At 57.1% G+C, this 55185-nt stretch carries 58 protein-coding genes and 6 pseudogenes (2 of these 64 running past the window's edge); 30 read left to right on the top strand and 34 right to left on the bottom strand.

Annotated features, from left to right (window positions below; genetic code table 11):
• From AC13C8_RS17885 to AC13C8_RS17850, 8 genes are all read right to left on the bottom strand, one after another.
• Positions 1–655 carry the 5' portion of a BMP family lipoprotein gene (locus AC13C8_RS17885; RefSeq protein ID WP_482848579.1) on the bottom strand. Its footprint begins 341 nt before the window's first position, so the window shows 655 of its 996 coding nt (coding positions 1–655); its start codon is at positions 653–655; its stop codon lies off the left edge, out of view.
• A gap of 159 nt (positions 656–814) precedes the next feature.
• Positions 815–1255: a GNAT family N-acetyltransferase gene (locus AC13C8_RS17880; RefSeq protein ID WP_091429136.1), complete on the bottom strand. Its 441-nt coding sequence runs from the start codon at positions 1253–1255 to the stop codon at positions 815–817.
• Positions 1256–1265: 10 nt separating this feature from the next.
• A complete protein-coding gene (tsaB, locus tag AC13C8_RS17875) occupies positions 1266–1883 on the bottom strand; it encodes a tRNA (adenosine(37)-N6)-threonylcarbamoyltransferase complex dimerization subunit type 1 TsaB (protein WP_482848578.1) in 618 nt (205 codons plus the stop codon).
• A complete protein-coding gene (locus tag AC13C8_RS17870; protein ID WP_091429140.1) occupies positions 1873–2436 on the bottom strand; it encodes a NifU family protein in 564 nt (187 codons plus the stop codon). Before AC13C8_RS17870 ends, tsaB begins: the two co-directional genes overlap by 11 nt.
• A 69-nt stretch (positions 2437–2505) precedes the next feature.
• Positions 2506–2961 (bottom strand): universal stress protein, encoded by a 456-nt coding sequence (locus AC13C8_RS17865; RefSeq protein WP_091429141.1) that lies wholly within the window; start codon positions 2959–2961, stop codon positions 2506–2508.
• A 58-nt stretch (positions 2962–3019) separates the two neighbouring features.
• Positions 3020–4054, bottom strand: coding sequence for an AbrB family transcriptional regulator (locus AC13C8_RS17860; RefSeq protein WP_482848577.1), 1035 nt, complete (start codon positions 4052–4054; stop codon positions 3020–3022).
• A complete protein-coding gene (locus tag AC13C8_RS17855; protein WP_482848576.1) occupies positions 4047–4910 on the bottom strand; it encodes a branched-chain amino acid aminotransferase in 864 nt (287 codons plus the stop codon). The genes AC13C8_RS17860 and AC13C8_RS17855 overlap by 8 nt, the downstream gene beginning before the upstream one ends.
• 270 nt (positions 4911–5180) lie before the next feature.
• On the bottom strand, positions 5181–5618 hold the full coding sequence (locus tag AC13C8_RS17850) for a DUF1489 family protein (RefSeq protein WP_482848575.1): 438 nt from the start codon (positions 5616–5618) through the stop codon (positions 5181–5183).
• Positions 5619–5743: 125 nt separating this feature from the next.
• Between AC13C8_RS17850 and AC13C8_RS17845 the strand changes: the two genes are divergently transcribed.
• The gene (locus tag AC13C8_RS17845; RefSeq protein ID WP_091429146.1) at positions 5744–7999 is read left to right on the top strand and encodes an adenosylcobalamin-dependent ribonucleoside-diphosphate reductase; all 2256 of its coding nucleotides are present in this window, start codon (positions 5744–5746) and stop codon (positions 7997–7999) included.
• Positions 8000–8598: 599 nt separating this feature from the next.
• Here the strand turns inward: AC13C8_RS17845 and AC13C8_RS17840 are convergent.
• Positions 8599–8850, bottom strand: a pseudogene (locus AC13C8_RS17840) (IS110 family transposase); the annotation flags it as partial.
• Positions 8851–8924: 74 nt separating this feature from the next.
• On the opposite strand from AC13C8_RS17840, the pseudogene AC13C8_RS17835 reads away from it, so the two are divergent.
• Positions 8925–9520, top strand: a pseudogene (locus AC13C8_RS17835) (helix-turn-helix domain-containing protein); the annotation flags it as partial.
• Between the two features lie 115 nt (positions 9521–9635).
• On the opposite strand, the gene AC13C8_RS17830 reads toward AC13C8_RS17835, so the two are convergent.
• On the bottom strand, positions 9636–9980 hold the full coding sequence (locus AC13C8_RS17830) for a hypothetical protein (protein ID WP_482848574.1): 345 nt from the start codon (positions 9978–9980) through the stop codon (positions 9636–9638).
• 538 nt (positions 9981–10518) lie between these two features.
• Between AC13C8_RS17830 and AC13C8_RS17825 the strand changes: the two genes are divergently transcribed.
• Both AC13C8_RS17825 and AC13C8_RS17820 read left to right on the top strand, forming a co-directional pair.
• On the top strand, positions 10519–11244 hold the full coding sequence (locus tag AC13C8_RS17825) for a ribonuclease activity regulator RraA (protein WP_091429147.1): 726 nt from the start codon (positions 10519–10521) through the stop codon (positions 11242–11244).
• Position 11245: 1 nt separating this feature from the next.
• Positions 11246–12766 (top strand): aldehyde dehydrogenase (NADP(+)), encoded by a 1521-nt coding sequence (locus tag AC13C8_RS17820; RefSeq protein WP_482848573.1) that lies wholly within the window; start codon positions 11246–11248, stop codon positions 12764–12766.
• A 22-nt stretch (positions 12767–12788) separates the two neighbouring features.
• Here the strand turns inward: AC13C8_RS17820 and AC13C8_RS17815 are convergent, their stop codons facing one another.
• Positions 12789–13280, bottom strand: a complete 492-nt coding sequence (locus AC13C8_RS17815; RefSeq protein ID WP_482848572.1) for a hypothetical protein — start codon at positions 13278–13280, stop codon at positions 12789–12791.
• Between the two features lie 132 nt (positions 13281–13412).
• Here AC13C8_RS17815 and AC13C8_RS17810 point away from each other — a divergent pair, with 132 nt between their 5' ends.
• The 4 genes from AC13C8_RS17810 (at position 13413) to AC13C8_RS17795 (ending at position 17419) form a co-directional block, all read left to right on the top strand.
• Positions 13413–14378, top strand: coding sequence for a Bug family tripartite tricarboxylate transporter substrate binding protein (locus AC13C8_RS17810; RefSeq protein ID WP_091429149.1), 966 nt, complete (start codon positions 13413–13415; stop codon positions 14376–14378).
• A 247-nt stretch (positions 14379–14625) separates the two neighbouring features.
• A complete protein-coding gene (locus AC13C8_RS17805) occupies positions 14626–15030 on the top strand; it encodes a tripartite tricarboxylate transporter TctB family protein (protein WP_245744762.1) in 405 nt (134 codons plus the stop codon).
• Between the two features lie 3 nt (positions 15031–15033).
• Entirely contained in the window at positions 15034–16560 is a 1527-nt protein-coding gene (locus tag AC13C8_RS17800) for a tripartite tricarboxylate transporter permease (protein ID WP_482848571.1), read from the top strand.
• Positions 16561–16621: 61 nt separating this feature from the next.
• Complete coding sequence (locus AC13C8_RS17795) at positions 16622–17419, top strand: FadR/GntR family transcriptional regulator (protein WP_482848570.1); 798 nt, start codon at positions 16622–16624, stop codon at positions 17417–17419.
• Between the two features lie 383 nt (positions 17420–17802).
• On the opposite strand, the gene AC13C8_RS17790 is transcribed toward AC13C8_RS17795, so the two are convergent.
• From AC13C8_RS17790 to AC13C8_RS17780, 3 genes are all read right to left on the bottom strand, one after another.
• On the bottom strand, positions 17803–19113 hold the full coding sequence (locus AC13C8_RS17790; RefSeq protein WP_091429157.1) for a TRAP transporter large permease: 1311 nt from the start codon (positions 19111–19113) through the stop codon (positions 17803–17805).
• Positions 19110–19589 carry a TRAP transporter small permease gene (locus tag AC13C8_RS17785; RefSeq protein ID WP_482848569.1) on the bottom strand — a complete coding sequence of 160 codons (480 nt, stop codon included), beginning with the start codon at positions 19587–19589 and terminating at the stop codon, positions 19110–19112. The genes AC13C8_RS17790 and AC13C8_RS17785 overlap by 4 nt, the downstream gene beginning before the upstream one ends.
• A 111-nt stretch (positions 19590–19700) precedes the next feature.
• Complete coding sequence (locus tag AC13C8_RS17780; protein ID WP_482848568.1) at positions 19701–20696, bottom strand: TRAP transporter substrate-binding protein; 996 nt, start codon at positions 20694–20696, stop codon at positions 19701–19703.
• A 310-nt stretch (positions 20697–21006) separates the two neighbouring features.
• On the opposite strand from AC13C8_RS17780, the pseudogene AC13C8_RS17775 reads away from it, so the two are divergent.
• Positions 21007–21345: pseudogene (locus tag AC13C8_RS17775) on the top strand (Gfo/Idh/MocA family protein); the annotation flags it as partial.
• 51 nt (positions 21346–21396) lie between these two features.
• Here the strand turns inward: AC13C8_RS17775 and AC13C8_RS17770 are convergent.
• The 3 genes and pseudogenes from AC13C8_RS17770 to AC13C8_RS17760 all read right to left on the bottom strand — a co-directional run.
• Positions 21397–21606, bottom strand: a pseudogene (locus AC13C8_RS17770) (integrase core domain-containing protein); the annotation flags it as partial.
• Positions 21607–21695: 89 nt separating this feature from the next.
• A pseudogene (locus AC13C8_RS17765) lies at positions 21696–22147 on the bottom strand (MATE family efflux transporter); the annotation flags it as partial.
• Between the two features lie 139 nt (positions 22148–22286).
• The gene (locus AC13C8_RS17760; protein WP_091429166.1) at positions 22287–22979 is read right to left on the bottom strand and encodes a GntR family transcriptional regulator; all 693 of its coding nucleotides are present in this window, start codon (positions 22977–22979) and stop codon (positions 22287–22289) included.
• 251 nt (positions 22980–23230) lie between these two features.
• On the opposite strand from AC13C8_RS17760, the pseudogene AC13C8_RS17755 reads away from it, so the two are divergent.
• From AC13C8_RS17755 to AC13C8_RS17710, 10 genes and pseudogenes are all read left to right on the top strand, one after another.
• A pseudogene (locus tag AC13C8_RS17755) lies at positions 23231–23488 on the top strand (ATP-binding cassette domain-containing protein); the annotation flags it as partial.
• A 189-nt stretch (positions 23489–23677) separates the two neighbouring features.
• Positions 23678–24421 carry an SDR family NAD(P)-dependent oxidoreductase gene (locus AC13C8_RS17750; protein ID WP_091429167.1) on the top strand — a complete coding sequence of 248 codons (744 nt, stop codon included), beginning with the start codon at positions 23678–23680 and terminating at the stop codon, positions 24419–24421.
• A gap of 22 nt (positions 24422–24443) precedes the next feature.
• Positions 24444–24755: a cupin domain-containing protein gene (locus tag AC13C8_RS17745; RefSeq protein WP_091429169.1), complete on the top strand. Its 312-nt coding sequence runs from the start codon at positions 24444–24446 to the stop codon at positions 24753–24755.
• A 9-nt stretch (positions 24756–24764) separates the two neighbouring features.
• Complete coding sequence (locus AC13C8_RS17740; RefSeq protein ID WP_482848567.1) at positions 24765–25676, top strand: sugar kinase; 912 nt, start codon at positions 24765–24767, stop codon at positions 25674–25676.
• 27 nt (positions 25677–25703) lie between these two features.
• The gene (gene uxuA / locus AC13C8_RS17735; RefSeq protein WP_482848566.1) at positions 25704–26852 is read left to right on the top strand and encodes a mannonate dehydratase; all 1149 of its coding nucleotides are present in this window, start codon (positions 25704–25706) and stop codon (positions 26850–26852) included.
• Positions 26853–26998: 146 nt separating this feature from the next.
• Entirely contained in the window at positions 26999–27877 is an 879-nt protein-coding gene (locus tag AC13C8_RS17730) for an NAD(P)-dependent oxidoreductase (RefSeq protein WP_482848565.1), read from the top strand.
• A gap of 156 nt (positions 27878–28033) precedes the next feature.
• The gene (locus AC13C8_RS17725) at positions 28034–28300 is read left to right on the top strand and encodes a type I-E CRISPR-associated protein Cas6/Cse3/CasE (protein ID WP_482848564.1); all 267 of its coding nucleotides are present in this window, start codon (positions 28034–28036) and stop codon (positions 28298–28300) included.
• On the top strand, positions 28264–28542 hold the full coding sequence (cas6e, locus tag AC13C8_RS17720; protein ID WP_482848563.1) for a type I-E CRISPR-associated protein Cas6/Cse3/CasE: 279 nt from the start codon (positions 28264–28266) through the stop codon (positions 28540–28542). Before AC13C8_RS17725 ends, cas6e begins: the two co-directional genes overlap by 37 nt.
• Before the next feature lie 152 nt (positions 28543–28694).
• Positions 28695–29120, top strand: coding sequence for a hypothetical protein (locus AC13C8_RS17715; protein ID WP_482848562.1), 426 nt, complete (start codon positions 28695–28697; stop codon positions 29118–29120).
• A 490-nt stretch (positions 29121–29610) separates the two neighbouring features.
• Complete coding sequence (locus AC13C8_RS17710; RefSeq protein ID WP_245744663.1) at positions 29611–29874, top strand: hypothetical protein; 264 nt, start codon at positions 29611–29613, stop codon at positions 29872–29874.
• A 43-nt stretch (positions 29875–29917) separates the two neighbouring features.
• Here the strand turns inward: AC13C8_RS17710 and AC13C8_RS17705 are convergent, their stop codons facing one another.
• The 6 genes from AC13C8_RS17705 to AC13C8_RS17680 form a co-directional block, all read right to left on the bottom strand.
• A complete protein-coding gene (locus AC13C8_RS17705; RefSeq protein WP_091432092.1) occupies positions 29918–30283 on the bottom strand; it encodes a cupin domain-containing protein in 366 nt (121 codons plus the stop codon).
• A gap of 170 nt (positions 30284–30453) precedes the next feature.
• Complete coding sequence (locus tag AC13C8_RS17700) at positions 30454–31308, bottom strand: ferredoxin--NADP reductase (protein WP_482848561.1); 855 nt, start codon at positions 31306–31308, stop codon at positions 30454–30456.
• 68 nt (positions 31309–31376) lie between these two features.
• Positions 31377–31787 (bottom strand): DUF934 domain-containing protein, encoded by a 411-nt coding sequence (locus tag AC13C8_RS17695; protein WP_482848560.1) that lies wholly within the window; start codon positions 31785–31787, stop codon positions 31377–31379.
• Positions 31784–32524, bottom strand: coding sequence for a phosphoadenylyl-sulfate reductase (locus AC13C8_RS17690; RefSeq protein WP_482848559.1), 741 nt, complete (start codon positions 32522–32524; stop codon positions 31784–31786). The genes AC13C8_RS17695 and AC13C8_RS17690 overlap by 4 nt, the downstream gene beginning before the upstream one ends.
• Positions 32514–34184 carry a nitrite/sulfite reductase gene (locus AC13C8_RS17685; RefSeq protein WP_091429188.1) on the bottom strand — a complete coding sequence of 557 codons (1671 nt, stop codon included), beginning with the start codon at positions 34182–34184 and terminating at the stop codon, positions 32514–32516. Before AC13C8_RS17685 ends, AC13C8_RS17690 begins: the two co-directional genes overlap by 11 nt.
• The gene (locus tag AC13C8_RS17680; protein WP_091432094.1) at positions 34177–34503 is read right to left on the bottom strand and encodes a DUF2849 domain-containing protein; all 327 of its coding nucleotides are present in this window, start codon (positions 34501–34503) and stop codon (positions 34177–34179) included. The genes AC13C8_RS17685 and AC13C8_RS17680 overlap by 8 nt, the downstream gene beginning before the upstream one ends.
• Before the next feature lie 140 nt (positions 34504–34643).
• Here AC13C8_RS17680 and AC13C8_RS17675 point away from each other — a divergent pair, with 140 nt between their 5' ends.
• Positions 34644–35105 carry an Lrp/AsnC family transcriptional regulator gene (locus tag AC13C8_RS17675; RefSeq protein WP_091432096.1) on the top strand — a complete coding sequence of 154 codons (462 nt, stop codon included), beginning with the start codon at positions 34644–34646 and terminating at the stop codon, positions 35103–35105.
• 117 nt (positions 35106–35222) lie between these two features.
• Here AC13C8_RS17675 and AC13C8_RS17670 read toward each other — a convergent pair whose 3' ends face one another.
• Positions 35223–36398, bottom strand: a complete 1176-nt coding sequence (locus tag AC13C8_RS17670) for a cytochrome P450 (protein ID WP_482848558.1) — start codon at positions 36396–36398, stop codon at positions 35223–35225.
• Between the two features lie 59 nt (positions 36399–36457).
• Here AC13C8_RS17670 and AC13C8_RS17665 point away from each other — a divergent pair, with 59 nt between their 5' ends.
• The 5 genes from AC13C8_RS17665 to AC13C8_RS17645 all read left to right on the top strand — a co-directional run bounded on the left by AC13C8_RS17665 (position 36458) and on the right by AC13C8_RS17645 (position 42857).
• A complete protein-coding gene (locus tag AC13C8_RS17665; protein ID WP_482848557.1) occupies positions 36458–38215 on the top strand; it encodes a sensor histidine kinase in 1758 nt (585 codons plus the stop codon).
• The gene (locus AC13C8_RS17660; RefSeq protein ID WP_482848556.1) at positions 38212–39453 is read left to right on the top strand and encodes a sigma-54-dependent transcriptional regulator; all 1242 of its coding nucleotides are present in this window, start codon (positions 38212–38214) and stop codon (positions 39451–39453) included. Before AC13C8_RS17665 ends, AC13C8_RS17660 begins: the two co-directional genes overlap by 4 nt.
• Positions 39454–39687: 234 nt before the next feature.
• Positions 39688–40689 (top strand): TRAP transporter substrate-binding protein, encoded by a 1002-nt coding sequence (locus AC13C8_RS17655; protein ID WP_482848555.1) that lies wholly within the window; start codon positions 39688–39690, stop codon positions 40687–40689.
• 113 nt (positions 40690–40802) lie between these two features.
• Positions 40803–41462 (top strand): TRAP transporter small permease, encoded by a 660-nt coding sequence (locus AC13C8_RS17650; RefSeq protein WP_091429197.1) that lies wholly within the window; start codon positions 40803–40805, stop codon positions 41460–41462.
• A gap of 3 nt (positions 41463–41465) precedes the next feature.
• Complete coding sequence (locus AC13C8_RS17645) at positions 41466–42857, top strand: TRAP transporter large permease (protein WP_091429198.1); 1392 nt, start codon at positions 41466–41468, stop codon at positions 42855–42857.
• 121 nt (positions 42858–42978) lie between these two features.
• On the opposite strand, the gene AC13C8_RS17640 is transcribed toward AC13C8_RS17645, so the two are convergent.
• The 6 genes from AC13C8_RS17640 to AC13C8_RS17615 all read right to left on the bottom strand — a co-directional run bounded on the left by AC13C8_RS17640 (position 42979) and on the right by AC13C8_RS17615 (position 48385).
• The gene (locus AC13C8_RS17640; RefSeq protein ID WP_091432098.1) at positions 42979–43173 is read right to left on the bottom strand and encodes a YgaP family membrane protein; all 195 of its coding nucleotides are present in this window, start codon (positions 43171–43173) and stop codon (positions 42979–42981) included.
• Positions 43174–43253: 80 nt separating this feature from the next.
• A complete protein-coding gene (locus AC13C8_RS17635; RefSeq protein WP_091429200.1) occupies positions 43254–43913 on the bottom strand; it encodes a Crp/Fnr family transcriptional regulator in 660 nt (219 codons plus the stop codon).
• 138 nt (positions 43914–44051) lie between these two features.
• Positions 44052–44924 carry a 3-hydroxyisobutyrate dehydrogenase gene (gene mmsB / locus AC13C8_RS17630; RefSeq protein WP_091429202.1) on the bottom strand — a complete coding sequence of 291 codons (873 nt, stop codon included), beginning with the start codon at positions 44922–44924 and terminating at the stop codon, positions 44052–44054.
• A gap of 11 nt (positions 44925–44935) precedes the next feature.
• Positions 44936–45964, bottom strand: coding sequence for an enoyl-CoA hydratase/isomerase family protein (locus AC13C8_RS17625; RefSeq protein WP_091429204.1), 1029 nt, complete (start codon positions 45962–45964; stop codon positions 44936–44938).
• On the bottom strand, positions 45964–47115 hold the full coding sequence (locus AC13C8_RS17620) for an acyl-CoA dehydrogenase family protein (RefSeq protein WP_482848554.1): 1152 nt from the start codon (positions 47113–47115) through the stop codon (positions 45964–45966). The genes AC13C8_RS17625 and AC13C8_RS17620 overlap by 1 nt, the downstream gene beginning before the upstream one ends.
• 136 nt (positions 47116–47251) lie before the next feature.
• Positions 47252–48385 carry a carboxylate-amine ligase gene (locus AC13C8_RS17615; protein ID WP_091429207.1) on the bottom strand — a complete coding sequence of 378 codons (1134 nt, stop codon included), beginning with the start codon at positions 48383–48385 and terminating at the stop codon, positions 47252–47254.
• 178 nt (positions 48386–48563) lie between these two features.
• On the opposite strand from AC13C8_RS17615, the gene AC13C8_RS17610 reads away from it, so the two are divergent.
• A complete protein-coding gene (locus AC13C8_RS17610) occupies positions 48564–48998 on the top strand; it encodes a hypothetical protein (protein ID WP_091429209.1) in 435 nt (144 codons plus the stop codon).
• Positions 48999–49051: 53 nt separating this feature from the next.
• Here AC13C8_RS17610 and AC13C8_RS17605 read toward each other — a convergent pair whose 3' ends face one another.
• Positions 49052–50551, bottom strand: a complete 1500-nt coding sequence (locus tag AC13C8_RS17605) for a CoA-acylating methylmalonate-semialdehyde dehydrogenase (RefSeq protein ID WP_091429211.1) — start codon at positions 50549–50551, stop codon at positions 49052–49054.
• A 183-nt stretch (positions 50552–50734) separates the two neighbouring features.
• Here AC13C8_RS17605 and AC13C8_RS17600 point away from each other — a divergent pair, with 183 nt between their 5' ends.
• The 4 genes from AC13C8_RS17600 (at position 50735) to AC13C8_RS17585 (ending at position 53491) form a co-directional block, all read left to right on the top strand.
• Positions 50735–51625: a LysR family transcriptional regulator gene (locus tag AC13C8_RS17600; RefSeq protein WP_091429212.1), complete on the top strand. Its 891-nt coding sequence runs from the start codon at positions 50735–50737 to the stop codon at positions 51623–51625.
• 109 nt (positions 51626–51734) lie between these two features.
• Positions 51735–52169, top strand: a complete 435-nt coding sequence (locus AC13C8_RS17595) for a CBS domain-containing protein (protein ID WP_091432100.1) — start codon at positions 51735–51737, stop codon at positions 52167–52169.
• Between the two features lie 104 nt (positions 52170–52273).
• Positions 52274–52765, top strand: coding sequence for a pantetheine-phosphate adenylyltransferase (gene coaD, locus AC13C8_RS17590; protein ID WP_091429214.1), 492 nt, complete (start codon positions 52274–52276; stop codon positions 52763–52765).
• A gap of 171 nt (positions 52766–52936) precedes the next feature.
• Positions 52937–53491, top strand: coding sequence for a DUF6151 family protein (locus AC13C8_RS17585; RefSeq protein ID WP_091429215.1), 555 nt, complete (start codon positions 52937–52939; stop codon positions 53489–53491).
• Between the two features lie 213 nt (positions 53492–53704).
• On the opposite strand, the gene gap (AC13C8_RS17580) is transcribed toward AC13C8_RS17585, so the two are convergent.
• The 3 genes from gap (AC13C8_RS17580) to gap (AC13C8_RS17570) all read right to left on the bottom strand — a co-directional run.
• Positions 53705–54703: a type I glyceraldehyde-3-phosphate dehydrogenase gene (gene gap / locus AC13C8_RS17580; RefSeq protein ID WP_482848553.1), complete on the bottom strand. Its 999-nt coding sequence runs from the start codon at positions 54701–54703 to the stop codon at positions 53705–53707.
• Positions 54704–54828: 125 nt separating this feature from the next.
• Positions 54829–54972, bottom strand: coding sequence for a hypothetical protein (locus AC13C8_RS17575; RefSeq protein ID WP_091429217.1), 144 nt, complete (start codon positions 54970–54972; stop codon positions 54829–54831).
• Between the two features lie 115 nt (positions 54973–55087).
• On the bottom strand, positions 55088–55185 hold the 3' end of the coding sequence (gene gap, locus AC13C8_RS17570; protein ID WP_091429218.1) for a type I glyceraldehyde-3-phosphate dehydrogenase. The gene runs 901 nt beyond the window's last position; only the last 98 of its 999 coding nucleotides appear in the window; the start codon falls outside the window, past its right edge; it ends in the stop codon at positions 55088–55090.

The raw sequence follows: 55185 nt of genomic DNA, 5'->3' as shown, positions 1-55185 counted from the left end.
GACCGGTGCCGCCAGCCGCAGCATAGATCACGTCAGCGCCTTGGCTGATCTGTGCTTTCGTCAACTCGCCACCTTTCACCGGATCGTTCCAAGCCGTCGGCGTGGTTCCGGTCATGTTCGAGATGATCTTGGCATCCGGATTTGTCGCCAGAACGCCTTGTGCGTAGCCGCAACCGAACTTACGGATCAGCGGGATGTCCATTCCGCCGACAAAACCGACGGTGCCCGACTTGGATGCCATCGCTGCCATGATGCCGGCCAGATACGAGCCTTCATGCTCGGCAAACGCGACATTCAGGACGTTGGGGGCATCCGACCAGCCGTCATTGGTGACGAATGTGGTTTCCGGGAAATCCGGGGCCACTTCGGACAGGGCCGCCGACATGGCGAAGCCAAGGGTGATCACCGGGTTGGCTCCGGTTTCAGCAAAGCGGCGCAGTGCCTGTTCGCGCTGGGCTTCGGACTGAAGCTCGATCTCAAGATAGCTGCCGCCGGTTTCCTTGGCCCATTTTTCAGCGCCATTGAAACCGGCTTCGTTGAACGATTTGTCGAACTTGCCGCCAAGGTCGAAGATGATCGCGGGATCAGCCAGTGCCGTCCCGGCGGTCAGGGCCATCGACGCAACGGCGCCAAGAAATGTCTTCATCAGGGTCATGTTAATACTCCCGGTTGTTGTTGTTGGGGGTCGCGGACGGAATGTCAGCCGATTCCCAGAGTCTGCGAGCAGATCGCTGAATAGGATCATCCGGGATTTTGGGCGGAGGGCAAGGGCGCGGTCAACATTAAGTTTCGTGGTCCGCGTTGAAAATGTCTATTATTCAGAAGGTTCACCCAAGGGAAGGGGCTTGTTCAACAAGATGGCATCGACCGCGCCACCCGCTGGGCGTGCATAGTAGCCTGATCGGCGTCCGGATTCGACCCAACCCGCCGACATATATAGCGCGCGTGCTGGCCCATTGTTCTCGGCGACTTCAAGAAACGCCAGCTTTGCGCCGCGGGACTGGGCATCGACCTCGAACGCGGTCAGAAGTCGACGACCAAGACCTCTGCCTTGTTGGTCGGGGTGGACGACGATGGTCATAAGCTCGGCTTCGTCCAGGATCACTCGGCCCATTGCAAAGCCATGTCGTGTGCCCACCGTGAAGACCAGTGGCGAGGATAACAAGGCCCGCATTTCATCTTCGTTCCACGCGCGGCTTTCAGGAAATGCCACTTCGTGAAGCCGCGCAAGATGGGTTGGAGTAAGCTCGAACATCCCGCAGTCCTTAGGGAAGGATCAGAGGTGCGGGATCACGGGGTGGGGCGGCATCGGCTGCACGGATATACAAGGGCGCGGGGCGCGGGATCGAGGTTTGTCCGGCTGTCGCAAGACGCGCAGCGGCGATACGTGCGATCGCCGGGGCAGGATCGGACAATGCGTCTGGCCCGACCCGCGCGCCTTTCAACGCGGCAGCTTCGCGGGCTGACATCAAAGCAGGGGCTTCATCATCGCCACCCGCGCGCAGATATTGGGCGTAGACGTGGTCCCGCCGTGCGTCGATCAACGACCAGACCGGGCGTTTGGCGTCGATAGCCTGCGCATCAAGGGACGAGACGCCAATCGCAGGCACGCCCAGCGACAGGGCAAGACCACGCGCTGCGGCAACCGAGATGCGGATCCCGGTGAAGTTGCCCGGCCCAATCCCGACCCCAATTGCTGCAAGGTCACGCCATGACAGGCCCGCATCCGCCACTACCTTTTCCAGCAGCGGAATCAAGCGTTCTGCTTGTCCGCGTGCCATGGGTTCGAAACGTGATGCGATGATCCTGTCGCCTGACAGCAAAGCGGCCGCGCAATGCGCGGCCGATGTGTCAAACGCCAGGATCAAAGGGTCACGCGGCAACAGGGCGCACCTCGATCACCTCGGGGATATAGTGCTTCAAAAGGTTTTCGATGCCCATCTTCAGCGTCAAGGTCGACGAGGGGCAGCCCGCACAGGCACCCTGCATATGCAGATACACGATGCCACGATCAAACCCGTGGAAGGTGATGTCGCCACCGTCCTGCGCAACGGCGGGACGCACGCGGGTGTCCAGCAGTTCCTTGATCTGTTCCACGATCTCGCCATCTTCACCGTCATGCTCGGCATGACCGGCGGGGGCGCTGGCTTCGCCTGCCATGACAGGCTGGCCGGACTGGAAATGTTCCATGATTGCGCCGAGGATCGCAGGTTTGATGTGATCCCATTCGACATCGTCCCCCTTGGTCACGGTCACGAAATCGGCACCGAAGAAAACCGCAGTTACGCCTTGCACCTTGAAGATGCGTTCGGCCAGAGGCGAGCTTCCCGCCGTATCAGCGGATGGAAAATCCGCCGTTCCGGTGCCAAGAACGGCCTGTCCGGGCAAAAATTTCAGCGTGGCGGGGTTTGGTGTGGATTCGGTCTGGATGAACATTTTGGCGCACCTTTTTTGTCAGGTTTGATATGGGCCTCGCGCCGGGAAGAGTCAAGATGCGCTGGATTGTCAGGTGATCTCTTCCAGCCGATCCTTGGACATTTCGCCGGGAACGATGGTCATGGGCACGGGCAGCGTGGCTGAGGCACGCATCAATTGGTTGATGATCGGACCGGGGCCGTTTTTTTCCGACCCCGCACCCAGAACCAGAACACCGATATCCGGGTTTTCGTTGATCTGTGCCATAATCTCGGGCACTGCTTCTCCTTCGCGGATCACAAGTTCCGGGTCCACGCCCTGACGGTCGCGCATCCACTTGGCAAACACTTCGAAATGCACAGTGATGCGTTCGCGTGCTTCTTCGCGCATGATGTTGCCAACGCCGATCCAGTGATTGAACTCGTCCGGCGCAATGACGGACAGAACCTGTACGCCACCACCGGTTTTGGCAGCCCGCATGGCCGCAAAACGCATGGCGTTCAGGCACTCGCGGCTGTCATCAAGGATCACAAGGAACTTGCGCATGTTGGACCTCCCGAAACGGCGCCAGTCTGCATCAGGGGTAGGGTGCTGTCCACGGTTTTCAACGCGTGGCGCCGCGCGCGATGCGGGTGGCGTAGGTGGTGATCAGGATCGCCAGCAAGACCAGCCGCCCAACATGCGCCGCCGCAATGAAACTGGGATCCCCGCCCATGGCGACCCCAACGATGATCATGGTCTCCAGCCCACCGGGGGCAAATCCAACGAGCATGTCCAGCAAAGGCAGGCCCGACAAAAAAGCCGTCGGGATCGCCACAGCAGCAGCCAGAGAGGCCGTGAGCAGGACAACCACACCCGCCGCCGCCATGTTGTGCCGCAGATCCCGCCAGGTCACGCCCGAGAACCGGGTGCCAATCAGGCAACCCATCATCATCAGCACAACCTGGCTGACCCAGGGGGGCAGGTTGCCATCAACCGCGCCGGTCAGGTGGAACGCCGCCGCGGCGATCATGGCGGCCAGCAGCACAGGCGCGGGCAAGCGGATCTTGATCAGGAGCGGAGTAAGCGCCAGTGCCACAATCAATTCCGCCCCTATCATCAACCATGGCGCGGTCGCGCGACCGACCGGCAAACCCGCGCCAAGCTCGATCCCTGACAGGCGCGCGGCGATGGGGACAAACAAGCTCAGCGCCAGCACGCGGAACGACGCCAGGATGGCCGGGCGGGCCACGGGGATGCCGAGGCTGTCGGACAGCGAAACGACCAGACTCAGATGCCCCGGCGCGGCTGACAGGAAGGCTTCGTCGCGATCAAATCCCATGCTGCGGGTCAACACCCAACGGCCGATATAGGGTGTTGCGACGGTCAGCGCGGCCAGCATGGCGAAGGCAATGGGCCAGCGCAGCACGGCCTCGATACTGGTTGGCGTGACCATCGACCCCACGGTGATCCCGACCAGTATGAAAATCACGTTGCGCAGGGGTGGTGCGATGTCGGTATCCATACCGCGCAGGCTGGCGAAGGCGACAACGAGCGCCGGGCCAAGCAAAAACCCCATCGGCAAATTGACCGCCCAAGCCACCGCCGCCCCAAGTGATCCGACACAAAGTGTCAGGAGCGTTCGCTTTGGCTCAGCCATCGGAATGCGCCCAGTCCCAGTATAACTGGCGCACCCGGCGCGTCATGGGCCCAGAACGATATATCGTTCCGTCAAACTCGCTGACCGGCGTGACTTTCATCATGTTTCCCGACAGAAACACCTCGTCCGCCTTGTGGAAGTCGTCGAATGTCAGAACGGTCTCATGCACCTTGATCCCGTCAGCCTGCATATTGGCGATGTGACGAGCGCGGGTGATCCCGGCCAGAAAGCAGCCGTTCGGGATCGGGGTGAACACTTCGCCGTCGCGCACCATGAACACGTTGGCGGACGAGGTTTCGGCCACATTGCCAAGGGCATCGGCGACGAGCGCGTTGCCATAGCCCTTGGCGCGCGCTTCGGCCAACATGCGGGCATTGTTGGGATAAAGGCACCCGGCCTTTGCGTTTACCACGGCGTCCTCGATCACCGGGCGGCGAAAGCGGGTCGTGGTCAGCGTCGTCACCGCCCTCTGCGGCGCCATCGGGATTTCCTCAAGCGACACACAAAAGCCGGTTGCCCCAGCCTTCGGCACAATACCAAGATCACCTCCTTCAAGCGCCCAATACATGGGGCGGATATAGAGGGCGGTATCTTTTGGATAGGTCGCAAGACCCTCTTTGACGATCTCGACCATGGCGGCAGTTTCGACTGTCGGCGTAATCATCAACGCCTCGGCCGACCGATTCACGCGGGCGCAGTGGGGTTCAAGATCCGGGTGGATTCCTTCAAAATACCGCGCCCCATCAAAGACCGTGGTGCCCAGCCACGCACCGTGATCTGCGGCGTTCATGACCGGAATGTCGCCATCATGCCATGTGCCGTTGAAATAGGTGCGGATATTGGTGCCGGTCGCCATCGAAATCTCCTTGAAACTGCGGGCGAGACTATCAGGCAAAGGTCGGGTGTCCAGACCCGTTGCATTTGCACGAAACAGGAAAGAACACCCCCGGCAGTTGGGGATCGCTGCCGGGGGCGTGCGTATGCGAAAAGACGGGACGGGCACACGCGTTGTGCGATCTGATCCGTCTGTCCGGGCGGGCAACCGGTCAGACCGAGAATCGATCACGGGGTCGAGTTTGGAGCGATAATGATTCCGTTTTGTGACATCTGCACTTGTTGTGTGCCGTCACCGAATGCCAATATCTGCCAGCGCCGCCGCCAGTTTGTTGGGCAGAGGCGTGTCGTCCGAACCCGCGCGGTTGGTGGACAGGTCGCGCGGAGCGTCCTGTCGTGTCAGATAACGCCAGCCCTGAAAGGCACGGCGGGGTTGGCTTTCGGTGCGGACAACCCGAGGGTCGAACACGATACCGCAGCGCCGTATCCCGTCTTCGCCAATCACTTCTTCCAACCGAACGATGCGTTGACGGGCAAGGACAAGCCCTTTGAAAACCCAATACAAAGAGCCGCCAGCCAGAAGCTCTTCCTCGCGCTTGGGCCACATGCGCGTGACGTGACGCGGGTTGGCCTGACCGCTTTGCGCCATACGCGCAGCCTGCCAGGTTTCAAGGTCTTCGACCTTCTCTGCTCCGACGCAGAGTTTTACCAGATTTATGGTGCTGACCACGAAGTCACCCCAGATATTGTGGTTAGCTTACCACTTTACGCCGAATCTCGTCCTTTGGCAATTGACCTCACCCGGCCGGATCGCCTAGTCTCAAGGGCCTTCCAACACGCACAGGAATCGTCTGCATGAGCCGTTTTGCTGCCCCCATCGCCGAACAAATCTGGGATATGAAATACCGCCTGAAAACGGCTGAGGGTGCGCCTGACGACAAGACGGTCGAGGATACGTGGCGCCGGGTCGCCCGTGCGCTGTCCGAAGCCGAACCCGCGCAGGAAGACGCGTTCTATGGTGCCTTGGAAGATTTCAAATTTCTGCCCGCCGGTCGCATCACCGCAGGGGCTGGCACGGGCCGGTCTGTGACGTTGTTCAACTGCTTTGTCATGGGCACGATCCCCGACAGTATGGGCGGCATTTTCGATATGCTAAAAGAAGCCGCACTGACCATGCAGCAGGGCGGCGGGATCGGCTATGATTTCTCGACCATTCGCCCGCGTGGCGCGGATGTGAAGGGCGTGGCGGCGGATGCCTCTGGTCCGCTCAGCTTCATGGATGTGTGGGACGCGATGTGCCGCACCATCATGTCTGCGGGCTCGCGCCGTGGGGCGATGATGGCGACGATGCGCTGCGATCATCCGGACATTGAAGATTTCATCACCGCAAAATCCGATGCCGCCCGTCTGCGCATGTTCAACATGTCGGTGCTGGTGACAGATGATTTCATGCAGGCGGTGAAGGATGACGCCAGCTGGGACCTGAAATTTGAAGGCACCATCTATCACACGGTCGAGGCGAGAGACCTTTGGAACAAGATCATGAAGGCGACTTACGAATACGCCGAACCGGGTGTGATCTTCATCGACCGCATCAACCAGATGAACAACCTCGCTTATTGCGAGACGATTGCCGCGACGAACCCCTGTGGCGAACAACCCCTGCCGCCCTATGGCGCTTGCCTGTTGGGGTCGATCAACCTTGCGCGTCTGGTTGCAGACCCGTTCGAGGATACCGCTCGCTTGGACGGCGACGCCCTGACCGAACTGGTCGCGACCGCCGTTCGGATGATGGACAATGTCGTGGACGCCAGTCGATTTCCACTGGAAGCCCAGCGTCAGGAAGCGCTGGCCAAGCGTCGGATCGGCCTTGGCGTCACGGGCCTTGCCGACGCGCTGCTGATGCTGGGCTTGCGCTACGGCTCGGACGAGGCCGCCGCACAGACCGAAGCGTGGATGAAGCAGATCGCGCGCGCGTCTTATCTGGCGTCGGTGGAACTGGCGAAAGAAAAAGGCCCGTTCCCGTTGTTCGATGCCGAGAAATATCTGGCTTCCGGATCGCTGACGCATATGGACCAGGACGTGCGCGACGCGATCCGTGAACACGGTATCCGCAACGCGCTTCTGACCTCGATCGCGCCGACCGGAACGATCAGCCTTTATGCGGGCAATGTATCGTCAGGGATCGAACCGGTCTTTGCCTATGCCTACACTCGCAAGGTGCTGCAAAAGGACGGCTCGCGGACCGAAGAAGAGGTCGTGGATTACGCTGTTCAGATGTGGCGTGACAAGTTTGGCGATAAGGAACTGCCGGATTACTTCGTGAACGCCCAGACGCTTGACCCACTCGCGCATGTAAAGATGCAGGCCGCCGCGCAGAAATGGATCGACAGCTCGATCTCTAAAACCATCAACTGCCCTGAAGACATCAGCTTCGAGGCATTCAAAGACGTCTACATGGAAGCCTGGGATAGCGGCTGCAAGGGCTGCACGACCTATCGCCCCAATGATGTAACAGGCTCTGTTTTGTCTGTCTCCGAGGACAGCGAGAAAGCCCCCGAAGCAGATTCCGGTGCAGATGTGGTCTATATTTCCGAACCGCTGGACCGCCCGCAATCGCTGGAAGGGCACACCTACAAGGTCAAATGGCCCGACAGTGAACACGCGATCTATATCACTGTGAACGATCTGGTCCTGAATGGCCATCGCCGCCCGTTCGAGGTGTTCATCAACTCCAAGAACATGGAGCATTTCGCCTGGACGGTTGCGCTCACCCGCATGATCTCGGCCGTGTTCCGGCGCGGGGGAGATGTGAGCTTCGTGGTCGAAGAGTTGAAAGCTGTGTTTGACCCGCGTGGCGGGGCGTGGATGAACGGGAAATACATCCCATCAATTCTGGCCGCGATCGGCGGTGTCATCGAACGCCACATGGTGTTGACAGGGTTCCTTGAAGGCGAGGGGATGGGCCTGAAAACCGACCCCCACGCCGAGGTTATCAACCTTGGCAACGCGCCGCGCGGCCCAGCCTGCCCAAGCTGCGGCCAATATGACATGCGCATGGTCGAAGGCTGTATGACATGTGCGTCTTGTGGGCATTCAAAATGTGGGTGACGTGAACGAAGAGGCGTTGTGTTTAGCATAGCATAACATGGCCATTCGGGGGTGTTTTTTGACCTCTTGGCACAGATCAAATGACCACCGATAGCTTGGATGTCGGTGGTTTTATTTTGTTTTCAATGACTTGTATGACGTCAGCGCCAATGGGACAGTTTAGGGCGATTTGACAAGAGAGGGTTTCTGACTCATCGTAACCTTCATGGCGTGAATCTATGGACGCCCCCTGCGCAAGGTGTTTTTCATGATTGTATTAACGGCATTGGATGCGTGAATCTATCCGGCCTTTGACGAAGCATTATCGTTTGCTTCTGGCCTCGGTGGGATCCGCTGGTTTCGGTGCCTGCCAAGATGACCGGCGTTTCGTGGCCACCACTCCTTACAGGCTTTGAATTGGCGGCTCCTGCCGTGACACCATCGTCATATCACCCCGCATTCTTGGAAGCTGAGCTTCCGGGCTGCCCGTACACCGTTTTGTAGCTTTCTCCGCTCCGCAACACCGCCCAGGCAATGCGTGCTGTCTTGTTGGCGATTGCCGCGAGCGTCTTGTTGTGACCTGCGCGTGCCAGCAGGTCCTGTGCCCATCTCGCATGTCGATCGTTACGGTTGACAAACAGCGTTACGAAGCGTGGATGAACGAGGCGCACGCCATACCCCAGAGCCTGGAACCGTCGGCCCCAATGATGAGCACTGGCGCAAGCCTCCATGGCAACGGTTTCCGGGGAAAGTTTCTGAACTGCGGCTTCGAGCTTGGATCGGCTAACCTTCTTTGACATCACCTCGCCCTCATCAGTAATCCCGTGGACGTGGAACGACTGTTTGCCCAAATCAATCGCAAGTAACTGCATTCTGTGAATTCCTTCTGCTTGCTACGTTTGCCCAAAACTATCGGCTCGGGTGCAAGGGGCGTCCATTCCATAAGATGAGACAGAAACCCGGAACCAAGCGGAGCCACGGCGAGAAGGTCATCAAGGTTATCCGCCGCGCCACCCGTAAGCAATATTCTGCGGAAGAGAAAATCAGGATCGTGCTGGACGGCCTGAAGGGCGAAGACAATGAGACCTTGTCCGCCACTGGTCCGAGGACAATGGTCGAATGCCGAGCTGTGCCGCCGTGAGGGCATCGCCCAGAGCCTTTACTACAGCTGGTCGAAATAGTTCCTTGAGGCTGGGAAGAAGCGCATGGCGGGCGACACGGCGCGTGCGGCGACGTCGAGCGAGGTCAAGGATCTGCGCCGAGAGGCCCGTGATCTGAAGGAGGTCGTGGCCGAGCAGGCCCTCGAACTGCGGCTGCACAAAAAAGCATGATCGCGGATGGGGGCGACGAGGAATGAGGTCTCGCGCATCCGAGAAACTGGAGATCATCCGCCTCGTCGAAGGATCGCATCTGCCGACCAAGCGCACGTTGGACAAGCTCGGCTTTCCCAGGACCACGTTTTACCGCTGGTATGATCGCTACTTGGCTGGTGATCCCGAGGCACTTGAGGATCGCAGCCCGAGGCGATCGCGGGTCTGGGACCACTTCAGGGCAATCGCTGCAGGGGGTGGCTGCTCTGACGGTGCATAGAGTGTGTTGATAAGTGTCCACCATTGATAGTGGGCATCTTGAGGGCAGATATGGCGGGCAAGAAAGGTCAGAACAAGCGTTTTTGGTCGGATGAGGAGAAGGTGTCGATCTGTGCGCAGACATGTGCGCCGGGGGCATTGGTTGCGCGGGTTGCGCGGCAGTCCATACCGTTGGTCTTTTCGGCTGTCTCAACACTGGCAACATAGCGAAATTGGCCAGTTTCATCGGCTTCACAACCGGCCCCGTATGCCGCGCCATCGACTGCGCCGACCACATTACCAACTTTCGCGTTAAACGACCGCCACAGCCCGGGAATGGCACTGACGTTTTCGAAGCTGTATTGCAAACTAAATTCGACAACACGAAAGGCTTCGCGATCTCGCTGATCAGGCTTTGCGACTTCAACAATCATATCTTTTTATTTTCAATGGCTCCAAGAGAGACAGGTGCGAAACGGAACGTGTAGTGCCGACTGTGCTAGCTAGCACACCAAAGTAGCCAGACATTTGCCCTGTGTTTACGGCCTAATGTATCATACGGAGTGAGACGCCTATCATTAAATTTGTAATCATAAAGTACAAATAACCCTCCACTCACCCAGCAGGCTCGGCCTTTTCCCAAAAATTTATTACTAATCTTGACATATACTTCAAGGTGGCGTACTAATTTTCCTAACTTTTGAGGGGGTGTTGGGAAGAGCTGATTTGGCGAGCGCGATGGTGATCGGATTGCGACTTAACTGCCGGACGCCACAAGGCGGTTATGATGCGCTGATCGGCCAAGCCTACAACGGATCAGATTTGACGCGATCGGGGATTTTCCGCCTGACGAGTCTTGGCATCGGCTTAGTTCGGTCGGGTCGCTAAAATGGCCGCACCTTCCGATAGGCGAACTTTGGATCGGATTCAAAGCAAACATGGCTGAAACGAGCCACACGATAGGACGAGAGAATGAGTGAATACATCTTGACCAAAGAAACACGTGACAAACTAACCAAGGTATCTACGGCTTCCGTTGCGACGGCATTGTATAAGCGCGGCTTGCGCAACCAGTTTGTGCAGGGTGTCGTGCCCATGAAGCCAAAGTCGGTGACTATGGTCGGACAGGCCTTTACACTTCGTTATATTCCGGCGCGAGAGGACCGCAACCCGCTCACCGTTTTCCGCGACCGCGACCACAAGCAGCGCGTCGCGGTTGAGACTTGCCCGGAAGGTTATGTGCTGGTGATGGATGCCCGCAAGGACAGTCGTGCCGCCACAGCCGGATCGATCCTGATCACCCGTCTTGCGCAACGCGGCGCTGCGGGTGTCGTGTCAGACGGAGGTGTGCGCGATGCATTGGGCATCGGGGCTCTCGATATGCCGGCCTACTTTGCCTGCCCCTCGGCACCAACAAACCTCACCCTACACGAGGCCATCGAAATCAATTGCCCGATTTCCTGCGGCGATGCGCCGGTGTTTCCCGGTGACGTGATGCTGGGCGATGGCGATGGCGTGATGGTGATCCCGGCACATCTGGCCGATGAGATCGCTGATGAATGCACGAACATGGAATCCTACGAGGATTTTGTGCTGGAGCAGGTGAACGAGGGCGCCGGGATCATCGGGCTCTACCCGGGTACGGACGAAGAAAACCTTGTGAAATACGATGCATGGCGCGAACGGACAGGACGATAGCATGACCTTTATTCCCCACGGAGATCACTTGATCGCAGGCCAGCGCGTCGGTTCAGAGGTGCGGTTTTCGTCCGCGCCAGCGACGGGAGACGCCTTTGACTTTTCGTCCGGTTCGCCCGAGTTGGTGGATCAGGCTTGTGCTGCGGCTCATGCGGCCTTCCCGGGCTTTGCGTCCACGTCGCGCGAAGAGCGCGCGGCGCTTCTGAATGCCATTGCCGACGAGATTGACGCCCGTGGTGATCAGATCACCGAGATCGGATGTGCGGAAACCGGCCTTCCCGCTGCGCGTTTGCAAGGTGAACGGGGCCGGACGACCGGCCAGCTTCGCCTGTTCGCGTCGCATATTCTGGCCGGGGACTATCTCGACCGGCGCCATGACGAAGCCCTGCCCGAGCGGCAGCCGCTGCCGCGCCCCGATCTACGGATGATGCAGCGTCCGGTCGGCCCGGTTGCCGTCTTTGGGGCATCTAACTTCCCGCTCGCTTTTTCCACCGCTGGTGGTGATACGGCGGCGGCACTGGCCGCTGGCTGCCCTGTTGTTGTCAAAGGCCACGGCGCACATCCGGGTACCGGGGAAGTCGTCGGTGAAGCCATTGTTGCGGCACTTGAAAGGTTGGGGATGGAGGCGGGAATCTTCAGTCTTGTCCAAGGTGGCACGCGTGCTGTGGGCGAGGCGTTGGTGACGGATCCGCGTATCAAGGCCGTTGGTTTTACCGGCAGCCTCGGCGGCGGCCGCGCGCTTTTCAATCTTTGCGCATCGCGGCCCGAGCCGATCCCATTCTTTGGTGAGCTTGGTAGCGTCAATCCTATGTTCGTCCTGCCGAAAGCGGCAGCTGCTCGTGGTGCGGCTCTTGGCACCGGCTGGGCTGAAAGCCTGACGATGGGCGTGGGCCAATTCTGCACCAACCCCGGAATCGCTATCGTGCTGGACGGGCCAGATGCGGATGCCTTCGTGCAAGCCGCGACCGACGGGCTCAAATCTGTGTCCGATCAAACCATGCTGACGGATGGAATGGCCGACGCTTATCGCGATGGTGCCCGCCGGGTCTCGGAAGGTGCTGGCGTTCGATCCCTGCTGACCACGGCCTGGGAAGGTCGGAATGCCGCGCCGTATTTGTTCCAGGTTTCGGCCGATGACTGGCTGGGCAATGAAGAGCTGTCGGAAGAGGTTTTCGGCCCCCTTGGGTTGGTGATCCGTGTGAAGGACATCGTGCAGATGAAAGTGCTTGCGGAAAGCTTCAAAGGGCAATTGACCGCGACAATGCAGATGGACGACGGCGACATCAACCTCGCGCGCGATCTTCTGCCTGTGCTGGAGCGTATGGCAGGCCGAGTTCTGGCCAACGGCTTCCCGACAGGTGTCGAGGTTTGCGATGCGATGGTTCACGGAGGGCCATACCCAGCAAGCACTAACTTCGGCGCCACATCTGTTGGCACGTTGTCAATTCGCCGCTTCCTGCGTCCGGTGTGTTACCAGAACCTTCCAGAAGCACTCCTCCCAGACGACCTCGTGAAAAGCTAACCCTTGCACGGATTGGTATCTGCTAACCCGCCGCCGCATCATTATGCGGTTGGCGGGTCTCTTTATTGACTGAGCACCAGGCATTTTGTTCTGACCTCACTGCAGCAGGGCAAGATGAGAAACTCAGTTCCAACCGACCGCGCAGTATTACAAATTCTGCCAGATATCCCCGGAGATGGTCTAGTTTAGTAGGTAGATATCCAAAAATATTGCTACTATGAACATAAAAGAGGCGATATCGGTGGTTTTTCCCAATAATTGGTAAATAATAGAATTGATTTGTAATAATTAGTACCGTATGGTGAATTAAGCTTTCTGGAGCGTGCGCCAGATTTGCAGACCGCAATAGGAAGTGACGACTTGGTAATTTTGGGAGGGTGTTATCAGTCGCATTTGAGGTGCGGGACTGCCAAGCTTCAAGGGGCGCAATAGTTTGACGAGGCATTGGCGTGCAGTTCGCCGCCTGAAGGTGCCCCGCCCGTTCCGCAGCATGAAAGCGAAAGGCGGAGCCCATCCCGACTTTGCTTACCCTCTAAGAAAAAATCGAAGTCAAACTGACGAAGTGGATCCGGCCGCCCGGCCACTCGGTTCATTCAACATGCCAGATATTTCTGGACGACGACATCTGTAAAGGAGGAACAGATCTATGCTATCTAAAAACCTGAAAAGTAAATTCGTGCTGGCGCTTGGTGCCTGTATCATCGGCACTTCGGTCGCTGCAGCTGATTACCCCACCCGAGATATCCGGCTGATCGTTCCATGGCCAGCAGGCGGTGGCGCTGATGCAATTTCGCGTAAGATCAGCAACATTGCCGAACAAGAACTGCCAAAATCCATCTATGTCGAAAACATCGCGGGCGCTGTGACAGCAACCGGTCTGATCCAGATGACCAGCTCTCGCCCCGATGGTCATACCGTCGGCGTTCTGACCTATGACAGCGTCATAACCTTGCCGCGTGGCGAGATGGTTCCGGGCTATTCGCTGGACAACATGGCCCCAATCGCCCGTATCACCAGCGAAGCCGACGCAATCGTCGTCTCTAAGCATTCTGGCATCAACACCTTTGAAGAGCTGGTCGAAAAGGCCAAGGCCAATCCCGGCACGGTGCGCATTGGTGTAGCACCGAAGGGTTCGGGTCCCTATCTATCGGTCAGCCAGCTTGAAAAGCTGCTGGACGTCGATTTCAATGTGATCACCTATGCAGGTTCCTCGAGCGCCGAGGCAGAAGCACTTTTGTCGGGCGAACTCGACGCAGCGATCTCCAGTCTGGGTGATTTCAGCGGTATCATTTCCTCCGGCGATGCCAAGGGTGTGGTCGAACTGACGTCTGTTCAGAACAAGACTTACGCAGACGTGCCCACAATCAGCTCCAAGGGTTTCGATCTGCAGACTGGTAGCTTCATCATTCTGGCGGCACCGAAAGATACCCCAGAAGAAGCGCTCACAACGCTCGAGGCAGCGTTTAAGACGGCATACGACACGGCTGAGTTTCAGGACTGGTTGCAGCAGGTTGGCGTGACCGCTGATTGGCTTGGCTCTGACGAGGTTAAAACCTGGATCGAAGAACTTCAGAACAAGACCTTCACTCTTATGGACGAGTTGGACCTGTAAACCATAGCATGAAACATGCCTCCGATCTTTGGGTCGGGGGCATGACCAAAAAGGGCAGGTGACGCAGTCAGCTGGGGTTCAACCCGGCATTGGCGCGTTACGCCCCGAGTGGGCGTGACCTAACGGTTTCTTCCAGGGGTCTGACCGCGCGAAAAACCACATAGCGCTTGCCACACCATCAAACCCATATCGGGAGAAGACGATGCTCTTAAATAGACACCTGATATTTCTATATGTCACTTTGGCAGTGTCGGTCGGATATCTCATTTCTGCACTGCGTTTGGGCGCTCCAACATCTGAAAGCGGATTGACGCCTTCTTTCTTCCCGATCCTCTTGGGGGCCACTTCCATCACGTTTTCTTGCATTCTCATTGTTCAGAAGTTGCGTTCTGAACCCGAGGAAAAGCGCCAGAGCGAACCGGCAAACTACACCCATCTTTGGGTTGTTGTCGCCATCTTTGCCTACATCACGGCTTTCAAGACAGTGGGATACTTCATTTCGTCGGGGCTCTTCGTCTTCGTGCTGATCGTGATCTTCTCGTCCTTTGAAAAGTTTCTCGTGAAGGCCGCCATTTCCGCAGCGGTAGTGGTCGTCGCCTATGTCACGTTCCAACAACTGTTCGGGGTTCGACTCCCGACGCTGTGGGGTTAAGTCATGGACTTCATTCTTCTTGTCATCAACAGCTTCAGCCTGCTGCTGGATCCCCTCAACCTGACCTACGTGATCCTTGGTTTCGTGATTGGCACCATCTTTGCTGCCATTCCCGGCCTGACCGCGACGCTGGCCATGGCCCTGCTTTTGCCGCTGACCTACACGCTTAGCGTGGAAACCGCGCTGATGGCCAGTGCCAGTATTTACATGGCCGGTATGTGCGGTGGCAGCATCACAGCAACTACGATCAACATCCCCGGGGCACCATCTTCGATGATGACTGCTCTGGACGGCTATCCTATGCACCAACAAGGCAAAGGCGCCCTAGCGCTGGGACATGCCGCGCTGGGTTCGATGTTCGGCGGTGCGGTCGGAGCCTTGCTCCTGATCGCGGTCGCGCCTTTCGTGGCAGAGCTTTCCCTGCTCGTCAAAACCACCGGCAAGTTCTCATTGCTCGCTTTTGCCATGGTTGTTGTCGTTATCGCACAGCGCGGACGCATTCCACAGGCCGGTTTGGCCGCCTGTATCGGCCTCATGCTTGCCACCGTCGGTCTTGATGCAATGGAGCCGATTACCCGGTTCACCTTTGGATATAGCAACCTGACGGCAGGGATCGACCTGATGCCTGTTATCATCGGAACCTTTGCGATAGCAGAAGTTCTCATGCAGGCCATCTCGTCCAGAGATATCAGCGCTGCCACCGCGGCCGCCGATAAGGTCAAGATCAGACGCAGGGATTTCCTGCCGCCGCTGTCCGATATCCGCGAGATCGGCTTCAGTTGCTATTTCAAGTCCTGCCTGATCGGCTATTTCGTTGGAACTCTGCCGGGGGCCGGCGGTTCGATGGGCTCTTTCTTGGCTTACACCGAAGCGGTGCGCACGTCGCCCGAGCCGGAGACCTTCGGCAAGGGCAATCCAAAAGGCATTGTCGCGTCTGAAAGCGCCAACAACGCCGTCTGCGGCGGGGCCATGGTGCCGATGCTAACCTTCGGCATTCCAGGCGATCCGATCACTGCTATCATGCTTGGCGTTCTGGTGATCAACGGTATTCAGCCCGGGCCGCAATTGATGTCCGATCAAGCCGGTCTGATTGCGCCGATGCTGGCAGCGCTTCTGTTCAGCGCCGTGGTGCTCATTCCATTGACGCTCTACCTGATAGGGCCGTACTTCATCAAGATTGTGTCGGTGCGCAAGGATGTCCTCTACTCTGTCATCGCCCTTTTGGCCGTCGTCGGCAGCTACGTGGCCACCTATTCGACATTCCAGATGTTCATGGCTCTCGGGATGGGTGTTCTCGCCTTCTATCTGAGGCGCAATGGATTTCCAGTGATTACGATGTTGCTGGGTTATATCCTTGGTCCCAACCTGGAAGAATTCCTGCGCCGGTCACTGGCCCTGTCTAATGGCGACCCGACAACGTTCCTAACCAACCTGGACAGTTTGTTCTTTGTCGTGTTGACCTTGGTCTTTGTCTACTTCCTGGTGATCAGGAAACCGGCCACCAAAACACCAACGTCCCAAGCCAAATAAGGTGCCGCTGTCTTGACGCCGTCCCGATTGTCGCACCGACTGCACAATGGGACGGCACAGGATGCCTGAGCGTTGCAAAGGCGCATCCGCTGTTTATAAAGGCTTCGAACCTTTTGCCGATCTATACTCGGTGCCACCTGAAACCACGGAGACCAGCTTGCCAGAGACCCTGCGCCCCACGTTGGCGGATCAAGTCTACGATCAATTGCTGATGAAAATCCTTGAAGAGGAATACACGGTAAATAGCCGATTGCCCGCCGAAGAGGTCTTGGCCCAGAGTTTCGGTGTGTCCCGCCCGATCGTCCGTGCGGCTCTGTCGCGGCTTCGGGATGACGGCATCGTTCAGTCCCGCCGTGGTTCTGGTAGCTATGTACTGCGTCGGCCCGACCGGCAGTTGATCGGCTTTGTGCCGCTGGAATCGGTCTCGGATGTTCAGAGGTGCTACGAGTTTCGTATCGATGTGGAAGGGGCTGCGGCCGCATGGGCAGCCCGGCGCAGAGACAGCGATGATCTTGCCGCCATGGATCATGCCTATCAGGTGATGGAACAGGCCTATAAAGAAAATGCCATGGGCGTCGAGGCAGACCAGATGCTTCACCTCGCCGTAGCGCGGGCGTCAAAGAACCCGTTTTTTGCTGCTGTTCTTGAATCCCTTGGTGAGCAAATCGCCCAGGGTGTGAAGCTCTCTCGATCCCTGACGCTTTTGGATATACCGGGGCGTCAGGAACTGGTACTGGCAGAGCATCGCGCAGTGCTTGACGCGATCCGGCTCAAACAGCCGGAAGTTGCAGAGGCAACCATGCGCCATCACATCACGGCCGCCAAGGATCGGATGTTCGTTGGCACACGGGAAATGTAGCTGTTTGGTACGATCCCACCGTTCAAGCCTTGGTAATCCAGCTCTTTCTGCATGTGCTATTGCCGCAATGAAATGGATTGGGTTTGTCGGCGTTGCGTAAATCGCATTCTAATCCCTGCTGCGTTATGCAGGAACCTCCGTTCTTCTCGAATGAGAGCTGACCTGTGACGTAAGTGATGACGCTGAGTGTATTTCAAGCTCGCCGCGTTTGATTGAGCGGGCAGGCTTTAAATTGGGCGCGATGTGCCAGAAACTCTCTCACATCAAATTGCCCTGATTGGACCTACAACAGTTGACCTCAAACTGGCCAAGGCTGTCGTTAGATTGGCCGAGCTAACATGTTGCAGCATATCCCAGCAGGCCTATAGCACCCGTAAGACAATCTACTGGAACGCGCCTGGCATCAGTGTTTGTGGCAACCACAGAGAAATCTGTGGGAAAAGAATGACAAGCAACAAAATGATCAACATCGGGATCAGGATGATCGCGACGTCCTTCATCACTTGCACCACGTTCAAACCTCCGATTGCAGCAGAAATTAGCAAGCAAAGCCCGTAGGGGGGCGTGACCAAGCCGAAGGAAAGCGAAACAATCGCGATGATCGCAAAGGCAATCGGATCAAGTCCGGCCGCTGCAGCTACTGGTTTCAGAACTGTGCCCAAAATGATGATTGTAGGAATTGCGTCGATGAACAGCCCAAACAGAAGAAATAATCCTGCAATAAGAAGGCCAGTTCCGACGGTGCCCATCTCGGCTGCGGTCATCGATTCAACGATTAGTGTTGGGACCTTGAAAAACGTCAGCATAAAGCCGAACGCCGATGCAGTTCCGATAGCGAACAACGAGATCGAGGCAAATCTGGCCGTATCATAGAAGACGACACCCAGATCTTTGATGGTAACCGTTCTGTAAACGAACATCCCAAGTATCAACGCATAGCCTGCGGCAATGACGGCGCTTTCGGTGGGGGTGACAAAACCGCCAACGATGCTTCCGATGACGAAAATCGGGGTTAACATTGCCAAGAATGACCCCTTTAGCGCGGACCACAATTCGCTCAGGCTGGGTTTGCCATAGGTGGGATAGTTGTAAACCAGCGCGTAGCCCAGCACGGTGGCCATCAAGGACAGGCCGATCATGAAGCCCGGAACAGCACCCCCCAGAAAAAGAGCACCGGGCGAAACTTGCATCACACCCCCCCAGACAATCATCAGAATACTGGGTGGGATGATCACACCCATCACGGACGAACAGGCGGTCAGCGCAACTGCAAATCGTGTGTCATATCCTTGTTTTTGCATTGCAGGGATCAGGATTTTGCCGCAGCCTGCCGCATCTGCGGTGGACGACCCCGAGATGCCGGCAAACAGCATGGAAACAGCGACATTTACATGCCCCAGACCACCAGGCATCCAACCGGTTAACACGCGAGCCAGTTCGATCAACCTGTCAGTGACCTTGCCCGAGTTCATAAGATTTGCGGCCAACAGGAAAAAGGGAACAGCCAACAGAATGAACGAGTTATAGGATTGGAACATCCGATCCAGCACGATGAACGGCGTCAGGCGAATGTCCATCAAAACCACTGGAATTGTTGCGATTCCGAGCGCAAAGGCGACTGGCAACCGCAGTGCCACTAAAAGAAGAAACCCCGCGACCAGAATGATACATGCGGTGAGTGTTGAAACGATCACTGGGCAGCCCCTTTTCTTTGGCGATACACCGACACTTGTTCAAACAACCGATACGCCGCAAATAGTGCCCAGGCAGCCCCCGCAATTGGGACCGAAATATGCGTTATCAACTTGTTCGCTCGCATCATGACAGAGCGTTGTTTGCTTCCAAACTCGGCATATTCGATGCCATACCAAGCGAAGATCAATCCAAACCCCATGATCAGGATCAGAACAAAACCGTTCTGGAGCAACCTGGCGAGTGGGCGTGTTGCGTCAGGCAACACACGCACATCAAAATGCGTGCCATCCCAGACTGCAACCATAGAGCCGATCATGACCATCCAGATGAAGATGAAGGTCGACAGCTCTTCTGTCCAAAGATAGGTCGGAATTACTGGAGTGTATCGGGAGACCACTTGCATCGCGACAGGAACTGCAAGCGCTGCCATCAGTATGGCAAGAAGTACACGCAACCCCTTGCAGATCGTTTCCAACCAAACGCCAACCATGAGAATGCTCCTGTCATGCAGTGGGCGACGCCTGTGTCGGGCCACGAAGCGGAAAGAAATCGGCGCACGCCCTAAACAGACGCGCGCCTTTGTCGGTTATTGTGCGCGAACAGCTTCAAGCAGTTCGGTTGCGCCAAGTTCAGCAGCGTAGGCATCTTGAACCGGTGTCACCATTTCTAGCAGCTTCTCGCGACCTTCAAACTCGAGTGTTTGAACCTGACCTGCGTCGACCATCTCTTGCAGTTTGGTGCCATCTTCTCTTGATTCAAGTGCCCGACCGAATGCTCCGGCTTGTGCACCCGCGGCTTTCACAATTTCTTGCTGCTCAGGGGTCAATGCGCGGAAGGCTGTTCCGCTCATCACAATCGGACGCACGGTGATCGTGTGGCCCGTCAGCGTGACATAAGGGGCAACTTCATAAAATTTGAGGTTCTGAATCGAGGCCGCTTCGTTTTCAAACCCTGCAATCACGCCGGTTTGGATCGCGTTATAAACCTCGCTGTAGGCAATTGCCGACGGGGCGGCGGTCAAAGCCTGAAAAACCTGAGCCTGAATCGGGGCACCCATCACGCGCATACGGTGACCGGCCAAATCGTCCAGATTTTTGATCGGCACGCTGGATACAAGGTTACGCACACCGCCGCCGGTATAGCCAAGAATGACAATATCAGCAGCTTCCAGAAGCTCGGCTTCAAGCGGTGCAAATGCATCGCTGGACAACACAGCTTCCCAGTGTTCCAGATCGCGGAACAGGAATGGCATATCCATCAACGGAATGGACGGTGCAAATGTCGCCATGTTTGACGGTGCCATAATGGTGTAATCGACCGCGACACCTTGATTAAGGAATGTGACGTAGTCGGATTCAACACCCAATTCGCCGTTCAATCGCAAATCAAAGGCAATGGAATTTCCTGATGCTTCGCCGACGATGCGTTCGAATTCACGCATGGTTTTGGTGAATGCATGATCTTCATCAAACATGCTCGCGCCGCGCAGCGTTACGTCCTGTGCAGAGGCTGATGTTGCCAGAAGAGTGACAGCAATCGCCGACCCCTTCAGCAGGTTAACTGAACTGGTGAAAAATGACATTTTATCCTCCCGATTTTTTGTATTCGATTTCTCGCCGATGGACGTTTTTTGTGAAACCCAATGAACGGACTAATTTACTAATATTTGTAAAAAGTCAACGATACTTGTCATTCGATAATTTGTGCATCGTGCCCGATATGTCGATCTAGAAAAAATGATTACCTGAAATAATAACGATATAAAACAATAAGTTATGCAATAACTTCACTGACGAAATCCCTGAAATTTTCGTTCGATAAAAACGTAAATTTGCAAAGTTAAAAGTGGGAGATTAGAATACTAGTCGTCTTTTTTGACTGGGAGAATTGAAGTGAGTCGCAAGCAGAAAGTTCTGATTCTGGGCACCGGTTTTGCGGGCAAAGGTCATGCCGAAGCCTTCCGCGCTGCGGGTGCCGAAATTGTCGGAATTGTCGGGCGTACCACGCATGTCCTGAACAAGTTGGCCGAAGATTTGGGCATCCCATATGTAGGCACGGATTGGCAGGACGCATTGAAGGTCTGCCAACCGGATATCGTGTGCATCGGAACGCCGGGCGGGGCACATTTTGAACCCATCAAGCAGACCATCGCTCGCGGATGTCACATATTCTGTGACAAGCCTTTGACTGAGAGCGCCGGGTCAGCTGTCGAGCTTTACGAACTTGCGCAGAAAAAGGGGATCAAAACCGCCTATGCTGCCCCCCCAATTCTCCCTCATTCATTACGAGAGTCTGCGGGGCAGGTTTTCATAGTCTTCGGTTTTGTTTTGGGCAAGCGCGCCGGGCGCGGAGCCCTCAAATTGCTCAAGCGTCCGGCGCGCTTCTGCTGGAGTTTTATTTCCGAGCGATGAGTGCGGTCTGACGTTGTTGTAGTCGTAGCGCCAGAGCGCCAATTTCCGGCGGGCGTCATCCAGGCTGTCGAACCATTCCTTAACGCACTGCCCATAGCCGCGCCGGTCACGCCAAACGCTGGCAATCCCCACAACCCGTGGATCAATACAATGCTGGAGCCGACATTGATCGGAAGCGATAGGCAAAAGCTGTAAAGCGGGATGCGCGTACGACCGCAGCCGTTGAAATAGCTTGATAGACACTGGCCCACCGCTTCACCCAAGATCACAAGCGAAAAGACCGCAAGATAGCTTTTCGCCATCGCGGCCACTTCGGTCGAGGGTGCGATTGAGCTGATCACCGATCCTCCGAACAGCACAATGAACCCAAGTCCGATGCAGCCCACGGCCACGCTGACCGTCAAACCAGACGCGAGCGTGGATTTGAGGAAGATGGGATCATTGGTGCCAACGCCTGCGCTGTGCGGATTTGCATTGCGTAGGAAAAGGCGAGTATTGCACCGAGTATGAAACCCGCTATCGCGGTGGCAAGACCCATCGCGGCCAACGCGGATTCCCCTAGTGCCGAAACGAGATAGGCGTCAATGACGACGGTCCCATGTAAGAAGATCGCCTTCAGCATCGTCGGCCACGCGAGCGTAAACACGTCTCGCCAGTCACGACCTGCAGAGGAGGGAGCGATTGTTGCGACCATTTCAAGTTGCAGTCAAGGAACACATCGCTTTGTGCAGGGAGGCACATTTTTCCTGTTTGCGTTTGCCTTATTCATCCGGGGATTCAAAATAGTTCGCGTTGGTGACAGTGATTGACTCGATAGTTTCATCCAGACGTGACAGGTGTAACATCCCAATTTCGACAGCGAGATCGCCGTCATGCTTTTTAACAGCCGCAGCGATACCTTTGTGGTCTTTCACAAGATCCGGCATGCGGTGTTCTTTTGACAAACCAAGCATACACAGGCGGTCGACCTTGGCTTTTTCTGTCATGATGACATCAAACGCGAATTCCGCTTGAGCTATTGCACAAAGTGTCTTGTGAAATTCGTAATCCAGGACGCTGAAACTATCTACATCCCGTTTCTTGATGGCCTTCTTTTGATCGGCAAGGGATGCGTCCAATTTGGCCGCGCCTTCTGCGTCGCAAAGTTCAGCCGCACGCCGTAAGACTTCTTTCTCAACCGCGGCGCGTACAAAACGCGACTTCTCAATTTCTCGCATCGAGAAACGTTTGACCTCGGTGGCGCGTTGTGGGCGGATCAGCAGAAGGTCCAAATTCGCTAGCCTGCTAAAAGCATCGCGCACAGGTTGGCGTGAGACACCGAATCTTGCGGCGATGTCTGCTTCGGAAATCTTATCTCCGGGTCGCAAGTTTAGCGTAACGATTTCATCGTGAAGATAATCGAACACTTCATCGACGCTTGTTCGTCGTTCATTCAATCGTGTCAAATTTTGCATGGCATCACCTCCCTGTACGATGGTCGCAATAGTGCCAGTTTGGGGCGCACAGCCCGAGATATCGGTCCGTAGGTCAGCCTATTTCTAATGTCACATCCGATTCAGGGCTCAAACCCGAACCCATGCACCAACTCTAGCCAGCTTTTAACTAGTATGCCATCCTGATAACTAGTATTCTAGTCTAAGCTGGCATCGAATCGACTTCAGACGTCAGCGAATGTGGCAGATGCCGCATAGTAGGGAGGATGCATATGTCAGGTGTCAGTCTTCAGGGGCTTGTAAAAGCTTACGGTGCCGTTCAGGTCGTTCACGGGATCGATCTTGAGGTGCAAGAGCAGGAGTTTGTTGTGCTTGTCGGACCGTCGGGTTGCGGAAAATCCACAACACTACGCATGATTGCCGGGCTTGAAGAAATTAGCGGCGGGGATCTGACCATTGACAGTCGCTATGTAAACAGAGTGGCTCCAAAACATCGCGACGTCGCGATGGTGTTTCAAAACTATGCCCTGTAGCCACGCTGTTGGTGCCTTACAAACTCAACGCGCCAAAGCGGATTTTCCACTTCATGGACGATCAAGGATATGACGCCGACCTCTATTTCACAGATGTTGAGGAAAACACCTTCAGGGTCGTCATGAAAAAGCTGGCAAACACATAAACGACCGACACTCGCAAACATAAAGACAAAGAGGACTGCTATGAAACTTCAAGGGAAAACCGCAATCGTCACAGGTGGTGGGCGCGATATTGGCAGTGCAATTGCTGTTAAGTTAGCTTCCGAAGGCGCAAATGTTGCGATCAACTATTTTGCCAGCTCAAAGGGCGCGGATGAAACGGTTGCCAAGATCGAAGCGGCAGGTGGCAAAGCCATTGCCGTTCAGGGCGATTTGAACAAGCAAGAAGATGTCGACGCGCTTACCCAGAAAACAGTCGATGCGTTTGGCGGGATCGACGTGCTTGTGAACAATGCGGGTGGCCTAATCGCGCGCAAAACGATTTCCGATATGTCGCTTGAACATTGGAATGCGGTGATGACGCTGAACCTGACAAGCACTTTTATGATGATCAAGGCCTGCCTTGCGCACATGAAAACCGGCGCAATCGTAAACCTTTCCAGCCAAGCCGGACGTGATGGGGGGGGGCCTGGTGCGGTCGCTTATGCAACATCCAAGGGTGCTCTCATGACCATGACACGCGGTCTGGCTAAAGAACTTGGACCAGATATTCGCTGCAATGCGCTTTGCCCAGGCATGATCGACACGGATTTTCACAACATCCACACACCCGATGCGGGTCGTCGCGGATTTGAAGCCAACGCGCCGCTCAAGCGTCAAGGCAATGTGGATGAGGCTGCAAATCTGGTGCTGTTCCTAGCCTGTGAAGACAGTTCATTCATCACCGGTGCCAACATAGACATCAACGGCGGCATGCTGTTCAGCTAAACAATAGTCAAGAGGATAAGACATGACTGATTTCCCTGTTGTTTCAACCGGCGAAAACGTTACGCGGCAGGTGCTTTCGGATCATCCGAGTATGATGGTTGTCGCCTTTCGGTTTGCGTCGAAAGGCGCGACCGGGGCGCTTCACAATCACCCGCATGTTCAATCAACCTATGTCGAAGCCGGACGTTTTCGGTTCACACTGGGTGATGAAGAGAAAGAAGTCGGCCCGGGCGACAGCTTCGTCATCCCAAGCGACTTGACCCATGGCTGCGTTTGCCTTGAACCGGGTACGTTGATCGATTGTTTCACGCCGCGGCGTGACGATTTTTTGTAAGGTTGTAAAATGCGCGTCCTATCAATCGGGGAATGTATGGCCGAACTGTCTCCACAAAACGAAGCGGGGACATTCCGGCTTGGCTTTGCGGGTGATACTTTCAATACAGCTTGGTATCTTGCGCGCATCAGCCCCGAAATCAATGTGTCCTACTTTACCGGTTTTGGCAGTGATTCAATCTCGGCGCAGATGCGAGAGATGATTTCAGAGGCGGGGATCGATCATAGCAACTGTCTTGTTGTGCCTGATCGAACGGTCGGTCTTTACCTTATTTCGTTGGATCACGGGGAACGCAGTTTTTCCTATTGGCGCGGCCAATCCGCCGCGCGCTGTCTGGCGTCAGACCCCGACAAACTGGGGCAAGCGATTGAAGGCCACGATCTGATCTATTTTTCGGGGATCACCCTTGCAATCCTTGACGCGAGTGGGCGTGCGACTTTGCTTTCGGCGCTTCGTACTGCTCGAATCAATGGCAAGCTGATCGCTTTTGACCCGAATTTGCGCCCACGCCTTTGGGAAGGCACGGACACAATGCTGAAAGCCACGATGGAGGGCGCGCAAGTGTCTGACATTGTTCTGCCCTCGTTTGAAGACGAAGCCACATGGTTCAAGGATGCGACGCCCAAAGCAACGGCCAATCGCTACTTATCCGCCGGAGGCAATACCATCGTGGTTAAAAACGGAGCAGACGAAATCTATTATCGTGATCAGACCAGAGAGGGAACGGTTCCGGTGCCACCCATCGCAGCCGTGATCGACACCACCGCTGCGGGTGATAGCTTCAACGCAGCGATCCTTGCCGGAACGAAAGATCAATCGCCACTGCCGCAACGCATAGCCTTGGCTTGTCGTTTGTCCGCTGCGGTAGTTCAGGCGCGCGGCGCTCTTGTGCCCATCAATGCGGCAGACTTCAAAAGCTAAACACCGGAAACCAAAGGAGCTATCCCTATGCGAGAGACATGGCGCTGGTTTGGAGAATTCGATCCGATCCCGTTAGATCAAGTGGCCCAGACTGGGGCACAGGGTATTGTCAGCTCTCTGCACGCTGTTCCCTATGGCGAAGTTTGGTCGCGCGAGTTGATCGCAGCACGCCGCACACAAATCGAATCCGCAGGATTTTCATGGGACGTGGTAGAAAGCCTGCCCGTCCACGAAGACATCAAGCGCGGAACTGGCGATCTGAAGTCGTTGTTTGCAAACTATCGCCAATCTCTTGCGAATATTGCTGCTGAAGGTGTCTCGACTGTTTGTTACAACTTCATGCCCATCCTGGATTGGACACGCACCGACCTTGCAGAACCTGTTGCGCGCGGAGGCACTTGTTTACACTTCTCCGCAGCAAAAATGGCAGCGTTCGAGATACACATGCTTGGTCGCGCGGATGCTAGGGAAGACTATCATCAAGACGCCGTTCGCGCAGGCGACGCTTGGTTCGCGTCAGCATCCAAGGACGATCAGGCTGCCCTGTTTCACGCGGTCATGTCTGGTCTGCCGGGTGCATTGGATCGATATGATATCGACGGGTTGCGCAGTGTACTGACGAGTTATGCGGGGATCACGCACGATGATCTACGCGCAAATCTTGCACGTTTCCTTGCCGAAGTGGTGCCAACGGCGGCAGATCTGGGCATTCGAATGTGCATTCACCCAGACGACCCGCCGCGAGACATTCTGGGACTGCCACGCATCGTGTCATCAGAGGATGATATTCGTTGGATTTTGCAAGCACAGAATGATCCGGTAAGTGGCCTGACATTGTGCACTGGATCGCTTGGTTCTGCGCAAGGCAATGATGTTCCCGCCATCGCCAAAGTGTTTGCTGATCGCATTCATTTTGTTCACCTTAGAAATGTAACCAAATCGACAGACGGCTCGTTTACCGAGTCAGCGCATCTGGCCGGGGACGTAGATCTTGTGGCTGTAATTGACGAACTTCTAGAAGCAGAATGCCGTCGTGATGTGGACCTTCCATTCCGGGCAGATCATGGGCACGCGCTGCTGTCTGACACAGAGATGGATGCACAGCCGGGTTACACAATGATCGGCCGCCTGCGCGGTTTGTCCGAACTACGCGGGATCATTTGTGCCCTCAGTTAAATTTGTACTCGCGGGGTTCAGCCAACTTGGTGCGAAATTGAGCGGTTCTCGCTGAAGACCCTGAATCTTCCGCATATCATTCTGGTATACTAGTATAAAATAAAGTAGTGTCCGAGTCGACACTGGCATTCGCTAAGGAGTTTGAAATGGAAAGTCCCGTGATCGGTTTTATTGGCCTCGGTCTTATGGGTGGCAACATGGTTGAATGCCTGCAAAAGAACGGTTTTGAGCCTGTTGTCATGGATCTGAACAAAGACGCGGTGGCAACTGTCTTAGCTCGCGGCGCACGTGAAGTCGCCTCGGCAAAAGAACTCGCTCAAGCCAGTGATGTTATCATGCTTTGCCTCACAACTTCCGCAGTTGTGGAAGGCTTGATCTATGGTGATGACGGCATTCTGGCAGGTATCCAGGACGGTGCTGTCGTGATTGATTTCGGCACTTCCATTCCTGCATCGACACGCAAAATCGGCGCGGATCTTGCTGCAAAGGGTGCGGGCATGATTGATGCCCCGCTTGGACGGACGCCAGCCCATGCAAAAGATGGATTACTAAACATCATGGCGGCAGGTGACGAAGCAACCTTTGGAAAAGTGAAGCCAGTGCTGGATGTGTTAGGTGAGAACGTCTTTCATCTTGGCGCTCTGGGGGCAGGGCATACGACGAAGTTGATCAATAACTTCATGGGTATGACAACCGTCAGCGCCATGAGCCAAGCATTTGCGGTGGCAGACCGCGCAGGCGTCGACCGCCAGCAACTGTATGAAATAATGTCGACCGGTCCATCCAATTCACCTTTCATGGGGTTTTGTAAAAACTACGCCGTTGATGATGTCAGCGATCTTGGTTTCTCTATCGCCAATGCCAACAAAGACCTCGGCTATTTCCTTAAAATGGTCGAAGATTTGGGGACGCGATCCGAAATCGCAGAAGGGACGTCACACAACCTTCAAGCCGCTGTCGACGCGGGGATGAGCAATGGAAACGTTCCTGAAATTTTCGATTATTTCGTCAAACTGAAAGCTTAACTTCTGGTTAGGCAGTGTCAGAAGAACCTAGGTTGAAGCGGGCAGGGTGCTGACATAGCGTCCCGCCATGACAAAACGCGACCCACAGGTCGCCGCCCTTGGCGCGCTGTTGGACCCAAACGAAGGCGGCGCGCGGATGGGGCCGGGCGATTTCTGGTGCTGTCTGCGCGCCCGCCTGCCGAGACACCCTTCTTCAACCCCATCCAGACCAAGGAATTCGCCCCCGACTTGCGCGCCGGAGACCGGCTGGGCTTTGTCCTGCGTGCCAACGCGACGCGCACGCAGAAGACCGGCGAAGAGACCGCCAGCGGCAAGGAAAAGAAGCGCCATATCGACTTGGTAATGGACGCTTTGCCCCCAGCGGCTAGGGTCGGGCCGAGGCGCGCATGGCCACGGCGCAAGAGGTCGCGCAGACTTGGCTGACGGGGCAGGGCGCGCGGGGCGGCTTTGCCCCCGAACACGTTGCGGTCGATGATTATTCGGTCCATCGCTTCGCGAAAAAGCGCGGCGCACGAAAATACGGAATGCCCGTCACCTTCGGCGTGCTGGACATCACTGGGACGCTGCGCGTCACCGACCCGGCGGCGTTCGTCACAACGCTTGCGCGCGGGATCGGGCGGGCCAAGGCGTTCGGCGGCGGGCTGATGCTGATCAGCCGGGCATGAAGGGCCTGCCGCCTTGGCGCGCATCATCCCCCAGATCGAAGAGGTCTTGCGCGCAGGCGACCTGCCCAAGCCCCTTGGCCTTCGAACGAAAGGTCGCTTAAATGAGCAATCGGAGCGGAACAATTCCGTGACAGGTCCATTTTGACATTGTCATGATAACCATCGGCGTGTCGAGTTGGATGCCTGACCTCGACAGTTTCTTCGCAGAAATATCGAAACTACTCGCACCAGATGGGATGATATTTATCTACGAGCATCATTCCATCTTGATTATGCGTGAGCCGGGACAAGCAAATGACCCGGTCAGTTGGGAGCTGTCATATTTTCGGGACGATGCCTACATCGACGAAAGCGGCTTGGATTATTATGGCGGCGAGAGCTATGAAGCGTCGCCAAACGTTTCTTTCAGTCACAAGATGTCAGATATCGTAATGGGTGCTATCAATTCGAGCCTCACTTTGGATTACTTTGAAGAATTGCCAAAACATATATTGAATGCTTGGTGGAATGTTGAACACTCTGAGATCGGCTTGCAGATGAGCTATGTCATGGTTTTCAGAAAACCGAGCCATATTTAGCGACAGCGGACATTCTTGAGCACAAATCCATAGAACGATTCTTCCCGCAGACTGTCGGGTCGGAATAGCGGTTGACCTCGCAGGCGCGGCGAATGACTGCAAAACGGGCTGCGACCGCCGCGTCCAAGCACGGCATAGAGAGTCCGGTCAGGGCCGTTGCCATTTCCACGAAGAACATTTGTTCCGTAACCTGGCTGCTCCCTTTAGGATCGAAAAAGACAATATAGGATTTAGACCATCGGACGTCTTGAAACCATTCGTGCCGGGGCAACTTGGAAAGATACGTTAGAAAAGCATCAAACCTGTCCCATTGGCGCTGACGTCAGACAGATCCAGACCGGTCCCGCCAGACGAGTGTTTTTCAACCCGACCCGGATATGTGCTACACTCACCCATCGCGCTCAATCACGAGCGGGTGGGTCGGACGCCAATTATGTGCGTTCGAAGAAAGGGTCCAAAGAAAATGTATGCTCGCATTACACCTTACAAAATGAAACCAGGAAGCAAAGCCGCGGCCACCAAGATCATGGAGAGCCTGAAAGACAAGATCATGGCGTTGCCCGGTCAGAAGTCCTTCTTGAATGTCATGAACGACGACGAGGGGTCTGGTTATGTCATCTCGACGACAGAGTTGGCAGAGATGAGCCCAGAGACCGGAGAAAAGGTCAAAGCGCTTTGGTCAGCTTTTTCCGAATATCTGGTGGATGAGCCGAAAGCGCATTCATTTACAGTCATCGCAAACTGGAAAGCCTGAGCGCCGATAGAAACGCCGCGCTTGGGCCGTGAAGTGATACATACTATTCGTGCTGAATGATCACCGCTTCAAAGTCGATTTCGCTTGTAACCATGGTGTGATGGCCTTGGCCGTGTTTATCTTCCATGTGCCAGACGTCGCCTTTTGCGATGTCGCGGGTCTGACCGTCGCTTGCGGTGACTTTGATGCTGCCCGCAAGGCAGATCAGTTTTTGTCGCACAGGGGTGGGGTGGATTGGTTCGTTCCACCCCGCACGCAACCTTAGAAACATCATCCGACGCGCTGGCTCTGGGTCCGAAACCTCGATGTCTTGCGCGGGTGGTGCGAAGCTGCGCGGTGCCAGCGTGATGTCGATATCGCTCCAATGGCTTTCGCCCGCGGCATCCGCGTAGAGTTTGACGTAGTGCATGATTTCCCCCGTGGCCCATTTTGCACACAGGGATATCACATTGCGTGTCTCTGGCCTATCGTCAGAACGCGGGTTCTGGGTCGCATGGATAAAACGAAAAAGGGCAGACCAATGGTCCACCCGTTGCACTTTGTGCGACCGACATCCGGCTGTGCCAAGTGTTTGTCGAATTACTCCAGAAACGCCTTTTCCACCACGTACTGTGCGGGTTTCGAATTTGCGCCTTCCTCAAGCCCGGCTTCTTCCAGAAGTTCCTTGAGCTCCAGGTTGAAAGGCAGGTTGCCGCAGATCATCGCGCGGTCGTTCTGGGGGCAAAGCGGGTCGGTGCCCAGATCTGCGAACACGTCGCCTGAACGGATCAAATCGGTGATCCGGCCCATCTTGGGGCTCTCTTCGCGGGTGGTGGTCGGGTAGTATTTGATCTTTTTCCAGAAGCCATCGCCGATCACCTCGTTCAGAAGTTCATCATCCTTCAAGGCCTCGATCAGATTGCGACCATAGGTCAACTCGCCCACTTCGCGGCAGGTGTGGGTGATGATCACCTCGTCGTAATCCTGATAGGTCTGGGGTTCGCGCAGCAGGGACGCGAAGGGCGCAAAGCCTGTGCCAGTGGCGAAGAACCAGATGCGTTTGCCGGGGATCAGCGCATCATGCACCAGCGTGCCCACGGGTTTCGGGCGCAGGATGATCTGATCGCCGGGCTTGATGTGTTGCAGCTTGGACGTCAGCGGGCCGTCCGGCACCTTGATCGAGTAGAACTCAAGCTCTTCATCCCATGACGGGCTGGCAATCGAATAGGCGCGCAGAAGCGGTTTTTGCTTGCCGGTCTTGGGGTCCGGGTCGCCCATCAGCCCGATCATCACGAACTCGCCCGAGCGGAAACGCAGGGTTTGCGGCCGGTTGCAGCGAAACCGGAACAGGCGGTCGGTGTAATGTTCGACCTCGGTCACGGTTTGCGCGTCGGGCAGAGTCGGAACGGGTTTTACTTTTGCTTCAGCATCCATAACGGGCGTCACTTCATTCATGTGCATCAACAGGGCGCGCGGCCCCGTCCTTTTCTATCTGCGTATATAGGGAGGTTCAGGGGAAGGGTCTAGCCAGTCAGCCGCGACCTATAGTCATAGTCCTGCCAATCCGCGCGCGACAGCCAGTCGCCTTCGGGCTGGCGCAGGGACAGATCTTCGCTGATCTCGACCTCGTCGAACCCGGACCGGCGCGCCATGGCGTATTGGTCCGAGATCACGTGGCCATGGGCGCGCAATCGACCCTTGTAGCCGAGCAGCCGCAATTGGCGGCCCAGCGTAAAGCCGCGCCCATCCGCAAAAGACGGGAAGTCGATGCGGATCATGTCGATGCCAATCATCAACTGGGCCAGAGCGGCAGGGTCGGTGTCAGAAGGCAAATGCAGCCCACGCGTGTCGTTGGCGGCCCGCTCGTCAGCCAAGGCAAAACCGTTGTCCCAATCGTCATGGGCAAAGCCCGCATCTGTTACGATCACGCTCATGCGCTTGCTCCTATTCGCTGTATCTTGCCATCCACGAAATGGATGCCGCATTCCGTCTTTTCCGCCCCGCGCCAGCGACCGGCACGCGGGTCTTCGCCCGGTTTCACGGGCGACGTGCAGGGCGCGCATCCGATCGACGGGAAGCCCCGCCCAACCAGCGGGTGACGCGGCAGACGGTTGTTGATCATGTAATCGCGCACGTCCTCGGACGCCCAATGGGCCAGCGGATTGACCTTCAGGCGTTCGTCTTCGGCCTCGAAAAACTGAAGATCGACGCGTTTGCCACCCTGAAAGCGCTTGCGCCCGGTGATCCAGCCGTCAAAGCCCTGAAGGGCGTTTTCCAACGGCTCGACCTTGCGTAAGTCGCAGCAGGCATCGGTGTCGGCCAGATGCAGGATGTTGTCCGGGTCGCGCTTGAACAGCTCGTTTGCGTCCGGGTGGATGACCCGCACATCGGTCAGGCCCAGTTTTTCCGAGACCTCGACCTGGTAGTCCAGCGTTTCCTGAAACAGCATCTGTGTATCCAGAAAGATCACCGGGACAGAACGGTCGATACGCGCAACCATGTGCAGCAGCACGACACTTTCCGCGCCGAAGCTGGAGACCATGGCCAATGCACCAATTGTGCTGTCCGTCAGCGCGCGTTCAATGACCGAGGTGGCCGAATGGTGTTTGTAGCGCGCATTCAGCGTCTCGACCCGTTCAGCGGGGGCGGGAAGGGGGGCTTCAAGCGGCATTGGTCTTCGCCTCCTCCGGATAAAGGGCGGCCTTGAACGGCGCTGCGCCCAGACGGCGGAAGGCGTCGATGAAGGTCTCGGTTTCGTCCTCGCGCAGGTCCAGATAGGCCAGCACAAGACGCTCGATCGCAGGCACGATCTGGTCATAGGCAAAGCCGGGACCGGCGCGGTTGCCAATCACCGTATCTGGGCCAGCGTCACCGCCAAGGGTGATCTGGTAGTTCTCGACGCCCGCACGGTCGAGGCCAAGAATGCCGATATGGCCCAAGTGGTGGTGCCCGCAAGCGTTGATGCAGCCCGAGATCTTGATTTGCAGGTGGCCGATATCGTGTTCGATCTTCAATTCGTCGAAACGTTCGGCAATCTGCTGTGCGACGGGGATCGACCGCGCGGTCGCCAACGCGCAGTAATCCATGCCCGGACAGGCGATGATGTCCGAGATCAGACCGGCATTGGCTGTTGCCATGCCATGTGCGCGCAGGGCGGCAAACAGCGTAGGCAGGTCAGCGCGGTGGACATGGGGCAGGATCACGTTCTGTTCGTGGCTAATGCGAATGTCGCCATGGGCGTAGTGCTCGGCCAAATCGGCAATTACGCGCATCTGGTCGGCAGAGGCATCCCCCGGCGTGGCGCCATGCGCCTTCATCGAGATCGTGACGATGCCGTAGCCTTCGGCGCGGTGCTCTGCGACGTTGGTGTCGACCCACGACCGGAACACGGGGTCTGCGTCGCGGGCCGCGTGATAGGCGTCCAGCGGTGCGGTCTTGAACGCGGGGGCTTTGAAATTGGAGGCGATATCGTCGAAATGCTGTTGATCGACGCCGGAGAAGAGAGGGCGCAACTGGGCAAACCGCGCCTCGACCAACTCGCTGATCTTGTCGATCCCGTTTTCCATCGTGGTGATCTTGATGCGCGCCTTGTATTTGTTGTCACGCCGTCCCAGCGTGTTGTAGACACTGACGATCGCCTCGACATAGGGCAACAGGTCAGCGCGGGGCAAGAAGTCTTTGAGCACCTGACCAACCACCGGCGTGCGGCCCAAACCACCACCAACGATGATCTGATAGCCAACCTCGCCCGCGTCATTTTTCACGATACGGATGCCGATGTCATGCGCCTTGGTCACGGCGCGGTCTGCTTTTGACCCCGTGACCGCCAGCTTGAACTTGCGCGGCAGGAACTGGAATTCCGGGTGGTCGGTGGACCATTGGCGCAAAAGCTCTGCGGTAGGGCGGGGATCTTCAACCTCGTCTGCCGCAGCGCCTGCGAAATGGTCGGCGGTTACGTTGCGGATCGTGTTGCCCGAGGTCTGGATGGCGTGCATCCCGACATCGGCCAGAGCCTCCAGCATGTCGGGAATATCGGCAAGTCGCGGCCAGTTATACTGGATGTTCTGACGCGTGGTCCAATGGCCATAGCCCTTGTCCCAGCGTTCGGAAATCATCGCAAGCTGGCGCATCTGATTGGGGTTGAGCGAGCCATAAGGGATTGCCACCCGTAGCATATAGGCATGCAGTTGCAGATAGACGCCATTCATCAGGCGCAAGGGGCGAAACTCGTCCTCGGTCAGCGCGCCTGAGATGCGGCGCGACACCTGGGCGCGGAACTGGTTGACGCGGTTGCGAACAAAGCCTTCGTCGAAATTGTTGTAATCATACATGGGCTGCGGCCTCGGTCCGGGCAGTATTGATTTGTTTGCCGTGGAAGCGGTTCGACGGCCCTTTGGCCCGGAACGCTTCACGGAAATGGGTGGGGACGGGGCCATTGGGGCCAGCCTTGGCGTCTGCCAGATAGGCGCCCACGGCGATCTCGGGTTGTGTTTCGGCCAGTGCCAGCTGGGCGACGGCCTCCGCCTCATCCTCGATCAACCATGCCATACACATGTCGCGCACCCAGGCCCCGTTCCGGTTCAGATAAATCACATCGCCTTCGACAAGGTCGTTTGCGGTTACAACTTTGGGTGTGAAGGGGCGGGGCATGGCCGGTCCTTTCTTATTGCGTTCCTGCCCTATATAGGACATTTTCCCATCAAACAGCGATATGTTGCGCCAGATAAGGAATATTGTTTCGGTTTCAGGTGATCGTAGAACGTATGGACCAAAAGGAGGAAGAAAACGAAATGTCTGTTCGGCTGGACGAGATCGACCGGAAAATCCTGCGCGAGTTGCAAGGCGACGCCAGCCAATCACTCGACGTGATTGCCAAGAAAGTGGGGTCATCGAAGACCCCGGTCTGGAACCGGATTCGCAAGTTGCGCGAAGCCGGGGTGATCGGCAAAAACACCATGGTGATGGATGCCGAAAGTCTGGGGTTTGAGGCGTGTTTTTTCGTCCTGATCCGCACCTCGGAGCACGAAGCGGATTGGCAGGGGAAATTCCTGGCGGCCTTGCGGGCGCGTCCCGAAGTGATGGAAGCGCACCGGTTGGCGGGCGAGATCGACTATATCCTGAAAGTTCGCGTGAAAAACGCCCGCGCCTATGACGAGTTCTATCAGGCGCTGATTTCTGAGGTGAAGATTTTCAACGTCACGGCCCTTTTGTCGATGGAAGAGATCAAGTTCACGACCGAACTGCCGCTCTGATGTAGCGGGCGGTGGCGCGCTTCGCGCGCCCGAGGGGCGCTGCCCCTCCGCACAAAGCCCGCGGCTTTGTGCTACCCCGGGATATTTCAGGCCAGAAGAAGTCGGAAGAGGTGCGGGTCAGCATCGCACCATGAGGCGCTCAAGCCCGTGAAAGTGGTAAACATTGCCAAATTGTGGCGGGGCGGTCAGGCGCAGGTTGGGGCAGCGGTCGAACAGGATCGGCAGGGCGCGGGCAAGTTCCAATCGCGCGAGTGGTGCCCCGATGCAAAAATGCGCGCCCGCGCCGAAGGATGTGTTTGGCTTGATCGGGCGCTGGGGGTCGAAATCGTCGGGATCGTCCCAGACATCCGGATCTCGATTGGCCCCGCCCAACAGCAGCCCGATCTTGTCACCGCGATTGAAATTCTGACCGTAGAGCACTGTCTTCTCATAAACATATCGCGTGAACATGTGCAGGGGTGGATCAAAACGCAGGGTTTCTTCGATGGTCGCATCGCGGGCGTCAGGGGCAAGGGCTGATGCGGGTGTCTGTTGCTCCAGAAGCGTTTTCACGACGATCGCCATCGCGTGTACCGTCGCCTCGTGCCCCGCGTTGAGCAGAAGGATACAGGTCGAGATCAACTCGTCCGACGACAGTTTTTCACCCTCTGCCTCTGCTGCGATCAGTTCAGAGATCAAATCGTCACGCGGATCGTCGCGGCGCTGATCTACATAATCTCGCAGGAACGCGACAAAGGATTCGGTGGCTGCCACGGCCTTGTCCTCGACCGCGCGGGTGCGGCGCGCCTGATACATCGAGACCATGGCGTTGGACCATCGCGCCAGATCATCTGCCATATCCTCGGGCACGCCAAGAAGGCGGCAGATAATGATGACCGGAATGCGCGTGGCGAAGGCGGGCAGCAGGTCGAAGTCGCCGCCCGGAAAGGCGTCGATCAACTGATGGGCCAGCGCGTCAATCTCTGGTCCCAGCCCGGCGATGCGACGGCTGGTGAAGGCGCGCAGAACCAATTTGCGCAGCCGCGTGTGACGGGGGGCTTCCAGTTCCAGCATCGAATGCGCCTCGACGGCATAGAACGGCGCGAGGTGGTCAGGAAATGCAATCGGTTCAACGGGCTCGCGACCGAACCTGCGATCACGCAACAGCGCGTTTACAGATCGAAAGCTGACCGCCATCGGCATATCGTAATCTTCCCACCAGAAGATGTCGCCCTCCGCACGGGCGCGGTCATAAAACCCATAGGGGTTCTGGATAAAGTCGGGGTCCGTCGGGGATTGGGTCAGGCGCAACATCCGCGCATGGTCGTCAAAGCTGCTGGCCTTTGCAAGCGCGGCTTTCTATTCTTTCCCTCATGTTTCGATACCTGCGCACGAAATGGGTCTTTCCCTTTCTCATTGGCACCGTAGCGATCAGCGCCGGGGCTTGGGCGCTGGCGTGGCGCGCGTCGCTGGCGTCTTTGTCTGAACAGGCGACATCCGAGCTTGCTCTGGCCTCGGACCAGTTGACGCGGCATCTGTTTCGCTACCGCGAATTGGCGGTGGTTCTGGCCGAACATCCTGTTTTGCGGGACCGTTTGGGCGGCGAGCCTGATGTCGAAGGCGAAGCCGATGCGTTGTTGCAGGCAATGGCGGACATGACGGGTGCCTACCATCTTTCACTTGTCGGGGTGGACGGCAAAGTGCTGGCCGCGTCGGGTGAGGGGGAGGCGCAGCTTGACCCAGATGCGCAGTTGATCCATCGCGCGCTGACCGGCGCCTTGGGCGTCGAGGCGCGGTTTCAACCCATGGCCTCGGGTGTCACGCAGCGAATCTTTTCATTTGCGGCTCCAATGCACAGTCGCGACGGTAAACCGTTGGGCACGGTGATCGCGCGGACAGATCTTCTGGATTTCGAAGAAAACTGGCCCTCAACGGCGGCGGCATTGTTTTTTACGCTGAACGGAACTCGCGTGTTTGCGGCAAACCGGTTGGAGCTTGTGGGGGCCGAGCGACCTCGTGAAAGCGTGTTGAAAAGCTCGGTCAGTCATTGGACCGGATACGAGGTCTGGACACTTGATGCCGGACCCTACCTGCCGAACCGGGCGCTGCATCTGACCCGTGACCTGCCAGTGATTGGCCTGTCCGGCGAGATATTGCTGGACACCGCCCCGGCGGAGCGGACGGCGGCCCTGCTGGCCGCGATTGCCGCAGCGATCTGTCTGGGGATCGGCGGACTGTTGCTGGCAGTGGGCGAAAGGCGGCGGGCGTTGAACAATCAATTGCGTCTGAAAGCCGCGGCAAATGCCCGGCTTGAAGCGCGCGTGGCCAAGCGCACCAAAGCCCTGTCGGCGGCCAATGTCGATCTGCTGCGCGAAAACCGCGAACGCCGCGAGGCAGAGGCGGCGCTGAAACAGGCGCAGGCGGATCTGGTGCAGGCAGGCAAATTGTCTGCTCTTGGGCAAATGTCAGCGGGCATCAGCCACGAGTTGAACCAGCCGCTGATGGCCATTCGGTCGTTTGCCGACAATGGCATGGTGTTTCTAAGGCGTGGGCAGACCGATGAGGCTGACAAGAACCTGAGCCGCATTTCGCAACAGGCGGGCCGGATGGATCGGATCATCAAGAACCTGCGCGCCTTCGCCCGACAGGAAAGCGAGCCGATCACCGATGTCGATCTGGCGAAGGTCGTCGATCAGGCGCTTGAGATGCTGGGACCCCGGATCCAGTCGGAACGGGTGCGCGTGGACTGGCAACGACCGGAGGGCGCGCCCAAAGTGCGCGGTGGTGAGGTGCGGCTTCAGCAAGTGGTGATGAACCTGATGTCCAATGCAATGGATGCGATGGCCGAGCGGGTTCACAGAAAGATCGAGATCACGCTGGATCCATCGACGGATCGCGTGGTGCTGTCGGTGCGTGACACCGGCCCCGGCATTGACGAACCCGACCGTATTTTTGACCCGTTCTACACCACCAAAGAGGTCAGCCCGACCGAGGGAATGGGGCTGGGCCTGTCAATCTCCTATGGGCTGGTGCAGAGCTTCGGCGGCGCAATCCGTGGGCGCAATCATCCCGATGGGGGGGCGATCTTCACCGTGGAACTTGACCGCGCTGGCGCGCAGGAGGCCGCATGAGCAAAACTGTTCTTCTGGTTGATGATGACGCAATGGTACGTCATGCGCTGGGCCAGACGTTGGAGCTGGATGGTCTGACGACGATCCTGGCGGGCAGCTATATTGAAGCCAAGGACCACATCGTGCCGGACCTTGATGGCGTGATCCTGTCTGACATTCGGATGCCGGGTAAGGATGGGTTTGCATTGCTGGCACAGGCGCAAGCGGTTGACCCGGAGCTGCCGGTGATATTGCTGACAGGGGAAGGGGATATTCCCACTGCTGTGCGTGGGATCAATGAAGGTGCGTTCGACTTTCTGGAAAAACCCTGTGATCCTGCGTCGCTTTTGGCGGTGGTCGGGCGGGCTTTGCGCACCCGTGCGCTGGTGCTTGAAAACCGCGCACTGAAGGCGCGGGCAGAAACCGGTGACGCGGCGGCCCGCCTGTTGATTGGCGAAAGCACCTTGGCCGAAGACTTGCGCAACACAGTGCGCGCGGCGGCCCATGCACAGGCCGAGGTGCTGATCTGCGGCGAGCCGGGATCGGGCACATCGAAAGTGGCCGAGGTTGTGCACCTGCTGTCCGGCGATGCCACGCGAGCGTTCATCAAACTGTCCGCTTCCGGGCTGGCAACAGACGCGCTTGAAGCTGCGTTTTCACGCGCCGAAGGCGGCACGCTGTTTCTTGACGAAGTGGCCGCACTTGAGGGATCAACGCAATACCTGCTGCTTGACCTGTTGGACCGGACCAGCAAGACGCGGGTCCTGGCAGGCACCTATCGCGATCTGGAGGTCGAGGTGGGCGCAGGACGGTTCAATCCGGATCTGTTCTACAAGCTCGACGTGCTGCGCATCCGTATTCCGGCGCTTCGCGAACGCAAGGATGATATTCCCGTGCTGTTTCGTCATTATGTCTCGATCGCCAGCGAACAGGCCGCGCTGACCCCGCCCGAGATCGAACATGATGTCATCGCGCAGTTGATGGCGCAGGATTGGCCGGGCAACGCGCGTGCCCTGATGAACGCCGCCATGCGGTTTGCAATGGGGCTGGGGCTGGCGGATGTCGAAGGCGGGGCGTCGGATGCCCGGCCCGGTCTGGCCGAGCAGTTGGCGCAGGTAGAACGATCGTTGCTGATTGAAGCCCTAAGGCGTCACCGGGGCGGCGCGACGGCGGCGGCACGCGAGTTGCAACTGCCGCGAAAAACTTTCTATGACAAACTGGCCCGGCACCAGATTCGGCCTGAAACCTATCGACATTGATGTGCGAATTTCCGCACAGTGGCGTGATATGGATGTGCGGTCATCCGCTCACTTCGCTGCGGAGTTGAGGCTCCGTCACACAAAAATTACCCCATAGGGATATGAAAAAATGGGAAAATATCCCATTTTCACATCTGCGTGATTGTTTTTCTTGGTGAGGCAGCAGAACCGTGTCCCAATAGATGCAGGCGCCCAACCGGGCTGCCGGAGGATATCTGTCTGGGAGGACACCTTATGAAATTCCTGACCATGGCCGTATCGGCGATCGTGCTGACGGCAACTGTGAACACGGCTTCCGCTGCCTGCGAAGAAGGCGAGATTGTCATCAAATTCAGCCACGTGACAAACTCGGACAAGCACCCCAAGGGCATTGCGGCCTCGCTTCTGGCTGAACGTGTGAACGAAGAGATGAACGGCAAGGCTTGCATGGAAGTCTATCCGAACTCGACCCTATACAACGATGATCAGGTGCTTGAGGCGATGTTGCAGGGCGACGTTCAGCTTGCCGCGCCGTCACTGTCGAAATTCGAAGCTTTCACCAAACAATTCCGCATCTTTGATCTGCCCTTCATGTTCAAGAACATGGACGCGGTCGACGCGTTCCAAATGTCGGAAACCGGTCAGGCGATGAAAGAATCCATGGTGCGTCGCGGCCTGTTGGGGCTGGATTTCTGGCATAATGGCATGAAGCAGTTCTCGGCCAACAAGCCGCTGATTGAACCGTCTGACGCCGCTGGCCTGAAATTCCGTGTACAGCCGTCTGATGTGTTGGTTGCCCAGATGCAGGCGCTGGGGGCAAGCCCACAGCCAATGGCGTTCTCGGAAGTGTATGGCGCTTTGCAACAGGGTGTTGTCGATGGCCAGGAAAACACCTGGTCGAACATCTATGGCAAGAAATTCTTCGAAGTGCAGGATGGCACGACGGAAACCAACCACGGTGTGCTGGATTATCTGGTCGTGACCAATGTTGATTGGTGGGAAGGTCTGGACGCGGATGTGCGCGACCAGCTGGCCACCATCGTGCACGAAGTCACAGCAACCCGGAACGCAGCGGTTGGCGAAGTTGACGCCGAAGCCCGTCAGGCCGTTCTGGATGCAGGCGGCGAAATCCGCGAACTGACAGCAGAACAACGTCAAGCCTGGGTTGACGCGATGAAACCGGTCTGGAGCCAGTTTGAAGCTGACGTCGGCGCCGAAAATATCGCCGCTGCGCAGGAAATCAACGCGCAATACTAAGCTGACAATCAGGGGCCCGTGCAACATGCACGGACCCCGATCATATCCCACTTTTGCACCCTTACCTTGACGTAAGGTAAGGGCCGCCCCCAGCATCATGGGAAGGGACAGCCATGAGCACTCACTCTAATAATTCAAACGGGTTCGAAGAAACGGTGATCGCCGTGATCCTTGGCCTGATGACAATGATCACATTTGTGAACGTGGTCCTGCGATATGTTTTCAACTCATCCCTGATTTGGGGGCTTGAGGTGACGCTGATCCTGTTTGCGTGGCTGGTGCTGCTTGGCGTCAGCTACGGGGTAAAGGTCACGGCCCACCTGGGCGTCGATGCGCTGACCAATTTACTGCCCGAGCGGCCGCGGCGTGTTCTGGCACTGACCGCCGCTGCGATCTGTATCATCTATACCTTTCTTCTATTGAAAGGCGCGTGGGACTACTGGGCACCCTATGCCGCCCTTGATCGCACCTCGGGTCGGTGGTTCCCCACCGGATTTGAGCAGACACGCGATCAGGCTTGGTACATCACCGATCAGGTGCCGATGCTTGATTTCCTGCGCTTTCTGGAAGGCTGGATCAACCAGGGCGAAACCTATGACAAGCTGCCCCGTGTGATCCCTTATGCGGTTCTGCCGTTTGGCGTCGCGCTGCTGCTGTTTCGCTTTATCCAGGCGACCATCCGTATCTGGCGTGGCCAGCAGGACAGTCTGATTGTCAGCCACGAAGTGGAAGACGAGATCGAGCAGCTTCAAGACAAGCCCGAGGAGGCATAAGCCATGGACGTCCTATTCCTTTTTGCGATGGTCGTCGGGTTTCTGATGATCGGCGTGCCGATCGCGATTGCCCTTGGCATGAGCTCGATCATCTTCCTGCTGTTGTTCTCGGACACGTCGCTCGCATCGGTCGCGCAGAGTTTCTATCAGGCCGAAGCCGGGCACTATACGCTGTTGGCGATCCCGTTCTTCATCCTTGCCTCAAGCTTCATGTCGACAGGCGGCGTGGCGGCACGGATCATCCGGTTCTCGATTGCCTGTGTGGGCCATTTCCGGGGCGGTTTGGCGATTGCGGGCGTGTTTGCCTGTATGCTGTTTGCCGCTCTCTCCGGCTCCAGCCCGGCAACCGTTGTCGCCATCGGGACGATCGTCATCGCGGCGATGCGCCAGGTTGGGTACACCAAGGATTTCGCCGCCGGTGTCATCTGTAACGCAGGCACGCTGGGCATCCTGATCCCGCCCTCCATCGTGATGGTGGTCTATGCCTCGGCGGTCGAGGTGTCGGTTGGCCGGATGTTCCTGGCCGGTGTGATCCCCGGCATCATGGCGGGCGTCATGCTGATGATCGCGATTTATGTGATTGCTACGATCAAGGACATGCCCAAAGGTGATTTCGCAGGCTGGAAAGAGATTTTCGCCAGCTTCTCGGATGCGCTTTGGGGGCTTTTGCTAATCGTGATCATCATGGTTGGCATCTATGGCATTCCCGGCATCACCGGGGCGCTGTTTACCCCGACGGAAGCCGCTGCGGTCGCGTCTGTCTATGCCTTCCTTGTTGCCACGTTCATCTATCGTGATATGGGGCCGTTGGCTGACAAGGGCGAGGGAAAGCGCACTTTGCTGCAAAAGCCGCAGGCCTTGATCACTGCCTTCTTCCATGTCGACACGCGCCGGACCCTGTTTGACGCCGGCAAGCTGACCATCACGTTGATGTTCATCATCGCCAACGCACTGATCCTGAAGCACGTGCTGACGGACGAGCAGATCCCGCAGCAGATCGCAGGTGCGATGCTGTCGGCGGGCTTTGGCAAGATCATGTTCCTGATCATCGTGAACATCATCCTACTGATCGGTGGACAGTTCATGGAACCGTCGGGCTTGATCGTGATCGTGGCGCCGCTGGTCTTCCCGATTGCCATCGAGCTTGGGGTCGACCCCATTCACCTTGGCATCATCATGGTGGTCAATATGGAGATCGGGATGATCACGCCACCGGTGGGCCTGAACCTGTTTGTCACATCCGGGGTGGCCGGGATGCCTATGATGAAGGTGGTGAAGGCTGCATTGCCCTTCCTGGCCGTTCTGTTTGTGTTCCTGATTATGGTCACCTACATCCCCTTCCTGTCGACATGGCTGCCGACAACCTTGATGGGACCAGAGATCATCACCAAATAAGAAAGGGCGGGCTGCATGTGCGGCCCACCCCCCTCAACACAACGCCGGGCGTATCTCGCCCGGCGTTTACCGTTTTACTCGCTACACCTTCGGGTCTAGCGGCCAAAGGTTGCCAATTTCTTTAGTTCTTCATCTTGCAGGTGTTCATCCCGAGGATTGAGTAAACCGGGCAAGAACCGATCGCACCCGTCACCAACGGCACGATACCGATCAGCGCCCAGACCGGGCCACCAGCGAAGAAATACCAGCCCAGCAGGGCGAGGCCGACGACGATTCGAATGATGCGGTCAATGTTACCAGTGTTTGTCTTGAACATGGTCATCTCCTTTTTTCCGTTCATCTGACCTTAGAAAAGGGAACAGAAAAAAGCATGTGACGTGGTCACATAGAAAACGGTCAAAATGCCGCGCCAAGGACAATGCCGTTCAAAGCCTTTCGGTCAAGGATTGTCACGTTTCCCCGCTCATGCGCCACAGCACCCGCCTGAGCCATCTTGTCCAACCGCCGCGAGATCACCTCGCGCGCGGTGCCGATGGCGGTGGCCATTTCTGCTTGCGTCATATGCAAGCAACCGTCCAGCCCTGCGCGATCCAGGATGAGGGCCGCCAATCGAGCCTCGACCGACATGAAGGACACGTTTTCAATCAGCTGCATCATGGATTGCATCCGGTCGGCGAATGCAGAAAATACCAGTCGCCGAAACCCAGGAGAGCTGTCGAGCAGGGCAAAGAACACATCGCGGGGGATCAGAACCAGACGGACCGCGGTCTCGGCTGTCGCCTCTGCCGTATAAGCGTCGCCCCCCAAAAGACCCAAGGTGGATTGGATACAGCCTTGGCCGGGTGCCAGACGATAGAGCAAGATGTCGCGACCATTGGGTCCGATCAGATTTACATCCACCTGACCGGACAGCATCACGACGTAGCCCTTTACGGCCTCGCCTGGGCAGAACAGGACCGCACCCTTAGGAACATCCATCGGCGTAAGCGTGTCCAAAAGCGCACGCGCCCGGGCATCTAGCGCGGCAATCTCATCAGGATCATCTGTCCAACTCATCGGATTTTATGCCTCCGGCGGGGATATTTGAAACAAGAAAAAGCGCTCAAACCACCTTTTTCTTGTTTCAAATATCCCGGGGGAGGCGCGCCCCTTAGGGGGTGCGCCGTGGGGGCAGAGCCCCCGTTGCCGACCGTATCAGCCGCGCGAGCGTTTTTCAAAACGCGGCAACATAGCTGAGAAGTCCATGCCGCGGCCATTCTCGTTCTCAACGAATTGTTCATACAGGGCAGTGGCGGCCTGGCCCATTGGGGTGTCGGCATCGGCCGCTTCTGCGGCTTGTTGGCTCAGGCGCAGGTCTTTCAGCATCAGTTCAGCGGCGAAGCCCGGTTTGTAGTCGTTGTCGGCAGGTGATTGGGGGCCGACACCGGGGGCGGGGCAATAGGCATTCATCGACCAGCTATAGCCGGAGGAGGTGGACACGACGTCGAACATCTTTTGCCGATCCAGCCCCAGTTTGTCGGCCAGTGCGAACGCTTCGCAGGTGCCGATCATGGTGATGCCGAGGATCATGTTGTTGCAGATCTTGGCCGCTTGCCCCGCACCGCTGTCGCCGCAATGCACGGCCTTCTGGCCCATGATCTCGAACAAAGGTTCTGCTTTGGCAAACGCCTCGGCCGAGCCACCGGCCATGAAGGTCAACGTGCCGCCCGATGCGCCGCCAACGCCGCCGGACACAGGCGCGTCCACCGGCAGAAGACCCGCGTCCAAGGCTTGCTTGGCAACGTCGCGGGCGCTTTCGACATCCACCGTCGAGCAGTCGACGAAAGCGGTTCCCTTGGCCATGGCGGGTATGATTTCGTTCGCCACGGCGCGCAGGATCTGTCCGTTGGGCAGCATGGTGATGACCACGTCGCGACCTTTGGCCGCTTCCACACCCGATGCTGCCATTGTTACGCCGTCGATATCGACGGGGGCCATGTCGAAGCCCGTCACGTCATGCCCCGCTTTGGCGAGGTTCGTGGCCATCGGGCCACCCATGTTGCCCAGTCCGATAAATCCGATTTTCATGGCAGGTCTCCTTAGAATGTCAGTGTGTTGTCGCCGAGCGGTGCGAGCATCTTGCCGACGGCGTCGTTTGGCAGGTTGTCCAGGCTGTGCTTCCAGTTCGGGGTGCGGTCTTTGTCGATGACGGCGGCGCGGATGCCCTCCATCAGGTCTGAATATTCCAATGCGCGATAGACGAAGCGGTACTCCAGCTCCAGCGATTTGCGCACATCGCGAGTCGTGGAAAGGTGGTGGATCATCTCGACCGTACAGGCCATCGACAGCGGCGAATTGCGGCTGAGAACTTCCAGCGCATTGGAGGCGAAGACGCTGTCTTCACCGCGCAGCGAGGCTACGATGTCGCCAAGGTTGCCACCCCCGAAATGCGCGTCGATCATGGGCTGCATGGCCGACAGGTTGCCGGGTATCGCCGGGATCGCGGCCTCGTTGATATGGCTGGGGTCGCCGGTGCGGATCAGGTCGGCTTTCAACGCGGGCCATTCGGCCTGACGGATCACGAAATCGGCAAAGCCCGCGTGGATCGCATCGCCTGGCGCCATGCGGGCACCGGTCATGCCGATATATTCGCCCAGCCGACCCGGAGCATGGGCCAGGATCAGTGATCCGCCCACATCGGGCACCAGCCCAATGCCGCATTCCGGCATCGCCATACGTGAGGATCGCGCCATGATCCGGTGCGACGCATGACAGCCCACACCAACACCGCCGCCCATGGTGAAGCCTTGCATGAAACTGACGATGGGCTTGGGAAATTCAAACAGTCGAGCGTTCATGCGGTATTCATCGCGCCAGAAGTTCTGAGCGCGGGTGGGGTCGCCGGACTGGCCGATCTCGTAGATCTCACGGATGTCACCACCGGCGCAGAAGGCTCGGTCGCCTTGGGCGTCGATCAGGATCAGCGCGACCTCGTCATCGTTGATCCAGTCGATCAGCGCGGCGTCGATCGCAAGGCACATGTCATAGGACAGGGCATTCAAGGCATCGGGGCGGGTCAGGGTGATGCGCCCGGCTTTACCCTCTTTTCTAATCGAGATGTCAGACATCAGCCGCGGTCGCGTTCAGCCAGCAGTTGACGGGCGACGATCAGGCGCATGATCTCGTTCGTGCCTTCCAGAATCTGGTGCACGCGCAGGTCGCGCACGATCTTCTCGATCCCGTAATCGGCCAAGTAGCCATAGCCGCCATGCAGTTGCAGGCATCCATTGGCCACGTCAAAGGCGGCATCCGTCACCATCAGCTTGGCCATGGCGCAGAACTTCAAGGCATCGGGCGCTTTGTTGTCCAGTTTCCACGCTGCCTGACGCAGGAAGGTGCGCGACGCTTGCAGCCGGGTTTCGTATTCCGCCAGCTTGAATTGCAATGCCTGAAACTGGTCGATGGTTTTGCCGAATGCCTTGCGTTCGCCCATATATTGCAGCGTCAGGTCCAGTGCCTTCTGTGCACCGCCAAGCGCACCTGCCGAGATGTTCAGACGCCCACCATCCAGCCCCGCCATCGCATAGACAAACCCTTTGCCCTCTTCGCCCAGCAGGTTTTCGTGCGGGACGGCGCAATCGTCGAATTGCACCTGTGATGTGGGCTGGGCTTTCCAGCCCATCTTGCGCTCATTCGCACCGAAACTCAGGCCGGGGGTGCCCTCTTCGACAATCACGGTGGAAATGCCCTTGGGACCATCTTCACCTGTGCGGCACATGGTGACATAGACGTCAGAATAGTTGCCGCCCGAGATGAACGCCTTGTTGCCGGTCAGCACATAGCTGTCGTTGGTCTTCTGTGCGCGGGTTTTCAGCGCCGCCGCATCCGAGCCGGAGCCCGGTTCGGTCAGGCAGTAAGAGAACACTTTTTCCATCGTGCAGAGCGACGGCAGCCATTTCTGCTTGTCTTCTTCTTTGCCGAATTTGTCGATCATACCTCCGCACATGTTGTGGATCGACAGGAACGATCCGACCGCAGGGTCGGCCATGGCGAGCGCCTCAAAGACCAGCGTTGCATCCAGACGCGACAGGCCCGAGCCGCCATATTCTTCGCTGACATAGATGCCGCCAAAGCCCAGTTCGGCCAATTGCGGCCACAGATCTTTCGGGATGGTGCCCTCGGCCTCCCATTTCTCGGAATTGGGGGCGATGTGTTCCTCGCCAAACCCTTTGGCCATGTCGAAGATGAGGGTCTGTTCCTCGGAAAGCGCGAAATCCATGTCTTTCTCCCGTCCGCGTGTTTGCGGGTCACGTTATGGCGCAATTCTTACAGGAGTTTTTCAATGCGGTGGAGAGTTCCGTCACGTCGCAAGCTGCCGTAACGTCAGACACCGCGGGCGGGGCGGGTCCTGCGGGTCACAGGTCGGTGTGATACTCTTCGATCAAATGCCGCACAACGTCTTGAAGCGCATACTCTTTCGGTTTCTCAGCCTGAATGCTGTCGTGATAGACAGCGCGCTGGCGGTCGGACGAGATGCCCGTCTCAAGAATACCGCGGGCGGCTTCGACTTCGACGACGCAGCCAAGGGCCTCGGCGTCCTGTTCAATCAGGTGGAACATATCCTCAAGAAGCTGCGGGAAATCGACGATCTCACCGATGCCGAAGTCGATCAGCCCGCCGCCGACCCCGTATCGTTGCGCGCGCCAGCGGTTTTCGGCGACAAGAAAATTGTCATAGAGCCGCCAGCGTTGGTTCTTGGCCTTCAACCGCCACAGCATACGGGCCAGACATTGGGTCAGCGCCGCCAGGCTGACTGTGTGCTCCAGGCGGGGTTGCACATCGCAGATGCGGCTTTCGATGGTCGGAAAGCGCGAGGACGGCCGCAGATCCCACCAGATTTTCGAACTGTCCTCGATCACGCCGATATCAACCAACGCCTGAACCGAGCGTTCGAATTCGGACCAGCCGGACAAATGCGGCGGCAGACCCGTGCGGGGCAAGTTGTCGAACACGGTCAGGCGATAGGATGCCAACCCGGTATCATCGCCTTGCCAGAATGGCGAACTGCCGGACAAGGCAAGCAGATGGGGCAGGAAATAGCTGAGCTGATTGACCAGGTCGATCCGCGTGTCGGGGTCAGGTATGCCGACGTGAACATGCATCCCACAGATCAGCATTCGGCGCACGACCCCCGCAAGATCGCGTTTCAGATCATTATAGCGGTCCTTGTCGACATGGTGCTGTTCCTTCCAGTCGGCAAAGGGATGACACGACGCCGCAATCGGGGCCAGACCATATGTTTTGGCATGTTTGGCGACGCTCGACCGCAAACGTTTCAGATCTTCGCGGGCGTCGGTCACGTTGGCGCAGACGCAGGTGCCGATCTCGATCTGGCATTGCAGGAACTCGGGACTGACCTGACCTTCAAGCTCGGCTTTACAGTCGTTCATCAAGCGATCAGGTGCACGCGCCAAGGCATAGCTGTCGCGATCCACCAGCAGATATTCTTCTTCGACACCAATAGAAAACGGCGGTTCTTTCAGGGCCATCGGCTGTCCTTTCGGTCGTGTCGGGAACAGCTTTGCATCATTGAGGGCAAGCGACAAGCATCCGGCACCATGAACACCGGCTGATTGGTCGTTCGGATCAAAGCGGAGGGAATTGAAGGTTGACCTTAGGTAAGGATGGGGCTTTGTTTGACTTGGCGTAATCGCGCCGAGGTTGAAAATGTATACTGCCACCTATTTCGATGACCAAAAGTTTTTGCTTATTCGCTGCTCTGCGCATGCCCGGTTCGCCAGCCTGACGGCCCGAATTGCCGAGTGGGTCATTGCCATTGACGCACCCAGGGGGCGTAGAGTTCTGGTTGATTTGCGCCAGTTGCGCACCATTGACCGTCCGAATGAGGGACCAGCGGAATACGTACAAATGCAACGGAAGCTGTTACGCGATTATCCCGCGGCCAGCAAATTGGCGCTTCTGGCTCCACGGCCCGAAATATTTGTTCTGGCGCGCATTTTTGAACAATCCGCGCAAGATCACGTGCCGACCGAGATTGATGTGTTCCGCAATGGGGCGGACGCTCTGGCTTTTCTGGGGGTTGCAGCCGAAGACGTTGACGATTTCGTCAGATCTTTGGGGGATGGTCGGCGGTTGGATTAGAAAAGCCCCGGTTGAAGAACCGGAGCTTTCTTGTTGATTTTGGCGGCGACCTGTCAATCCATCGCTTTGAAGTGGAATTCGCCACCTTCCTTTAGACCCGAGGGCCAGCGCGACGTCACGGTCTTGGTGCGCGTATAGAACTTGAACGCATCTGGGCCGTGCTGGTTCAAATCACCAAAGCCCGACTTTTTCCAGCCGCCAAAGGTGTGATAGGCCAGCGGCACGGGGATTGGCACGTTGATGCCGACCATGCCGATGTTGATCCGGTTGGCGAAGTCACGCGCGGTGTCGCCATCGCGAGTGAAGATCGCGGTGCCATTGCCGTATTCGTGGTTCATCGCGTGGCCGAGGGCTTCTTCGTAAGACTGCGCGCGCACCATGGATAGAACGGGGCCGAAGATCTCGGTTTTGTAGATGTCCATATCGGTGGTCACGCGGTCAAACAGGTGCGGACCGACGAAGAATCCGTCCTCATAGCCTTGCAGCTTGAAATCGCGATTGTCGACCACCAGATCAGCGCCCTGTTCGACGCCGGAGCTGATCAGACGCAGGATGTTTTCCTTGGCGGCTGCAGTGACGACCGGGCCGTAATCCACATCGTCGCCGGCGGTATAGGGCGCAACCTTCAGCTTTTCGATCCGCGGCACCAGAGCATCGCGCAGCTTGTCGGCGGTTTCCTCGCCGACTGGAACTGCGACCGAGATGGCCATGCAGCGTTCGCCAGCCGCGCCGAACCCGGCACCGATCAATGCATCCGCGGCTTGTTCCATATCGGCATCAGGCATGACGATCATGTGGTTCTTGGCCCCGCCGAAACACTGCGCGCGCTTGCCGTTTGCTGTGGCGCGCGAATAGATGTAATGCGCGATCGGGGTCGAGCCGACGAAAGCAACCGCCTGGATGGTTTCGTTGTCCAAGATCGCGTCCACCGCGTCCTTGTCGCCGTTCACAACCTGCAACACGCCATCGGGCAGGCCCGCCTCTTTGCATAGCTCAGCCAGCATCAAAGGGACCGAGGGATCGCGCTCGGACGGTTTCAGGATCATCGCGTTACCGGCAGAGAGTGCCGGGCCCATGCCCCAGAGCGGAATCATGGCGGGGAAGTTGAACGGCGTGATCGAGGCAACAACACCCAGCGGCTGGCGCATGGAGTACATGTCGATGCCAGGACCGGCTGAATCGGTGAATTCGCCTTTCAGCATCTGAGCGGCACCGATGCAGTATTCGATCACTTCAAGCCCGCGCTGAACGTCGCCTTTCGCGTCGGGGATGGTTTTACCATGTTCACGCGACAGGGCTTCGGCCAGCTTGTCCATGTCGCGGTTCAGAAGGCCAACCAGTGCCATCATTACGCGACCACGCTTTTGGGGGTTGGTCGCACCCCATGCTTTCTGTGCTTCGGCCGCTTTTGCGACGGCGTCGTCCATTTCGGCCTGTGATGCCAGCGCGACCTTGGCCTGAACCTCGCCTGTCGCGGGGTTGTAAACGTCTGCCGTGCGGCCCGACGTGCCGTCGACCAATTGGCCGTTGATCCAGTGTCCCAGTGTTTTCATGGTCTTTCTCCCATCAGTTCGAGGGGAAGATAGCCTTGCAATTATGCTTGGAAAAGAGGCAGTTCTTCAAAAAGGTTTTGCAAAAACGCAAAATGGGTCGAGGTTGGAGAGCAGGGAAGCCTCCGGCGGGGATATTTGGGGCCAGAAGAAACGCAGGTGATGCGAGAAGGGGCGAGGTGTTTGATGGACTGGGATGATCTGAGGGTGTTTCTGGCGGTGGCGCGCGCGGAAAGCCTGTCACGTGCAGGCAAAGTGTTGCGGCGTGATGCAGCAACCGTGGGGCGGCGGGTGGCGAAGCTGGAGGGGGATCTGGGGCAGCCACTTTTTACCAAATCACCGCAGGGATATGCGTTGACCGAGGCGGGGTCACGTTTGTTGTCCCACGCCGAACGGGCGGAGCAGGCCGTGTTGTCGGGGGCAGACGAATTGACCGGGCAATCCGGGCAATTGTCGGGGCAGGTGCGTATTGGTGCGACGGATGGCTGTGCCAGCTATATTCTGCCGCAGGTCTGCACAGCGATCCAGAAAGAGCATCCCGAGTTGGAGTTGCAGATCGTGGCCTTGCCGCGGGTAATCAACCTGTCGAAGCGTGAGGCGGATATGGCGATCACGGTTTCTCCGCCACAGGCCGGGAGGATCACTGTGCAGAAGGTGACGGATTATCATCTGCATCTTGCTGCGGCGCGGGAATATCTGGACCGTGCACCGCCATTGACCAGTCTGGATGACCTTCATGCACATCCGATCGTTGGGTATATCCAGGATATGATTTTCTATCCTGAGCTGGATTTCCTGACCGGGATGGGGATTGAGAAAGTGGCGCTGGCGTCAAACCTGGTCTCGGTTCAGTTGGGCATGGTGCGGCAGGGTGGGGGGATTGGGGTCACACATGATTTCATTCTGCCCTTTGCGCCAAACCTGCGGCGGGTGCTGACGGATGAGGTCTCGGTCACGAGATCGTTTTATCTGATCCGGCACGAGGGCGATGCGCGGGTCGAGCGGTTCACGCGCGTGGCCGAGGAATTGACGCGGGGTATCCGTGACGAGGTCGCACGATTGGAAGCGATGGCGTGACGGTAACTTTTCCTTTGCTGCAATTGCAAACAGCCCTTGACATATTGTTGCGCTTGGGGTGACGCTGAAGACAGAAAAATACAAGCATTTCACTAGAATGGAGGGCCACATGCTCATTCACCAGATACTGAAAAACAAAACGCTGGCGGGTGTTGCGACGGTCAAGCCGGGCAGTAAGGTTTCGGATGCGGCAAACCTTCTGTCCGAGAAGAAAATCGGCGCGGTGATCGTGTCCGAAGACGGTGTGCGCCCATTGGGGATATTGTCAGAGCGTGACATCGTTTCGGCATTGGGCAAGGTTGGCGCCAGCTGCCTGGACCAGTCAGTTGATGATCTGATGACGTCTAAACTGGTGACGTGTGTGCCGGGGGACCGGGCCATTCAGGTTCTGCACACCATGACCGACGGCCGATTCCGTCACATGCCAGTGATGGACGGCGATGAAATGATCGGATTGGTGTCGATTGGCGACGTGGTCAAAGCGCGTCTTGACGAGCTGTCACAACAAGCGGATGCCTTGAAAAACATGATCATGGGGTACTGACCAGATCCAATGGACCAGCAGTCAATGCTTTGCGCATTGCGGAATAAAACTTGCAGTGCCGGGCACAGTATTGTTGCGTATCGGCACTGAAGAAAGGCCAGAATATGCGCATAGGATTGTATCCCGGAACCTTCGATCCCATCACTCTGGGCCATACCGACATCATCCGTCGTGGGTGCGCTCTGGTCGACCGCCTGGTGATTGGGGTTGCGATCAACACGGGCAAGAACCCTATGTTCTCGCTTGAAGAGCGGGTTGCGATGGTCGAGGCGGAATGTGCCAAGCTGACGGCGGAAACTGGCACCGAGATCGTGGCCCATCCTTTTGAGAACCTTCTGATCGATTGTGCCCACGATGTTGGCGCGCAAATCATTATCCGCGGCCTGCGGGCGGTCACAGACTTTGAATATGAATATCAGATGGTTGGCATGAATCGCGCAATGGATGACAGCGTCGAAACCGTGTTTCTGATGGCCGAGGCGAAGTATCAGGCCATTGCGTCGAAGCTGGTGAAAGAGATTGCAAAGCTGGGCGGGGATGTGACGAAATTTGTGCCGCCCAGCGTGAAGGAGCAACTGTTGGCGAAAATCGGTTAGGCGGTGGTTTCACGCGGTCTGAGAGGTGACCGGGGCGGCGGCATTTTGGTATTGATCAATCGGTTTGAGCCCATCTGCCGATCTTCTGCAATTCCGTGCAACGGACGTTCCCGGTCGCTATTGATGAAAAATAGGCCCGTATTAGGAAAACAGTAAAGAGAATTTCGCGAAATGAAAATTCAGTGTGACTGTGGCAGTTTTCAAGCGGAACTTGCCAATTCCCCAAAGAATTCGCCCGGCAGACTTGTTTGTTATTGCGATGATTGTCAGGCTTTTGCTGAAATGCTTGAACGCACTGATGTCCTCGATGAGTTTGGGGGCACAGAAGTTGTCCCTGCTTACCCAAGCGACATCACTTTTATCAAAGGAGAAAGCAATCTTTGCTATTCTCAGGTGACACAGAACGGTCTTTATCGTTTTTCAACAACATGTTGCAATTCGCCGATCGTCAACACGCGCCCCAATTTTCCTTGGGCTGGTATATTTCACTCGGCGTATACTGCGGCTGATACTCAAGCGCTAAAAAAATTTGGCGAAATTCGTGGGCGGATTAGGGGAACATACGCCAAAGGCAACCCCGATTTCAAAGTTTCCGATAAGATCGGTGCGCGCGATATGCTGACAGTTCTCCCCTTTGTTGTGAAAGGCAAGCTTTTTGGAAAGCATAAGGGTTCACCCTTCTTTGAAAACGACGGTGCTACTCCCATCGGCCTCAAAAGACCTTAATGGCGTTTACGTGTTGACTAGCATCTGATCCTTGACCCACGGCAATCGTTGCAAAAACGACCGTTTGTTGAACGCCTCGCCCAAAAAAGGCGATATCTGTGCGACTGGGGTGAAAGCTAACCTCGTCCGCAAGCTAGAGTTCCGCGCCGACCAACCAAGTCGAAGAAAAGCCGGAGCCGATGCCCCCGGGCTTTCGCGTTCTGTGCGCGTGGGTCACAGATGCTTCGCCATCTCGACCGCTGTATCCAGCATGCGGCAACTGAAGCCCCATTCGTTGTCATACCAGCTGAGCACCCGCACCATGTTGCCGTCCAGCACCTTGGTTTGGTCCAGCGCGAAGTTCGATGAGTGCGAGTCGTGGTTGAAATCGCTTGAGACCAGCGGGCGGTCGACCACGCCAAGAACGCCATTCAGCGGGCCGTTGGCGGCGGCGACAATGGCCGCGTTGACCTCGTCCACCGTGGTGTCGCGCGACGCCTCGAACGTCAGGTCAACGCAGGAGACGTTGGGCGTGGGGACACGGATTGCGACGCCGTCCAGCTTGCCCGCCAGCTCTGGCAGCACCAACCCGACCGCACGAGCAGCCCCGGTGGTGGTGGGGATCATGCTGAGCGCGGCTGCACGGGCGCGATAGAAATCCTTGTGCAGCGTGTCCAGCGTGGGCTGATCGCCGGTATAGCTGTGGATGGTCGTCATGAAGCCTTTGTTGATGCCAATTGCGTCTTGCAGAACCTTGGCGACCGGCGACAGGCAGTTCGTTGTGCACGAGGCGTTTGATACATGCACATCTGCCGCGGTCAGCGTGTCATGGTTCACACCGTAAACGATGGTCTTGTCTGCGCCCGAGGATGGGGCAGAGACCAATACACGGCTCGCGCCGTTTTCCAGGTGGATCTTGGCTTTGTCGCCGGTGAAGATGCCGGTGCATTCCAGTACGATGTCCACATCCCCCCAAGGCAGCTCGGCAGGATTGCGGATGGCGGTGACACGGATTGGACCACGGCCTGCGTTGATCGTGTCGTCAGTGAACGTCACTTCGTTCGGGAAACGACCATGCACGCTGTCGAATTGCAGCAGATGGGCATTCATGTCGACCGGGCCAAGATCGTTGATTGCAACAATTTCGATATCGTCGCGTCCGGTTTCATGCAGGGCGCGCAGCACCAGTCGTCCAATCCGCCCAAATCCGTTGATGGCCACTTTGACTGTCATATTCTTCATCCTTGCATGAGGGGCGCCCGGCGAAAGTCCGGCGCGGCCGGTCGTCATATGTGAGCGCTAACATCAACATTTCAGCCAAAAGGTCAAGAGAAGATCACCAACCGGGCCAGTAACCATCAACGCCAGAATGCGATCCATTCGGTGAATTCGAGGAACTTCTTTGACAGAAACAACAGGCTGCCACCCTCTGCAAACAGCAGATCAGCCGCGATCAAACCCACGATCAAAATGCCCAGGGTCAGTGCGATCTGGTTTGTCAAAGTCTGCTCCTGCCCATTTTGGCATATTGTTGCAATGGCAGGCGAGCCGGGGCAAGGGTAAAAGAAACCCCGCCACTGGAAGGGACGGGGTCAGGACTTGTTGTTGGTGGGGTGCTTAGAACGAGCCCATTTTCACTGCGACATCCGCCATGCGGGTCGAAAAGCCCCATTCGTTGTCATACCAGCCCATTACACGCACAGTGCGGCCGCCAA

It is taken from the genome of Aliiroseovarius sp. B-4 (assembly GCF_056857795.1).
Note: the sequence above shows the minus strand (reverse complement) of the source record. Positions and strands in the feature narration are given on the sequence as shown.

Bases quoted from the DNA above. Each gene is read 5' to 3' on its own strand.
- AC13C8_RS17690 (WP_482848559.1), bottom strand. From the start codon at position 32,524: ATGCCGCTTGAAGCCCCCCTTCCCGCCCCCGCTGAACGGGTCGAGACG.
- AC13C8_RS17625 (WP_091429204.1), bottom strand. From the start codon at position 45,964: ATGTCTGACATCTCGATTAGAAAAGAGGGTAAAGCCGGGCGCATCACC.
- AC13C8_RS17595 (WP_091432100.1), top strand. From the start codon at position 51,735: ATGCTCATTCACCAGATACTGAAAAACAAAACGCTGGCGGGTGTTGCG.
- AC13C8_RS17615 (WP_091429207.1), bottom strand. From the start codon at position 48,385: ATGGCCCTGAAAGAACCGCCGTTTTCTATTGGTGTCGAAGAAGAATAT.
- AC13C8_RS17610 (WP_091429209.1), top strand. From the start codon at position 48,564: ATGTATACTGCCACCTATTTCGATGACCAAAAGTTTTTGCTTATTCGC.
- AC13C8_RS17685 (WP_091429188.1), bottom strand. From the start codon at position 34,184: ATGTATGATTACAACAATTTCGACGAAGGCTTTGTTCGCAACCGCGTC.
- AC13C8_RS17730 (WP_482848565.1), top strand. From the start codon at position 26,999: ATGGAAAGTCCCGTGATCGGTTTTATTGGCCTCGGTCTTATGGGTGGC.
- AC13C8_RS17800 (WP_482848571.1), top strand. From the start codon at position 15,034: ATGGACTTCATTCTTCTTGTCATCAACAGCTTCAGCCTGCTGCTGGAT.
- AC13C8_RS17585 (WP_091429215.1), top strand. From the start codon at position 52,937: ATGAAAATTCAGTGTGACTGTGGCAGTTTTCAAGCGGAACTTGCCAAT.
- AC13C8_RS17660 (WP_482848556.1), top strand. From the start codon at position 38,212: ATGAGCAAAACTGTTCTTCTGGTTGATGATGACGCAATGGTACGTCAT.
- AC13C8_RS17815 (WP_482848572.1), bottom strand. From the start codon at position 13,280: ATGGGCTCCGCCTTTCGCTTTCATGCTGCGGAACGGGCGGGGCACCTT.
- AC13C8_RS17870 (WP_091429140.1), bottom strand. From the start codon at position 2,436: ATGTTCATCCAGACCGAATCCACACCAAACCCCGCCACGCTGAAATTT.
- AC13C8_RS17645 (WP_091429198.1), top strand. From the start codon at position 41,466: ATGGACGTCCTATTCCTTTTTGCGATGGTCGTCGGGTTTCTGATGATC.
- mmsB (WP_091429202.1), bottom strand. From the start codon at position 44,924: ATGAAAATCGGATTTATCGGACTGGGCAACATGGGTGGCCCGATGGCC.
- AC13C8_RS17650 (WP_091429197.1), top strand. From the start codon at position 40,803: ATGAGCACTCACTCTAATAATTCAAACGGGTTCGAAGAAACGGTGATC.
- AC13C8_RS17675 (WP_091432096.1), top strand. From the start codon at position 34,644: ATGTCTGTTCGGCTGGACGAGATCGACCGGAAAATCCTGCGCGAGTTG.
- AC13C8_RS17865 (WP_091429141.1), bottom strand. From the start codon at position 2,961: ATGCGCAAGTTCCTTGTGATCCTTGATGACAGCCGCGAGTGCCTGAAC.
- cas6e (WP_482848563.1), top strand. From the start codon at position 28,264: ATGGCCACGGCGCAAGAGGTCGCGCAGACTTGGCTGACGGGGCAGGGC.
- AC13C8_RS17860 (WP_482848577.1), bottom strand. From the start codon at position 4,054: ATGGCTGAGCCAAAGCGAACGCTCCTGACACTTTGTGTCGGATCACTT.
- AC13C8_RS17740 (WP_482848567.1), top strand. From the start codon at position 24,765: ATGCGCGTCCTATCAATCGGGGAATGTATGGCCGAACTGTCTCCACAA.
- AC13C8_RS17810 (WP_091429149.1), top strand. From the start codon at position 13,413: ATGCTATCTAAAAACCTGAAAAGTAAATTCGTGCTGGCGCTTGGTGCC.
- AC13C8_RS17620 (WP_482848554.1), bottom strand. From the start codon at position 47,115: ATGGATTTCGCGCTTTCCGAGGAACAGACCCTCATCTTCGACATGGCC.
- AC13C8_RS17640 (WP_091432098.1), bottom strand. From the start codon at position 43,173: ATGTTCAAGACAAACACTGGTAACATTGACCGCATCATTCGAATCGTC.
- AC13C8_RS17710 (WP_245744663.1), top strand. From the start codon at position 29,611: ATGAAACCAGGAAGCAAAGCCGCGGCCACCAAGATCATGGAGAGCCTG.
- AC13C8_RS17795 (WP_482848570.1), top strand. From the start codon at position 16,622: ATGCCTGAGCGTTGCAAAGGCGCATCCGCTGTTTATAAAGGCTTCGAA.
- AC13C8_RS17635 (WP_091429200.1), bottom strand. From the start codon at position 43,913: ATGAGTTGGACAGATGATCCTGATGAGATTGCCGCGCTAGATGCCCGG.
- AC13C8_RS17705 (WP_091432092.1), bottom strand. From the start codon at position 30,283: ATGCACTACGTCAAACTCTACGCGGATGCCGCGGGCGAAAGCCATTGG.
- AC13C8_RS17655 (WP_482848555.1), top strand. From the start codon at position 39,688: ATGAAATTCCTGACCATGGCCGTATCGGCGATCGTGCTGACGGCAACT.
- uxuA (WP_482848566.1), top strand. From the start codon at position 25,704: ATGCGAGAGACATGGCGCTGGTTTGGAGAATTCGATCCGATCCCGTTA.
- AC13C8_RS17605 (WP_091429211.1), bottom strand. From the start codon at position 50,551: ATGAAAACACTGGGACACTGGATCAACGGCCAATTGGTCGACGGCACG.
- AC13C8_RS17600 (WP_091429212.1), top strand. From the start codon at position 50,735: ATGGACTGGGATGATCTGAGGGTGTTTCTGGCGGTGGCGCGCGCGGAA.
- gap (WP_482848553.1), bottom strand. From the start codon at position 54,703: ATGACAGTCAAAGTGGCCATCAACGGATTTGGGCGGATTGGACGACTG.
- AC13C8_RS17880 (WP_091429136.1), bottom strand. From the start codon at position 1,255: ATGTTCGAGCTTACTCCAACCCATCTTGCGCGGCTTCACGAAGTGGCA.
- AC13C8_RS17855 (WP_482848576.1), bottom strand. From the start codon at position 4,910: ATGGCGACCGGCACCAATATCCGCACCTATTTCAACGGCACATGGCAT.
- AC13C8_RS17670 (WP_482848558.1), bottom strand. From the start codon at position 36,398: ATGTTGCGCCTGACCCAATCCCCGACGGACCCCGACTTTATCCAGAAC.
- AC13C8_RS17760 (WP_091429166.1), bottom strand. From the start codon at position 22,979: ATGCAAAATTTGACACGATTGAATGAACGACGAACAAGCGTCGATGAA.
- AC13C8_RS17780 (WP_482848568.1), bottom strand. From the start codon at position 20,696: ATGTCATTTTTCACCAGTTCAGTTAACCTGCTGAAGGGGTCGGCGATT.
- AC13C8_RS17820 (WP_482848573.1), top strand. From the start codon at position 11,246: ATGACCTTTATTCCCCACGGAGATCACTTGATCGCAGGCCAGCGCGTC.
- AC13C8_RS17700 (WP_482848561.1), bottom strand. From the start codon at position 31,308: ATGAATGAAGTGACGCCCGTTATGGATGCTGAAGCAAAAGTAAAACCC.
- AC13C8_RS17695 (WP_482848560.1), bottom strand. From the start codon at position 31,787: ATGAGCGTGATCGTAACAGATGCGGGCTTTGCCCATGACGATTGGGAC.
- AC13C8_RS17715 (WP_482848562.1), top strand. From the start codon at position 28,695: ATGATAACCATCGGCGTGTCGAGTTGGATGCCTGACCTCGACAGTTTC.
- AC13C8_RS17680 (WP_091432094.1), bottom strand. From the start codon at position 34,503: ATGCCCCGCCCCTTCACACCCAAAGTTGTAACCGCAAACGACCTTGTC.
- AC13C8_RS17750 (WP_091429167.1), top strand. From the start codon at position 23,678: ATGAAACTTCAAGGGAAAACCGCAATCGTCACAGGTGGTGGGCGCGAT.
- AC13C8_RS17745 (WP_091429169.1), top strand. From the start codon at position 24,444: ATGACTGATTTCCCTGTTGTTTCAACCGGCGAAAACGTTACGCGGCAG.
- AC13C8_RS17825 (WP_091429147.1), top strand. From the start codon at position 10,519: ATGAGTGAATACATCTTGACCAAAGAAACACGTGACAAACTAACCAAG.
- coaD (WP_091429214.1), top strand. From the start codon at position 52,274: ATGCGCATAGGATTGTATCCCGGAACCTTCGATCCCATCACTCTGGGC.
- AC13C8_RS17665 (WP_482848557.1), top strand. From the start codon at position 36,458: ATGTTTCGATACCTGCGCACGAAATGGGTCTTTCCCTTTCTCATTGGC.
- AC13C8_RS17845 (WP_091429146.1), top strand. From the start codon at position 5,744: ATGAGCCGTTTTGCTGCCCCCATCGCCGAACAAATCTGGGATATGAAA.
- AC13C8_RS17830 (WP_482848574.1), bottom strand. From the start codon at position 9,980: ATGATTGTTGAAGTCGCAAAGCCTGATCAGCGAGATCGCGAAGCCTTT.